40 protein-coding genes are annotated in these 57,671 nt (G+C 70.3%); 18 read left to right on the forward strand and 22 right to left on the reverse strand.

Translation table 11 applies throughout. The annotated features are described in order from the left end of the window. The 11 genes from AQJ91_RS29435 to AQJ91_RS29485 form a co-directional block, all read right to left on the reverse strand. On the reverse strand, window positions 1-875 hold an 875-nt coding region (locus AQJ91_RS29435), incomplete at its 3' end, for a WXG100 family type VII secretion target (RefSeq protein WP_199848054.1). 221 nt (window positions 876-1,096) lie between these two features. Beyond that, window positions 1,097-1,648: a hypothetical protein gene (locus AQJ91_RS29440; RefSeq protein WP_067027552.1), complete on the reverse strand. Its 552-nt coding sequence runs from the start codon at window positions 1,646-1,648 to the stop codon at window positions 1,097-1,099. Window positions 1,649-1,654: 6 nt separating this feature from the next. After that, window positions 1,655-1,942: a WXG100 family type VII secretion target gene (locus AQJ91_RS29445; RefSeq protein ID WP_067027554.1), complete on the reverse strand. Its 288-nt coding sequence runs from the start codon at window positions 1,940-1,942 to the stop codon at window positions 1,655-1,657. Between the two features lie 44 nt (window positions 1,943-1,986). Then, on the reverse strand, window positions 1,987-2,328 hold the full coding sequence (locus AQJ91_RS29450; RefSeq protein WP_079085256.1) for a WXG100 family type VII secretion target: 342 nt from the start codon (window positions 2,326-2,328) through the stop codon (window positions 1,987-1,989). A 119-nt stretch (window positions 2,329-2,447) separates the two neighbouring features. Next, window positions 2,448-5,867 (reverse strand): right-handed parallel beta-helix repeat-containing protein, encoded by a 3,420-nt coding sequence (locus AQJ91_RS29455; RefSeq protein ID WP_067027557.1) that lies wholly within the window; start codon window positions 5,865-5,867, stop codon window positions 2,448-2,450. Then, window positions 5,864-9,745, reverse strand: a complete 3,882-nt coding sequence (locus AQJ91_RS29460; protein WP_159054681.1) for a hypothetical protein — start codon at window positions 9,743-9,745, stop codon at window positions 5,864-5,866. The genes AQJ91_RS29455 and AQJ91_RS29460 overlap by 4 nt, the downstream gene beginning before the upstream one ends. Window positions 9,746-9,805: 60 nt before the next feature. Then, complete coding sequence (gene eccB, locus AQJ91_RS29465) at window positions 9,806-11,140, reverse strand: type VII secretion protein EccB (protein WP_067027561.1); 1,335 nt, start codon at window positions 11,138-11,140, stop codon at window positions 9,806-9,808. 11 nt (window positions 11,141-11,151) lie between these two features. Beyond that, the gene (gene eccD, locus AQJ91_RS29470) at window positions 11,152-12,549 is read right to left on the reverse strand and encodes a type VII secretion integral membrane protein EccD (RefSeq protein WP_067027563.1); all 1,398 of its coding nucleotides are present in this window, start codon (window positions 12,547-12,549) and stop codon (window positions 11,152-11,154) included. 73 nt (window positions 12,550-12,622) lie between these two features. After that, window positions 12,623-16,606, reverse strand: a complete 3,984-nt coding sequence (gene eccCa, locus AQJ91_RS29475; RefSeq protein ID WP_199848055.1) for a type VII secretion protein EccCa — start codon at window positions 16,604-16,606, stop codon at window positions 12,623-12,625. Window positions 16,607-16,842: 236 nt separating this feature from the next. Further along, a complete protein-coding gene (locus AQJ91_RS29480) occupies window positions 16,843-17,418 on the reverse strand; it encodes a sigma-70 family RNA polymerase sigma factor (protein ID WP_079085257.1) in 576 nt (191 codons plus the stop codon). A 337-nt stretch (window positions 17,419-17,755) separates the two neighbouring features. Further along, complete coding sequence (locus AQJ91_RS29485; RefSeq protein ID WP_067027567.1) at window positions 17,756-18,013, reverse strand: hypothetical protein; 258 nt, start codon at window positions 18,011-18,013, stop codon at window positions 17,756-17,758. 616 nt (window positions 18,014-18,629) lie between these two features. Between AQJ91_RS29485 and miaB the strand changes: the two genes are divergently transcribed. Continuing rightward, window positions 18,630-20,156 (forward strand): tRNA (N6-isopentenyl adenosine(37)-C2)-methylthiotransferase MiaB, encoded by a 1,527-nt coding sequence (gene miaB, locus AQJ91_RS29495; protein WP_079085258.1) that lies wholly within the window; start codon window positions 18,630-18,632, stop codon window positions 20,154-20,156. A gap of 100 nt (window positions 20,157-20,256) precedes the next feature. Beyond that, window positions 20,257-20,967, forward strand: a complete 711-nt coding sequence (locus tag AQJ91_RS29500) for a class III extradiol dioxygenase subunit B-like domain-containing protein (protein ID WP_067027574.1) — start codon at window positions 20,257-20,259, stop codon at window positions 20,965-20,967. Window positions 20,968-21,055: 88 nt separating this feature from the next. On the opposite strand, the gene AQJ91_RS29505 is transcribed toward AQJ91_RS29500, so the two are convergent. After that, on the reverse strand, window positions 21,056-21,334 hold the full coding sequence (locus AQJ91_RS29505; RefSeq protein ID WP_067027577.1) for an antitoxin: 279 nt from the start codon (window positions 21,332-21,334) through the stop codon (window positions 21,056-21,058). A gap of 25 nt (window positions 21,335-21,359) precedes the next feature. Continuing rightward, a complete protein-coding gene (locus AQJ91_RS29510; RefSeq protein WP_067027579.1) occupies window positions 21,360-21,638 on the reverse strand; it encodes a hypothetical protein in 279 nt (92 codons plus the stop codon). A gap of 182 nt (window positions 21,639-21,820) precedes the next feature. On the opposite strand from AQJ91_RS29510, the gene miaA reads away from it, so the two are divergent. The 6 genes from miaA to hflX all read left to right on the forward strand — a co-directional run bounded on the left by miaA (window position 21,821) and on the right by hflX (window position 30,251). After that, the gene (gene miaA / locus AQJ91_RS29515) at window positions 21,821-22,759 is read left to right on the forward strand and encodes a tRNA (adenosine(37)-N6)-dimethylallyltransferase MiaA (RefSeq protein WP_067027581.1); all 939 of its coding nucleotides are present in this window, start codon (window positions 21,821-21,823) and stop codon (window positions 22,757-22,759) included. Window positions 22,760-22,867: 108 nt separating this feature from the next. Next, window positions 22,868-23,371, forward strand: a complete 504-nt coding sequence (locus tag AQJ91_RS29520) for a hypothetical protein (RefSeq protein ID WP_067027583.1) — start codon at window positions 22,868-22,870, stop codon at window positions 23,369-23,371. Between the two features lie 59 nt (window positions 23,372-23,430). Then, window positions 23,431-24,300 (forward strand): diaminopimelate epimerase, encoded by an 870-nt coding sequence (gene dapF / locus AQJ91_RS29525; RefSeq protein ID WP_067027585.1) that lies wholly within the window; start codon window positions 23,431-23,433, stop codon window positions 24,298-24,300. Between the two features lie 298 nt (window positions 24,301-24,598). Then, entirely contained in the window at window positions 24,599-26,752 is a 2,154-nt protein-coding gene (locus tag AQJ91_RS29530) for a RelA/SpoT family protein (RefSeq protein WP_067027587.1), read from the forward strand. Window positions 26,753-27,127: 375 nt separating this feature from the next. After that, entirely contained in the window at window positions 27,128-28,624 is a 1,497-nt protein-coding gene (locus AQJ91_RS29535; protein WP_067027589.1) for a M1 family metallopeptidase, read from the forward strand. 133 nt (window positions 28,625-28,757) lie between these two features. Further along, entirely contained in the window at window positions 28,758-30,251 is a 1,494-nt protein-coding gene (hflX, locus tag AQJ91_RS29540; RefSeq protein WP_067027591.1) for a GTPase HflX, read from the forward strand. A 97-nt stretch (window positions 30,252-30,348) separates the two neighbouring features. Here hflX and AQJ91_RS29545 read toward each other — a convergent pair whose 3' ends face one another. The 6 genes from AQJ91_RS29545 to AQJ91_RS29570 form a co-directional block, all read right to left on the reverse strand. Continuing rightward, the gene (locus tag AQJ91_RS29545; protein ID WP_067027593.1) at window positions 30,349-31,569 is read right to left on the reverse strand and encodes a trypsin-like serine peptidase; all 1,221 of its coding nucleotides are present in this window, start codon (window positions 31,567-31,569) and stop codon (window positions 30,349-30,351) included. A 198-nt stretch (window positions 31,570-31,767) separates the two neighbouring features. After that, window positions 31,768-33,249, reverse strand: a complete 1,482-nt coding sequence (locus AQJ91_RS29550; RefSeq protein ID WP_407696946.1) for a glycoside hydrolase family 32 protein — start codon at window positions 33,247-33,249, stop codon at window positions 31,768-31,770. 48 nt (window positions 33,250-33,297) lie between these two features. Further along, window positions 33,298-34,170 (reverse strand): carbohydrate ABC transporter permease, encoded by an 873-nt coding sequence (locus AQJ91_RS29555; RefSeq protein WP_067027596.1) that lies wholly within the window; start codon window positions 34,168-34,170, stop codon window positions 33,298-33,300. Window position 34,171: 1 nt separating this feature from the next. Then, window positions 34,172-35,098: a carbohydrate ABC transporter permease gene (locus AQJ91_RS29560; RefSeq protein ID WP_234383047.1), complete on the reverse strand. Its 927-nt coding sequence runs from the start codon at window positions 35,096-35,098 to the stop codon at window positions 34,172-34,174. Between the two features lie 86 nt (window positions 35,099-35,184). Next, entirely contained in the window at window positions 35,185-36,489 is a 1,305-nt protein-coding gene (locus tag AQJ91_RS29565) for an extracellular solute-binding protein (RefSeq protein WP_067027599.1), read from the reverse strand. A gap of 141 nt (window positions 36,490-36,630) precedes the next feature. Continuing rightward, entirely contained in the window at window positions 36,631-37,665 is a 1,035-nt protein-coding gene (locus AQJ91_RS29570; protein ID WP_067027601.1) for a LacI family DNA-binding transcriptional regulator, read from the reverse strand. A gap of 262 nt (window positions 37,666-37,927) precedes the next feature. On the opposite strand from AQJ91_RS29570, the gene AQJ91_RS29575 reads away from it, so the two are divergent. From AQJ91_RS29575 to AQJ91_RS29595, 5 genes are all read left to right on the forward strand, one after another. After that, window positions 37,928-40,858, forward strand: a complete 2,931-nt coding sequence (locus AQJ91_RS29575; RefSeq protein ID WP_079085259.1) for a glycoside hydrolase family 32 protein — start codon at window positions 37,928-37,930, stop codon at window positions 40,856-40,858. 312 nt (window positions 40,859-41,170) lie between these two features. Then, on the forward strand, window positions 41,171-42,943 hold the full coding sequence (locus AQJ91_RS29580) for a diaminobutyrate--2-oxoglutarate transaminase family protein (protein WP_234383068.1): 1,773 nt from the start codon (window positions 41,171-41,173) through the stop codon (window positions 42,941-42,943). A 637-nt stretch (window positions 42,944-43,580) separates the two neighbouring features. Next, a complete protein-coding gene (locus AQJ91_RS29585; protein ID WP_199848058.1) occupies window positions 43,581-45,392 on the forward strand; it encodes an IucA/IucC family protein in 1,812 nt (603 codons plus the stop codon). Between the two features lie 77 nt (window positions 45,393-45,469). Beyond that, the gene (locus tag AQJ91_RS29590; RefSeq protein WP_067027610.1) at window positions 45,470-46,240 is read left to right on the forward strand and encodes a GNAT family N-acetyltransferase; all 771 of its coding nucleotides are present in this window, start codon (window positions 45,470-45,472) and stop codon (window positions 46,238-46,240) included. Window positions 46,241-46,555: 315 nt separating this feature from the next. Next, window positions 46,556-48,538, forward strand: a complete 1,983-nt coding sequence (locus AQJ91_RS29595) for an ATP-dependent DNA helicase (RefSeq protein WP_067027612.1) — start codon at window positions 46,556-46,558, stop codon at window positions 48,536-48,538. A gap of 157 nt (window positions 48,539-48,695) precedes the next feature. On the opposite strand, the gene lexA is transcribed toward AQJ91_RS29595, so the two are convergent. Further along, window positions 48,696-49,475: a transcriptional repressor LexA gene (gene lexA / locus AQJ91_RS29600; protein ID WP_030931706.1), complete on the reverse strand. Its 780-nt coding sequence runs from the start codon at window positions 49,473-49,475 to the stop codon at window positions 48,696-48,698. Between the two features lie 565 nt (window positions 49,476-50,040). Here lexA and nrdR point away from each other — a divergent pair. Continuing rightward, window positions 50,041-50,598: a transcriptional regulator NrdR gene (gene nrdR, locus AQJ91_RS29605; RefSeq protein WP_067027613.1), complete on the forward strand. Its 558-nt coding sequence runs from the start codon at window positions 50,041-50,043 to the stop codon at window positions 50,596-50,598. A gap of 161 nt (window positions 50,599-50,759) precedes the next feature. After that, window positions 50,760-53,654 carry a vitamin B12-dependent ribonucleotide reductase gene (locus tag AQJ91_RS29610; protein WP_067027615.1) on the forward strand — a complete coding sequence of 965 codons (2,895 nt, stop codon included), beginning with the start codon at window positions 50,760-50,762 and terminating at the stop codon, window positions 53,652-53,654. An 81-nt stretch (window positions 53,655-53,735) separates the two neighbouring features. On the opposite strand, the gene AQJ91_RS29615 is transcribed toward AQJ91_RS29610, so the two are convergent. Together AQJ91_RS29615 and AQJ91_RS29620 are read right to left on the reverse strand one after the other, a co-directional pair. Further along, the gene (locus AQJ91_RS29615) at window positions 53,736-54,155 is read right to left on the reverse strand and encodes a nuclear transport factor 2 family protein (RefSeq protein ID WP_067027617.1); all 420 of its coding nucleotides are present in this window, start codon (window positions 54,153-54,155) and stop codon (window positions 53,736-53,738) included. A 262-nt stretch (window positions 54,156-54,417) separates the two neighbouring features. After that, on the reverse strand, window positions 54,418-54,948 hold the full coding sequence (locus tag AQJ91_RS29620; RefSeq protein WP_067027619.1) for a TerD family protein: 531 nt from the start codon (window positions 54,946-54,948) through the stop codon (window positions 54,418-54,420). A gap of 156 nt (window positions 54,949-55,104) precedes the next feature. Here AQJ91_RS29620 and AQJ91_RS29625 point away from each other — a divergent pair, with 156 nt between their 5' ends. The 3 genes from AQJ91_RS29625 to AQJ91_RS29635 all read left to right on the forward strand — a co-directional run bounded on the left by AQJ91_RS29625 (window position 55,105) and on the right by AQJ91_RS29635 (window position 57,407). Next, window positions 55,105-55,710 (forward strand): YdbC family protein, encoded by a 606-nt coding sequence (locus AQJ91_RS29625; protein WP_067027800.1) that lies wholly within the window; start codon window positions 55,105-55,107, stop codon window positions 55,708-55,710. Window positions 55,711-55,829: 119 nt separating this feature from the next. Next, on the forward strand, window positions 55,830-56,489 hold the full coding sequence (locus AQJ91_RS29630) for a histidine phosphatase family protein (RefSeq protein ID WP_067027621.1): 660 nt from the start codon (window positions 55,830-55,832) through the stop codon (window positions 56,487-56,489). A 12-nt stretch (window positions 56,490-56,501) separates the two neighbouring features. Continuing rightward, entirely contained in the window at window positions 56,502-57,407 is a 906-nt protein-coding gene (locus AQJ91_RS29635) for an ADP-ribosylglycohydrolase family protein (protein ID WP_067027622.1), read from the forward strand. Window positions 57,408-57,671 lie beyond the last annotated feature (264 nt).

Raw genomic sequence — 57,671 nt, forward strand, 5'->3', positions numbered from 1 at the left:
ACACCCCCAAGACCCCCGGTATCACCAAGACCACCCGTATCCCCAAGACCCCCGGTATCACCAAGACCACCCGTATCCCCAAGACCGCCGGTATCCCCAAGACCACCACCCGTATCCCCAAGACCCCCGGTATCCCCAAGATCCCCGGTATCCCCGATGTCGGGGATATCGGGGATATCGGGCGGAGTGTTTGCCACCGAGCTCACACCGGTCGGGTTGCGGACCTGGTCGATGGTGACCTGGTATTCGCTGGCCAGGCTCTTGAGAACGGCACGCATGTCGCGGTTCAGCAACTCGACGATCTCCGGCTTCTTGCTCACCGGGATCAAGCCGTTGCTCATCGCCTTGACGTTCATGAGCTGCGCCTGACGCGCATACCAGTGATCGATTTCCTTGATCTTGATCTGAGCGTTCCGCAGGTTGACCGCGTTGTTGGCCAGCTGCTGCGGGACCGCGTTGCCCCCGGCCGAGCCGCCGGACAACGCTTCGGAAGCGGACTCGACCTGGCGGGAGAAGCGCGTGATCATGTCCAGGAAGGCATCCGCGGCGGCGCCCTGCCAGGGCCCGCCGTTCCCCGCGAGTGCCTTGCCCTGTGCGGCCAGGCTCTGGCCGACGACTTCCAGGGTCTGCTGCACCTGGTAGAAGATGTTGGCCGCGTTCTGCAACGACTGCGGGTCGGCGACACCCCGGGCTTGTTGAAGGTTGTCGTCGCTCGTGACCCCGGCCGCCATGCCGTTGATGGCGGCCATGATCTGCTTCCAGTCCCAGTTGTCGTAATCCGAGAGGGTGCCGCCACCCTCGTTCAGATCGCCGAAGACCGCTCCGTCTTCATTCTGCTTGAAGCCGAGGTCGTTGTAGTCCTTGTCGTCCGCCATCCCGCTCAAACTCTCCTGTTCCTGGCACGATCAGCGATCGCCGGGTTCCCCCAACGGGCTTGACGCGGCGAGCCGCCGACCGTCGTTTTCGGTGGGTACGACGATCGACGGCTGCCAATGCACGAACGTGATGGCGGGAAGCGCTGCCCCGCTCCTGATATGCCCCCGTTGTAGTCACGCCGTACCGGATGGTCCGTGCAGCTTCCGGTACCGGCTGACGATCAGCCCACGGTCGAGCTGTGCTGCCCCAAGGCCTGGAAGTCCGACCCCGCTCGGTGCACGTACTCGTCGAGTTCCTTGGCCGTCATCTCGTTGGCCTCTTCGGTCGAGGCATACTTCTTGCTCATGAGCCGGACACCGTTGCACAGATCGGTGAGCCCGTCGGCAAGATCGTCGAGGATCTTGGTGTAGGCGTCCTTGATGCCGCCCGCCTCGCCTCCGCCTCCGGATATTTTCGAGCGCATCAGGTTCGCGTGGAAGAAGGCGCCCGGATGGACGTCGACGCCCTTCAGGGCCTGGTGGGCCTTCTGGCACGGCGCGATCAGCCGTTCGATGTTGCTCGCGAAGACCTCCATCGACGGTGTGCTCACCGTGGTTTCGTGCGAGCCCCCGCCCGAGTTCTTCGGAACGGGTGGTGCCGACGTCGGTGCGGGGTTGTGGTACGTACCGTGACCGGACGGAACGTCCTTGTCGCCCTTGTACTCCTCAAGCTCATGGTCCGGAACCCATTTCAGAGCGGGGTACCCGTCCGAGCTGTCTTTGACCCATGCCATGTCGCACTAGCTCCAGAGACTGGTTCCGTACCGCTCGGCCTGGTTGTAGCTGCCGTTGATCTGCGAGAGGTTGACGCCGGCCTTACCAGCGGCCTCGGTCATCTTGGCGGCGCCCGCGTCCCACTCGGCCTTCTTCACGTAGTAGAACTCCCTCACGGAGCCCTCCCAGTTGGCGAGGCTGCTCCTGGCCTCGCTCTCCAGCTCGGTGATGAGCGTCTGGATTCTGCGGGTGGCCGCCATCAGTTCCTGCTGAGTGACGTCAACGGCGCCGATCTGGACGGTGTAGTCAGGCATTGTGTGTCTCCTTACGGGTGAGGGGGGGGCTGGTTGCGGCGAGGCTAGATGGGGAAGTTCGGGAGGCCGCTCATGGCGCTCCGCGCCTGGCTGGCGCCGTCGATCGTTTCCGAGTTCGTCGTCGTGTACTGGCCGGTGGTCTGCTGGAGCTTCTGCTGCATCTCCGTCAGGGCCCTGCGGCATGCCATGTAGCCCGCCATCCAGTCCGCCAGCGCCCCCTGGTAGGTGCTGGCGGCTTGTCCCTTCCACTGGGTGGCCAGGTTGTTGGCGACGCCGTCCATGGCGTCGGCCTCCCTGTTGGCGGATGAGATGGCGTTCGCGAAGGCGGACTCCGCGCGCTTCATTCCCGCAAGATCTACCTGTGTTTGGTTGTTGGGTCCTGCCATGGTTGTTCCCTCCTTGGGGAGTTGAGATGGAACCGGTGATCGGTCTCATCTGATGCTGGTTGTGACGTAAGTGTCGGGGAAGGGGAACTCCCCGACACTGCCCGCCAGTCCACCGCGGTCTACCCGTGACTACCTGAGCCCGCCGCCTGTGCCGCCACGGCAGGAACGGCCGGGGCGACCCCCTGTTCGGCAGCAGCAGGAGGGGCCTCGGGACGTCGTCCGCCGGCCTCCGCCGGCGCGGAGGGCGGCAGATCGGCCGGAGTGACGGTCTGCGATCCCGCCCGGGAACCGATACGCGCCGCCAGCCGGTGCGCGGTGTACGCCCCACTCGGCGGCGGACTGGCGGTGAAGGTGTCGGTGAGCACCGCCATGGTGTCGTCCTCGGTGTCGAATCCCAGCCGGGCCAGGTGACGGTGGGTCAGTTCGGCGAGCTGAGCGCCGGTGTACGGGGCGAACCGAAGGTACTCGGCGAACGCCCCGGTCAGTTCCGTACGTTCGCGCAGCAGGCTCACCAGCGGCGCGCCGTTGCCGCACAGCACCAGCACAGGGCCGGCGTCCTCGCCGACGGCCTCCGCCAGGGCGTCGAGCACCGCCGAGCGTTCCGCCTCCGGCCGCCGTCCGAAGGCCGGATCGAGTTCCGGCATCAGCAGTCCGCCCACGGCCTCCTCACAGACGGCGGCCAGATATCTCCGAGGCTGGTCGGGCCATCGCGCCGGGACCGCGGACAGCGGAAGATGGCAGGGCACGCCGGTGGCCACCAGGCCGAGTTCGGCGAGGCAGCGGCCGTACAGCCGGGCCACGGAGCGCCGTCCGCTACCCTGCGCGCCGTCGAAGACCACATTCGCCAGACCGGCGACCGACTCGCCACGCCGGCTCAGCTGTACCAGACCGTCGAGCCGTACGCGCAACGCCTCGCGTACGGCGTCGAGGCCCACCAATGCGGCCAGCCGCGCGACGGACGCGCTGTCCGCGCCCCGGTCGCCGTCCGGTTTGCCGGCCTGCCGGACACCCGGCCTGCCGCCCTGGTCGGCCGAAGCGCCCGAGCCGCCCGAAGCACCCGAAGCACCCGAGGCGCCAGAGCCGCCGTCCTCGTCCAGCGAGGTGGGGACGTCCTCCTCGGCGAGCCGGCTGAGATCGCTCTCGTCGCTCGGAGGATGCGTGGCCAGACGGGTCGCCTGATTGCTGATCATCACCTCGAACACCTGCCGGGCGACACGGCCGTTGCCGAAGGTCGGCCCCTTCGGTACCTCCTCGAAGTACCGGGTCAGGGCCTCCAGGGCGCCGCCGCTGAGGTCGTAGTAGTGCTTGGCGCACAGTCCCCTGGCGATGGTGACGAGTTCGTCCGGGCTGTAGTTGGGAAACTCGACGGTACGGGCGAAACGGGAGGCCATACCGGGGTTGGAGGCCAGGAACTGCTCCATGTGCTCGGAGTAGCCCGCGGCGATCACCACGATCTCGTCGCGGTGGTCCTCCATCATCTTCATGAGCGTCTCGACCGCCTCCTGACCGAAGTCAGGACCGCTGCCCTTGGACTGGTTGGTCAGGGTGTACGCCTCGTCGATGAACAGCACGCCGCCCAGGGCCTTGTTGACCACCTCGGTGGTCTTGATGGCCGTGGCGCCGATGTACTGTGCCACCAGGTCGGCGCGTGCCACCTCGACCATGTGGCCCTTGGCCAGGATCCCCAGCTCGGCCAGGACGGCGCCGTACAGCCGGGCGACCGTGGTCTTGCCGGTGCCCGGTGGTCCGGCGAAGACCAGGTGACGGCTCATCGGGGGCATCGGCAGGCCCATCTCCTGCCGCCGCTGGGCCAGCATGTTGAAGTTGATCAGACCGCTGACCTCCCGCTTCACGCTCTCCAGGCCGACCAGACCCTTCAGTTCCGCGAGTGGCCCGGTCCCGGTATCCGTTGCCAGCTGCGCCTCCGGGCCGGGTGAGGTCCCCTCCTCCCCCGCCACCGCCTGAACCTCCCGCTGGCCCCCGGCGTCCAGTCCCTCGACGGACAGCTGCCCGCCGGCGTTGAGCTCGTGGACGGCCTTGCCGCCGTTGTCGCGTATCCGGCAGTCGTGGACGCGGACCGGCTGGTCGGTGTTGCTGCGGATGCCGTCACCGGCGTTGTCGAAGACAGTGCAGTCGCTGAGGTCGGCGCGGGCGGATGCCTGGATGTTCAGCCCGTGGCCGCGTGCGCCGTTGATCCGGCAGCCGGTCGCGATGACCGAGCCGCCGTTCAGCGCCCGGAAACCATCGGTGCCGGAGCCGGTGAACTCGCTGTCCTTGGCGGCCAGTTCGGAATCGCTGCCGCCGACCAGCACTCCGCACCCGCGCAGCGCGGAGGACTCCAGAACCGCCTGCGCCCCGCCGGACAGGGACAGACCGGTGCCGCCGGTGGTCAGCCGCACCGCGGTGAACTGGCCGGTGCCCTTCTCGTCCAGTTCGATGCCGGTGCCGCCGTCAAGGGTGATCTCCGCACCCTGCAGCTCCAGCTTGCCCTCGCCCAGCACCCGGGCCCCGGCGCCGGAGCCGCCGGCGACCGTCAGGCGCCCGATGCGTACGGCGGCGCCCCCGGCGACCTGGACCGCGGCGGTGTCGGCGGCCTGGACGGCCAGGCCGTCGAAGACCACCTGGCTGCCCCCGTCCGCGAGGACACCGACCGGCGTACCGCTGATCGTGCAGTCCTCCAGGTGCGGCCGGGAGCGGTCGACGATGTGCACGCCGCCGTGGGCGGACGAGGTGATGACGCAGGAGCGCAGGACCGGGGTGGCGCCGCCGCTGATGTGGACCGCCTGCCCGCCGGACTCGGAGAAGGTGCAGTCTGTGAGCGTGGTCGCGCCGCGGCTGGTCAGGTACGCGTCCAGGGCCGCGCTGCCGGTCACCGACACCTTGGACAGGTCGGCCTTGGCGTCCTGCTCGACGGCCAGGGCGGGCTTGCCGCTGCCGGTGATCCGGGTGGCCTCGACCGAGGCCGTGCCCTGACCGTTGACGCAGATACCGTTGCCGCGCGGCCGGTCGAGGGTGCATTCCCGTACCGTGAGCCGCCCGCGCTCGGCGACCACCACGGCCGACGATCCCACCTCGGTCACCTCGGACCGTTCCAGCACGTTGCCGCCGCCGGAGGTCACCACGACGCCGGCGCCGCGGGCGTTCGTCACCCGGCAGCCGCGGACGGCCAGGGTTCCCTGATGCCAGGCCAGTACGGCGGTCCAGCCCTCCCCGGAGACATGGCAGTCGTCGAGCGCGGCCTGGCCCCGGCGTACGTCGAGTACCGGGGCCTCCTGGTCGCTGCCGGACAGCACCAGGCCGGACAACTGCGCGGCCTCCGCGTCCACGACGACGGTGGTGCCCGACGGGGAGTGGACGTGCACGGTCCCGCTGCCGCCCTCCGCGGACAGGCTCACCGCCCGGGTGATGTCGAGTGCTTCCTCGTACCGTCCCGGCGCCACCGTGATGAGCGCGCCCTCGGCGGCATCGGCGAGGGCCTTACCGATGGAACGGTAGGCACCCGGGCGGTCCGGGGCGACCAACAGGACTTGCCGCGTCATTTCTTCGCTGCCTTTCTCCGCTGCGCCTGGTCGGCCGTGGTACGCGGCTTTGCAGCCCCGGACGGGACGATCAGCCCCGGTGGGGCTCCGAGCGAGCCGGCGGGGGCCTTCGGCGCTCCCTTGGAGCCGGCGCCTGCCAGGGCCTTCAGGGTCTGTTCGAGCCCCTTCAACGCGATCTCGTCCAGCGAGGTGCGCCCGGCCTCGACCCGGCCGTCCTCGGCGATCTCCGAAGGCGACAGCTCACGCAGCAGAACGGCGTGCCGCTCGCCGGTGTGCACCCGCAGCACCTTGAAACTCGTGCCGGGCAGGAACAGCACCTGGTCCGGAGTACCGGGGTCGATCAGATTGGTCCGGCGGGCCGTCAGCGACCAGATCAGGAAGTCGGCGCTGCCCGCCGGACCGGTGTACGGGGTGGTCCGCGCGGCACAGAACGCCCACTCGGTGGCCAGCCTGCCCTCGCGGTACCAGGCGCGCTCGGCGTCGCCGAGCCTGGCGTGGAGCAATGCCGGGCCCCGGTAGGACGGCAGCCGGCGCAAGCCCGAGGCCACACAGCGGGCCAGCGGCACGTGCGGCCCGACCGTCGCGCCGCGCACGGCCTTGTCCAGACCGTGGTGGTCCCCGAAGAGGTACAGCCGTACGGCGACCAGGTCGGTCAGGGCCTCGGAGGTGTCCGTCCCCGCACGGCCGCGCAGGCCGGGCGACTCCGCCATCACGCTGGAGACCGTGCTCGCCACCGTGTTGTACTGCTCGCTCAGGGTGCGCCGCACCCAGGCCCGCTCCTGCTCCAGGCCTCGCTCGGGCGGCACCGCGCAGGCGGCGGCCTTCGGCACCGGCTGCACTTGCACGGCCGGAGTCCCGGCCGCGGGGGCGGCAGCCGGGGACCGAGCCGGACCCGAGGCAGGCGCGGCCTGCCCAGGCTCGTCCGGCCCGGCGGAGCCGGGCGGGGGCGTCCCGGGCACCGGGGGCTTCTCTGCCGGAGCGTCGGTTCCGGTGGGCGCGGACGGCACGTCCGGTGCGCCTGACTCCAGCCGGACGCGCGGTGCCGCGGGCCGGGACGGCCTCGGGCTCGGCGTGGGGTCGGCGGTCGGTGTGCGTTGTCCCGCGGGCGCCGAGGGCACCGTCGATGCGTCGGGCTCCCGGGCCCGCGCGTCGGCCCCGTCGGCCCCGTCAGCCCCGTCAGCCCCCTCTGCCCCGTCGGCCGGCGGCGCCGAGGCTGCCGAGGGCTCCGTACGAGGCGGCGTCGCTGCCTCGTCCCGGCCCGCTGCGTCGGGCTCGTTCTCCGCTGCATCGGGTCCGCCGCCCGCTTCGGCTTCCCGTGCCGCGCGGTCGTCCTCGTCCGTCGCGGGCTCGGGCCCTGCAGGCCGCGACCCGGCCGGTGCCCGCAGAGGCGATGCCTCCCTGGCCCGGTCGGAGTCGCCGGCCTCGGACTCAGCGCCCTTGGGCGCAACAGTCCCGAACTCACCGGCCTTCTCGGTCTCACCGGCGTCACCGAGCGCGCGCCCACCGCCTCCGCCGCTCTCGGAACGTGTCCCAGAACCCGGCTCGGCAGAACCGGACCCGGCTGCCACCCGCGCGGGGGAAGCCGGCGCCGGCGAACCGGCCTCCCGCCCCTCGCCGTCCCCGGCTTCCACCGCGGGCCTGGATCCCTCTCGACCCGGCTCCGCACCGGATGCCACGGACGCCGACCCGTCGTCGGCCCGCAGGCGCCGGCCCCGGCGCGGGGCGCGCGGGCTCAGCCGCCGCAGCAGCCGCCCGCGCAGCTTCTCGCCCTGGTTGGTCTCACCGGTCTCAGAATCAACGACGGCATCGGTGTCACCGGTCCCGCCGCCGTCGGAACGTGACCCCGGACCCGACTCAGCAGGATCGGGCTCATCGGGGCCGGACTCGGCCTTGGCTTCTACGGCGGACGGCGGCTTCGGCGTACCGCCGTCCCGCGCCCCGCCGTCCTCGGTGTGCGCCGCGGGCTCGGACTCCGCAGGGCCCGGCTCCGGATCCGACTCCGTACGCCCCTGCGCACGCGACCCCGTGTCGGATGCCTCGACGGTCTCCGGCTCACCGGTTCCGCCGGCAGTGCTGCCCGCCCCCGGACCCGGCTCTGCGGGACCGGACTCGATCAGCGCCCGGACCTCGGGCGGCAGCGGCGAACCCGGCTCCCGCTCACTGCGGCCCTCGGTGTCCGCCCCGGGTTCGGACTCCGCGGGACCTGACTCCGTACGGCCCCGCACACGCGACCGCGCCCCACGGTCGGCGCCGATCCGACGCTCCTCCGTCACCTCGGTATCCGCCCCCGGACCCGACTCCTCGGGACCGGACTCGATCAGCGCCCGGACCTCGGGCGGCAGCACCGACCGCGACGCGGGCTCCGCCCCGGTGGGGCCGTCGGCCGAGCCCGCCTCGCGCCTGTCATGGTCGTCGGGGTCCGCCGGAGCGGCCCCGTTGGTTGTCGGCACGCCGGACGGTGCGAGAGGGGCCGTGCCCGCATGCCCCGCCCGCCGGCCCCCGGAGTCCGCCGCGGTGCGGTCCCGGTGGCCCCCCCTGCGGCCTGCGGTTCCGGTAGCGAGCGAAGGCGCGGCAGCGGACGGGGCGGCCGCCGCGGCAGCGCCCCAGAGCTCCTCCTCGGCGGCGTACCAGGACTCCTGCTCGGTGGGTGTGTACGTCACGTCCTCGCGGCGGGCCGCGCGAACGGTCTCGGGATCGTCGGCCGGCGCCACCCGGAACGTCTCACGTGCTTCGGGTTCGAGCCGCCACAGCATGTCCTTGGCGAGCGACCGCATGCGCCCGGCACTTTCCGGCGCGCTGCGGTCGAACAGGATCAGCGGACTGCCCGGCTCCGCCGGGATGCGTCGGACGTCGTCGCCGCCTGCGGGCTCCTCGTGCGGGCGCAGCCACAGCCCGCCCTGCACGACCTCCAGAACCGCGTCGGGGGCGAAGTCGTACACCCCGTAGGAGAGCTGTCGAAGACCGGCAAGCGGGGCGCGCAGGCCGTAGAGGGCCGGCGGAGCGGGTTCGTCGTCAGCGCTGGGCCAGTAAGCCAGTTCGGTGATGAACGGACGCCCGTCCAGCCAGCCGTCCGCCCGCACGTTGCGGATCTCGGGCGGGCCGAAGCCGGCCCCGGCCTGCACCGGAACGCCGCCGTAGAGCACGACCTGCTGTTCCAGGACGTCGGCCAGCGCCTGTCCCAGAGACCGGCCGTCCGGCAGCGCCACCGGGCCGTAGTGGACGAACCGCGTCAGCGGGCGGACCGTCGGCAGGACGGAGTCCCAGAGGCGGGCCACGTCCTCCAGCGGCACTTCCGGCGCGCCCGGGCTGCCGATGACCACGGTGAGGATGTCGGGATGGGCGGGCAGGACCTGCATCAGCCGCTGCCGGTGCGTGTTCTGCCGCAGGTCGGCCGTGCTGCGCACCCATACCCCGCTGGGCATGGTTTCGGCCACTCCGTCCGGGCTGATCTCCCGTGGACTGTCCGGGATCGAGAACTCCCAGTGGGGCCTGGGGTATCGCCGGGAGTCGCGCTCGACGGCCCGGCCGGGACGGAAGCACAGCCAGCCGGCCCCGTGGTCACTGGGAATGAACAGTTGGCCGCCCGCGGTGACCAGCGGCTCTCCGTCCGGCGCGAGGACCGGACGGCGAAGCCGGTCGGCGAGCCGCTGTCCGACCGCGTGGACGTCCTCCCGCCCGCGGCGGCCGTAGACCAGCCGCACGCCGCCGGGGCGATCGGCCAGCAGCTTGGCCACCACTTCCCATTCGTGCTCCAGGGAGCCGGACGGCAGATCGATGACGACCAGAGTGTGCGCGGTGTCGCGCACCAGCCGCTCGGCGATCAGCAGGGACCGCCGATCCGGCTCCCCCTTGGGGTGGATCAGCAGAGTGTTTCCCACCGACCGCAGCTTGAGGGGCTGCCAGGGTCCCTGGCCCGCCTTCAGACCCAGCGCCATCCGTTATCGCCCGCTCACAGTGGCCGCGGCTGCCGCTTCTCCGAGCCGCGGGCCCTGGGGCAGCAGCTTGAGGACGTCTTCCGGCAGCGGCAGCGGGACGGCGCTGGCGTAACCCAGCGCCCCGGCGCTCTGGTCGCTTTCCAGGACGTGCAGCACGCCCTGCTCCGTGATCAGGTACAGCTGTGGGCTGGTGGTCTCAGAAAGCTGGTCCTGGTCGACTGCCAAGACGCCGCGGCCGGGCGGAATCACGGCCCGCGCGTCTTGGGAGGCGGACGGACCGTCTTCCAGGACCACCCGGGTGCGCAGGGTCGTGTCGCGCGAAGTGTGCAGCAGGCACAGCGCCTCTTTGTCGAAGCGCAGGAGTGGTACGCCGAGTACGTCGGGCACCGCCGTCAGCGCGTCGGCCTCCGCCGCGGGCACCGCGGCGACGTCACCCGATCTCACCGGCCGCGCCGGGGCCGCACCGGCGCGGCCGATGAGCAGGGCGGCCTGCGTCGCGCTGACCGGCTCGACGCCGTCCGGGCGCATCACGTAGTAGTGGTCGGTGTCCGCGACAGTGGTCCGGAGCAGTTGTCCGACCACGGTCGGCCGACCGGCGACGTTCCGGCCGGGCTCGCCGGCGCGCGGGATACGGGCCGCCGTGAGCCTGGCGCCGGTCGGCAGGGCGGACAGCCAGTCGCGGGGGGCCGGCACGGGCAGCTGCGCGTCGAGGCCGAGCGCGGTCAGGGCGCTCTCATCGGGTATCGGGTACTTGGTGCCGCGCCACAGCAGGTACAGGTCGTCCTTGCCCGACGAGAGCAGGACCTGCCGGTTGTCGGGGAAGTCACGGGTGCGGTCGCCCGGGTCGAAGCCCAGCACCTGCCCGGAGCGTACGTCGTCGCGCAGGCAGCGCGTCCACGGGCCGGACAACAGGTCCTTGGCAGAGGGCAGGGCGTCGGGGGCGTCGGGGATGCCCACGGGCGTGCCGTGCCGCACTCCGGCCAGGGAGTTGCGCGACACCGAACGTACCTGGGCGTCGTTGCCGGCGAGGAGCAGCGCGGAAGCGTAGTTCCGCGCGGGGCGCAGTTCGTTGTCGAAGTAGAGGTACCGGTTGCCGGTCTCCTTCTCCACGATGATGGAGCCGGCCTTGCGCCACGAGGTGTTGCCGCCGGGCACGAGCAGTCCGTACACGGCGAAGGCTATGCACAGCAGCACCACGATGATGAAGCCGAAGAAGGTGCCGAGCAGGGGCCGCCGGGTCGGGGCGTACCCCCGGCCGGGATCGCCGCTCACCAGCGCCGAGCCCAGCTGGGCCATGGCGAACTGGTATGCCTGTACATGGTCGCGTCGAGTCTGCACGATCCGTCCCCTCAGCCGGCCAGGCCGCGGAAGTACGCGTACACGTGCAGCAGTTGGAGCAGCAGCGGCAGCAGGGCGATGGCGGAGAGCAGCTCCAGGATGTCGCCGATGTGGCCCCACACCGGGCGCAGCCGGCTCGTCGGCAGCCGCCAGGCGCCCACGAGCAGCAGTACGGCGGCGACGAACAGCACGCCCGAGACCGTGCCCCAGCGGTCTGCTCCGGTACCGGCGGCCCGCTCGATCAGCACCACGGCGAACCCGAACCCGCCCGCGAGGACTCCCGAGACACGCTGCAGAACCCCCGTCTGGCCCCGGGCGTACAGCACGACCGCGCAGCTGAACACCAAGGGCATCAGCCATCCGACCCAGCCGTGGTGGTGTGCCAGCAGCCAGAAGGCCACCGCGTAGGCCACCGCGGACGACGCGCTCAGGATGTCGAGGTAGGTGCTGGCGATGGCCACCCGCCGGGCGACCCGCTCCTCCGGTTCGGGCTCGATGTCCTCCTGGAGCTCCTGGGCGTCGTGCGGCAGGTGCGGTACGCGCAGCCGGGCCAGGCGCAGCGACAGGTTGGGGGCGAAGTGCCCGAGGACGAACATCGCGACCGCGATCGTTCCGGCGGTCCGCGCCGGGTCCCACTCCAGTGCCGCGAACAGCGCGACCCCGATCGCGGTGACGGCCGCGGTGGCCAGTACGGTCCCGGCCACGGTGAGCGGCAGCGCGTCGAATGCCAGCAGCGCCGTGGCCACCAGGGCCACGCCGCTGAGCGCGGCGGCCAGTCCCGTGATCCCGGGGTTGTATCCGCCGTCGGCGGCGCGCGGCAGGGCCAGTCCCGCGAATCCGGCGAAAGCGCACGCTGCCAGCCCCGCGGTCCGGACGGCGCCGCTTTCCGCGGCCGCCTGCCGGCCGATGACGCAGCCGACGGCCAGGATCAGGGCGATGAGCGCGCATACGGCGGCGGTCAGCGGACCGGGACCGGTGCGGAGCACCGTGAACGCGAGCCCGGCCAGGGTGAGGGCGGCCAGGGCGAGGGTGAGGCGGCGGGTCAGCTCGGGGCGCCACTGTCCGGGTTGCCTGCCGAGCGAATGGGCCACTCCGTCGGCGATGTCGTCGAAGTTCAGGGTGCCCAGGGGGTTGTCCTCCGGGCGCAGGTGGAGCACGTCGCCGTGGCGCAGGCCCAGCAACTCCGGGGTGCCGTCGGGGTCGAGCGGGTCCTCGCCCAGCCGCTGCAGCACCCAGGGGCCGCCTCGGTCGGCGGGGTCGGTGACGACGTGCGGCAGCAGGGCGGGCAGGAGCTCCGCGATCGAGGTGGACACCGGCAAGGCCAGGTCGGCCCTGCTCGTGGGCCCCTCGACAGTGACTCGGCAGATTTCGCGGGCGGGCAGGGCGACGGTGGGCGGGGCGGTCGTCATGGGGTTCCTGGGGTGCGCACGGGGAGTTCGGGACGGAGAGACGGTGTCGCGTGGATCGGGCGGGGCAGGACGGTCACGAGGGGGCCGCCAGTCCGGTCTGGATCAGCTTGACGGCGCGCCGGGTGACAAGCTGGGCGCGGCCCTGGGGGAGGGTGCGCGGCTTCGCCTCACCGATGAACTTGCCCTCCTCCTTGGGGTAGGAGAACAGCAGCGCCGGATTGCCCAGCTCCCACATGCGGCGCAGCATCGGGTCCATCATGGCCCGCATGGCACCGGAGGTACTGCGTGCGACCACCAGGTGCATGCCGGTGTACTGGCCCTGGGCGAGCAGCGAGATCAACGGTGCCACCGGCGATTCCATGGCGGAGCCGCCGGAGAACAGGTCGTAGTCGTCGATGAGGAAGAACAGTTCGGGGCCGTGCCACCAGTCGCGCTTGGCCAGCTGTTCGGGGGTGATGTCGGCTCCGGGCACGCGCTTGCCGATGGAGACCGCGGTGTTGTTGGCGATGTCGCTCAGGGCGGTGGTGTCCACGACGTATCCGACCCGGTACTCCTCGGGTACGTCCTTCAGCAGGCCACGACCGGGGTCGGCGAGGATGATTCGGGCCTCCTCGGGCCGATAGCGGGCGGTGATGGCCCGGATGACCAGGCGCAGCGCGTTGGTCTTGCCGGTCTCGTCGTCGCCGAAGACCATCAGGTGCGGTGCGGCGGCGAAGTCGTGCCACACCGGCTCCAGCCGCTGTTCGTCCCAGCCCAGGCAGACCCGCAGGGCGCCTTCGGCGGGTGGCAGCTGGTCTGCCGGCAGGCTGGTGGGCAGCAGCCGTACACCGGGGGCGGAGCTGCCGGTCCAGAAGGTGTCGATCTCCGCGACGGCGGCCTTGGTCGCCGCGGTCAGGTCGGTGTTCTCGGAGAAGCCGTCCAGCCGGGGCAGCGCGGAGAGGAAGTGGTGGCCGGAGGAGACCAGCCCCCGGCCGGGCTGGTTGGGGACGGCGGCGGCGGCCTTGCCGCCGACCTCGGACTCGATCGAGTCGCCGAGGCGCAGTTCGAGCTTGGTGCCGAGCATGTCGCGGAGCCGGGTGCGCAGCTCCGACCACCGGGCCGCCGAGGCCACCACATGCACGCCGAACGCGAGGCCGCGAGCGGCGATGTCCATGACCCTGTTCTCCAGGTCCTCGTACTCCTGGCGCAGGGTGAACCAGCCGTCCACGACGAGGAAGACGTCCCCGTGGGGGTCGTCGATCTCGCCGGAGGCCCGCAGCCGGCGGTAGGCGGCCATGGACTCCAGCCCCCTGCTGGTGAACTCCTGTTCGCGGCGCTCCAGGATCTGGAACACCTCTTCGATGGTGCGCAGTACACGGTCGCGCTCCAGCCGGGTGGCGACCGAGCCCACGTGCGGCAGGCCGGTGACGGAGACCAGACCGCCGCCGCCGAAGTCCAGGCAGTAGAACTGGACCTCCTCGGGGGTGTGGGTCAGGGCCAGGGAGAGCATCAGGGTGCGCAGCAGGGTGGACTTGCCGGTCTGTGGAGCACCGACGACGCCGACGTGCCCGTCGGCCCCGGACAGGTCGGCGACGAGGAGTTCGCGCAGCTGCTCGTACGGCCGGTCCACGAGGCCGAGCGGGACGCGCAGAGCGCCCCGCCCCGGGTAGTCGTTGGCGCTCATGCCGCGCACCGGGTCGGGCACGATGCCGGGCAGCAGTTCATCCAGGGTGGGCGAGGAGGTCAACGGGGGGAGCCAGACCTGGCGGGCCGCCGGGCCGCTGCCCTCCAGCCGGGCCACCATCACCTCGAGCAGGCTCTCCTCGCTCTCCTGCTCCCCGGTCGGCTCCTCCTCGTCGGAACGCAGAGACTGCTCGGCCAGCGAGGCCAGGGCCTCCTCCACGAGGGCCGAGTGCAGGGGCCCGGTCTGTTCGAGGCCGAAGGCGGTCACCTGCTGGGCGGCGAGGGCCGGTTCGCCGGCCTCTTCGCCGGATGCCGACCGGGCCGGAGCGGGTCCGGAGACGTAGGCGGCCTTGAACCGGACCAGGTTGGTGGTGTCGATCTTCAGGTAGCCGTTGCCGGGTGCCGACGGCAGCTCATAGGCACTGGAGACGCCGATCACGCTGCGGGACTCCATCGAGGAGAAGGTGCGCAGTGCGATGCGGTACGAAAGGTGGCCCTCCACGCGGTTGATGCGACTTTCGTCCATGCGCTGGGAGGCCAGCAGCAGGTGGACGCCGAGACTGCGGCCGAGGCGTCCGATGGAGACGAACAGCTCGACGAACTCGGGCTTGCTGGCGAGCAGTTCGGAGAACTCGTCGACGATGATGAGCAGGGACGGCAGCGGCGTCAGGTTGGCACCGCCGAGCCGCGCCTTCTCGTAGTCGAACAGTGAGGAGTGGCCGGCGGCGCGCAGCAGCTCCTGCCGGCGGATCATCTCGCCGTTGATGGAGTCCTGCATCCGGTCGACCAGATGGAGCTCGTCCGCCAGGTTGGTGATGACGGCGGAGGTGTGCGGGAGCCGGTCCATGTGGAGGAACGTGGCACCGCCCTTGAAGTCCGTCAGCACCATGTTGAGGATTTCGGAGGAGTGGGTGGCCGCCAGGCCCATGACCAGGGTGCGCAGCAGCTCGCTCTTGCCCGAACCGGTGGCGCCGATCACCAGGCCGTGCGGCCCCATGCCGCTCTGCGCGGACTCCTTGATGTCCAGTTCGACGATCTCGCCCTCTTCGGTGACGCCGATCGGCACCCGCAACCGGGTGTGCTGGGGGGTCCGGGAGCGCCACTTGGCGGCCACGTCGAAGGTGTGCGGGTCGCGGATGCCCAGCAGCGAGGTCATGTCGAAGTCCGTCTCCAGGGGCCGGTCGACCAGGTCGACGGTTCCGCTGGTGCGCATCGGCGCCAGCGAACGGGCCAGGGCCTCGGCCGCGACGGGGCTGAGCGAGTCGGGCCGGGCGGTGACGGTGTCCGTGCCCGAGGGGTATTCGACGTGCCCGTCCCGCAGGGTCAGCCGCAGTACCTTGGGACCGCCGGTCATGGAACCGGTCGCGTCCAGCAGCAGTACGCCGCGCATCCCTGCCCCCATCAGCCGGGAGCCCTCCGGGATCCGGACGCCCTGGGCCACGACCACGACCATTGGTTCGGCAACGCTGGGCGAGGACTCCGGGTTGTGGTCGGGCCGGTCGCGGAAGGATGGGCCCAGCAGGTCCATCAGCGTGTCGTGGTCGGAGGCGGCGAGCCGCAGCGGCCCGGCGGCGTCCTGCTCGTCCGGATGCGCGTTGTGCGGCAGCCACTTGAGCCAGTCCCACTCCGCGCCGCCGATGGAGTCGGCGAGGACGGCGATGCGCAGTTCGTCCGGCGAGTGGAAGACCACGAGTTGCCCGATCATCGCGCGCATCAGGTCGAGGGCGGCCACCCCGTCCCCGGCGAACTCGATGCTGGTGAAGCGCGGCAGCCCGATGGGGAGGGGCAGGCCCGGGACGGACTCGTGCGCGTTGGTGAACCGGCGCAGTGAGACGGCCGAGAGGGGTTCGAGATTCTCGACCGGCTTGGTCTGGGGCGGAAGCAGTTCCAGCGCGGCGGGCTGCTCACCGGTGCCGATGCGGATCCTGGCGAAGTCCTCGTGGCCGGGCCGGCGTTCCCACAGCCGGGGGCTGAGGGCCAGCGACCACAGGTCGCGGGTGTCGGGGTTGTCCCACAGCAGCGAGGCGCGCTGCCGTTCGGCCGCCCTTCGGGCCTGCGTGCGCTTCTGCGCCAGGTACCGGAGGTAGTCGCGGCGTTCGGCGCGCATGCGGCGCTTGCGGTCGGCCCCGGGGCGGATGAGCTGGGTCAGCGTCATGCTGATCATGGCCACGCCCATCATGCCGCCCATCATGAAGGTCATCGGATTGGCGTTGCCGACCGAGAACATCAGCGCCATGGCGGCGGTACCGAGGCCCATGGGCAGGTACATCAGGGCGGAGCTGAAGTCAGCGCTGGCCGGTTCGCCGAGGACGGGCGGCTCAGCCAGTTCGACCTGCCCCTCGGGCATGGCGGGGCCTTCCGCACGGGGCGAGCGCTTGGCGATGACGGTGCTCAATCGCGTTCTCATTTCTACGTACGCGAAGGGTTCACGGCGAATCGTAAGAAGCTGTCCGGCATCGCAAGATCACGAGCGGAAAATCTGCCTGCATGAACAGCGATGTCTGCCTGTCCACCCCTGGACAGGCCGGGGCGGGTCGCCACGTCGCGCGTCTCGCAGGAGTACGGCCGGGCCGTGCTCGGACGTCGGCCTGGCGAGGGTGATCAGGCCGGAGGTGGTGATGCCGGAGATCCTCATGCCCCGGCCGGCGCGTGCTGCGGGTGCCGGCGGCGCAGCTCCCGTATCGCGTGATGGGTACGGGATTTCACCGTTCCCGGCGGGATGCCCAGGGCGCTCGCGGCATCGGAACCGGTGCAGCCGAGCACGTAGACGTAGAAGAGCACTTCGCGGTGGGGGTGCGAGAGCCGGGAGAGGGCGTGAACCAGGAAGCGGCGCTGGACCGCCTCGCTCATCGGGTCCACGAGCTCGGCATGCTTCTCCAGGGTGTGTTCGTGCTGGATCTCGGCGTGTGCCCGCTCGCTCCGGGACCAGTCGATCACCAGATTGTGCGCCACTCTGATGAGCCAGGCACGGGACGGCGACCAGCTCGGCGGCTGGTCCGCGGTGCTCAGCCAGGCGCGCACCAGTGTCTCCTGGGCGAAGTCCTCGGCCCTCTGCCGGTCACCGCGCAGCAGACCGGACACATAGCGAAGAAGCGGACCGTGGTGTTCTTCGTAGAGTTTGCGAATGGATCCGTCGCCGGAGGATCTGGCTTCATCGGCTTCGGGAGTGCTCCCAGCCACGGAGGAGCTGGGCGTGGACGTTCTCATAGGTGTTCCCCCAGGGCCGGCATCGGTCTCCTGAGCCGGTCCGGTCGGGCGCCGCGCGGGCGGCGTGAGCTGGGCAGGGGCTGAGCACGGGTACCCGGGGCGACCCCACGGTCATGGGTGGATCGTGTGGATCACTCGGAGTGGGAGTCTATGAGTGGTTCTTGAGGATTCAAGGGGAGTTGAGTGGAAACTGAGGTTACTGATGAGAATGAGACCTGTTGATCGACAGCCGCGACCAGCGGCATGAAGACAGGGGCGCCGGCCCTGGGGGAGGGGTGGGCCGGCGCCCCTGTGGGCGAGGTGCGGCCGGAGGGGGGATCCGGGCCGCACCCCGGGATCAGGGGTGGGCTGGGCTCAGCTCTTGGGGATGCCGTTGGCGGTCTGCCTGCTCCTTCAGCAGCGGCTCCTGCTGTTTCCGCAGCTCCTCGTATTCCTCACAGTCGGTCAGCACCTCGGCCGTCTCCCGGCGGGGGCTGATGTCCCCCGCGGCTGACGGTCTGTCCGGCTGCGAGGTGATGTCCAGTTCATCGCGAAGGTGCCATGTGCGGCGCGCGGGGACGGTCTTCAGGTTGCAGTCACAGGAAACACGAACCATGTATTCCGTCCTTTCTTCGGAAGCCGCGGCGAAACGGCCTGTGCTGCGGTGAGGCCGTCGACATCGGGCCGCCCTGTAGACGTAGATGCGGGTCCGGATGGTTCAAACGAATTTCGCCCGCGGTGCCCTGACCGGCAAAGACCGTGACGTGCGCCACTTTTGTGAACCATCGGCCCACCTGCTACGCCTGCCCTTCCATACCGCGACGCCACCGCCAAGTGGAGTCCGCCACCGGACGGTTCAAGCTGACCAGCAAGGACAAGGTGCCCTCTTCGAGCGCGAGGTCCGGGGCAATGACGCGAGCGAAACGCGTGCCGCCGCGGAAGACCTCGCCCAGGACGGGCCGGTCGCGGACCACCAGGGGAGCGCCCGCGGCCAGCGCCGCGGCAAGGCGGGCCCTCCTTCGCCCCAGAAGCCGGCTCCTGGGCGGCGCCCGCACACAGCCGGATCACTCGCGGAGCGGGGATGCGCCCGGCTGTCGAGAGATCCGGGATCGGTGGAAGCTCCCCGGCCTGGGCGTAGACGCAGTGCGGTGATCGGGCCGCGCGCCTTCATGGGCACCGCTGCCGGAAGCGCGCTGGGACAGGGGCCTACCCACAGCGCCTACCCTTGAGGCATGACCAGCAGCAACCGGAGCCCGGCAGTGGACGTTCAAGGATCCAAGAGTTACGAAATCCGAACCTACGGGTGCCAGATGAACGTCCACGATTCCGAGCGATTGTCCGGACTGCTCGAAGACGCCGGATACGTACGCGCGCCCGAGGGCTCCGACGGCGACGCGGACGTCGTCGTCTTCAACACCTGCGCGGTCCGCGAGAACGCCGACAACCGGCTCTACGGCAACCTCGGCCGTCTCGCGCCGCGGAAGGCGAGCCGCCCCGGCATGCAGATCGCGGTCGGCGGCTGCCTCGCGCAGAAGGACCGCGACACCATCGTCAAGAAGGCGCCCTGGGTGGACGTCGTCTTCGGCACGCACAACATCGGCAAGCTGCCCGTCCTGCTGGAACGCGCGCGCGTGCAGGAAGAGGCGCAGGTCGAGATCGCCGAGTCGCTGGAGGCCTTCCCGTCGACGCTGCCGACCCGCCGCGAGAGCGCGTACGCGGCCTGGGTCTCCATCTCCGTCGGCTGCAACAACACCTGCACCTTCTGCATCGTCCCGGCGCTGCGCGGCAAGGAGAAGGACCGCCGCACCGGCGACATCCTCGCCGAGATCGAGGCCCTGGTCGCCGAGGGCGTCTCCGAGATCACCCTGCTCGGGCAGAACGTCAACGCGTACGGCTCCGACATCGGCGACCGCGAGGCCTTCAGCAAGCTGTTGAGAGCCTGCGGCACGATCGACGGCCTGGAGCGTGTCCGCTTCACCTCCCCGCACCCGCGCGACTTCACGGACGACGTGATCGCGGCGATGGCGGAGACCCCGAACGTCATGCCGCAGCTGCACATGCCCCTGCAGTCCGGCTCGGACCCCGTCCTCAAGGCGATGCGCCGCTCGTACCGCCAGGAGCGCTACCTCGGGATCATCGAGAAGGTCCGCGCCGCCATCCCGCACGCTGCGATCACCACCGACATCATCGTGGGCTTCCCCGGCGAGACCGAGGAGGACTTCGACCGGACCCTGCACGTGGTGCGCGAGGCCCGCTTCGCGCAGGCGTTCACCTTCCAGTACTCCAAGCGCCCCGGCACCCCGGCCGCGACCATGAAGAACCAGATCTCCAAGGAGGTCGTCCAGGCGCGCTACGAGCGTCTCGTCGCCCTCCAGGAGGAGATCTCCTGGGAGGAGAACAAGAAGCAGGTCGGCCGCACCCTGGAGCTCATGGTCGCCGAGGGCGAGGGCCGCAAGGACGGCGCCACCCACCGCCTCTCCGGCCGCGCCCCCGACAACCGCCTGGTCCACTTCACCAAGCCGGACCAGGAAGTCCGCCCCGGCGACGTGGTCACGGTCGAGATCACCTACGCCGCCCCGCACCACCTCCTCGCCGAGGGCCCCACCCTCGACGTGCGCCGCACACGCGCGGGCGACGCCTGGGAGAAGCGCAACGCCACCGAGGCCGCGAAGCCGACGGGCGTGATGCTGGGCCTGCCGAAGATCGGCACCCCGGAGCCGTTGCCGGTGGCGACGGGCCCTGCCTGCGGCTGCGACTGACCGGAGCACGCGTCTCGACCCGTACCTGTCGTCGGCGGCTCTGAACGGTCGGGAGACGTGCGCCGCCCGTCGGCTGCTGTCCGGCGTTACGCTGCCGATCATGCTTGTCGCCGCCGCTGTCTGCCCCTGCCCCCCGCTCCTCGTGCCCGACGTCGCCGCGGGTGCCGCGCCCGAGCTGGACGCCGCGCGTACCGCGTGCACGGACGCGCTCGGTGTTCTCGCCGCCGCCCGCCCGGACCGGCTCGTGGTGGTCGGGCCCACCGAGCAGGGCGGGAGCGGGGCGTACCCGGAGGGCACCCGGGGCTCGTTCCACGGTTTCGGTGTGGACGTCGACGTACGGCTGGGCCGGGACCGGGGCGACACGGAACGCCCGCTTCCGTCGTCGCTCGCCGTGGCCGCCTGGCTGCTGGACCGGACGGGATGGTCGGACGCGCCGATCGAGGGACTCGGCGTGGCGGAACCGATGACGGTCGAGCGGTGTACCGAAGTGGGAAGGGACATCGCCGCCCGGGCGGAGCGGGTGGCGCTGCTGGTGATGGGCGACGCCAGCGCCTGCCGCACGCTCAAGGCCCCCGGCTATCTCGACGAGCGGGCGGAACCGTTCGACGCGGCGGTCGCGCGTGCGCTGCGCGAGGCGGACGTGGCTGCCCTCAGGGCGCTCGACATCGAGCTGGCGCATGAGCTGATGGCGTCGGGCCGCGTCCCCTGGCAGATCCTTGCGGGCGCCGCCGAGGCCGCCGGACTGTCCGGCGCCCTGCTGTACGAGGAGGCCCCGTACGGCGTGGGGTATCTGGTCGCGACCTGGTCGTAGGGCGGGCGCAGGGCCCGGTGCGAACCGTGCACAACGGCGGACGGCCGGGGAGCTGTAAAAGCTCCGCGGCCGTCCGTCGGCATGCCGTTCAGGAAGACGGCGGCGGGGAGGCCGGCGGCGTGGTCGGCCCGCCGCCCCTCTCGTCGTCGCCCTTGTGCGCGAGTCGGTCCATGGCGCCCTTCGCCTTGCCCGTGCCCGACTGGATCCTGTCGCTGTACTTGCCCTTGGTCTTCTCGTCGACGACCTTCGCGGCCCTGTCGAGACCGTGCTCGATCTTGTCGATCCTGTCTCCGTGCTTCTGTGCGAGGCCGGAGACCTTGTCCTTCGCCGGGGCGAGTTTGGCTTTCAAATTGTCCTTCAGACCCATGGTTCACCTTCCCGCGCGGGGTCAGTCATGTGCGGGCGCCCTCGCCGGCCTCACTGTCGGCCGCCTTGTCGGCGGACTGCTGCTGGGGAATCTCGACGCTCTCGACGCTCTCGGCGGCGACGGCCTCGACGGCCTCCGTCGCCGTCGACCCGGCCGTCTCCTCGGTCCCGGCCTCGGCCGGTTCCGTCACCTCCGCCGCCTCGTCCGCCGCGGGCTCGGCCGACAGTGTGTCGGCCTGCGCTTCGGCGGTTGACGTCTCCTCCGCAGCCTTGGACCTCCGGAGAAGTCGTGCGAAAACACCCATATCTGCTCCATACGTTACTCGTGCGGGCGAAATCCCGCGTCGTCCGGTGCGTCTGTTTGCGTCGCCCCGGGTGCCGCCTCCGCAGACCGGCGGCGAAAACCTCGCAACTGGCAACGACACCGCGCGCGTGCCGTCACGTAACTCGTTCGAGGCCACCCCCCGACGTTTGCGAGACTGGGGCGGTGAGCAGTGCACCCCCCGCCCCCCGCGTCATCGCCGTCGTAGGACCCACCGCGGCCGGTAAGTCCGATCTGGGCGTTTTCCTGGCCCAACGGCTCGGCGGCGAGGTCGTCAACGCCGACTCCATGCAGCTCTACCGAGGGATGGACATCGGCACCGCCAAGCTGACGCCCGGGGAGCGCGCGGACGTCCCGCACCACCTCCTGGACATCTGGGACGTGACCGTCACGGCGTCCGTCGCCGAGTACCAGCGGCTCGCACGGGAGCGGATCGACGCGCTCCTCGCCGAGGGACGCTGGCCGATCCTGGTCGGCGGCTCCGGCCTGTACGTCCGCGGCGCCGTCGACAATCTGGAGTTCCCCGGCACCGACCCCGAGGTCAGGGCCCGGCTGGAGGAGGAGCTCGCGCTGCGCGGCTCCGGGGCACTGCACGCCCGCCTGGCCGCCGCCGACCCCGGGGCCGGGCAGGCGATCCTGCCCGGCAACGGCCGCCGTATCGTCCGGGCCCTCGAGGTGATCGAGATCACCGGCAAACCCTTCACCGCCAACCTCCCCGGCCATGACTCGGTCTACGACACGATCCAGATCGGCGTCGACGTGACCCGCCCCGAGCTGGACGAACGCATCGCGCGCAGGGTCGACCGGATGTGGGACGCGGGGCTCGTGGCCGAGGTGCGCGCGCTGGAGGCGCGCGGGCTGCGCCAGGGGCGCACGGCCTCACGTGCGCTCGGCTACCAGCAGGTCCTCGCGGCGCTCGCCGGGGAGTGCACCGAGGAAGAGGCGCGCACGGAGACCGTACGTGCCACCAAACGCTTCGCGCGCCGCCAGGATTCATGGTTCAGACGCGACCCACGGGTGCACTGGCTGAGTGGGGCTGCGGCGGATCTCACAGAACTTCCGCATCTCGCACTGGCGTTGGTCGAACGACCGGTTACAGCCTGATCACGTCATGGCATCGGGACGCTCCGGCCGCCATCCCGGCCTCCGACGCCATGCCATCATCGAGCTTCGATCGACCAGGTTGAGTCCGAGTTGGGAGGGCGCGTGGCGATGGAGGCCAGCCCTCGCGACACCGCACAAGGCACCGAGCACGTCATCACCGACACCGGTGAACCGGAGCCGGACGGCGACCGTCTGAGCCCGGACGGGCCCGACGACACGCAGGACGGCGTGACCGCCGACGGTCCCGAGCCCGAGGAGATGTACGAGAGCGGGCCCGAGGTCGAGGTCGAGCTGCGCCCGCAGCGCCGGCTGCGCATCTGGCAGCTCGCCCCCATCGTCGCCCTGGCCGCGGTCGGCTCCCTGATGTTCGCCTTCCCGCTGGCCTTCGACTTCGGCGACAGCGGCGCCGTGATCGCCATGCTGGGCCTGCTGATCAGCTCCTGCGCGGCCGGCTGGGGCATGATGGCCGCCCGCCGGGTCGGTTACACGTGGCCCGGGCTGCCCCAGCCGGGCTCCGGGTGCAGACCGGACTGGCGGGTCGTGATCGCGTACGTCGTGGTCGTCGCCGCGGTGGTCGTGCTGGCCGTGTGGCGCGTCGCCCGGTTGCGCTGACCTTCCCGGCCCTCCCACACGCGCGTGGGGCTGTCGTACCCACCCCTTACGATCGAGGAATGAGCACGCGGATCGCCTTCCTCAAGGGCCACGGCACCGAGAACGACTTCGTGATCGTCCCGGACCCCGAGAACGCCATCGACCTGCCCCCGGCCGCCGTCGCCGCCCTGTGCGACCGCCGCGCCGGCATCGGCGGTGACGGCCTGCTGCACGTGGTGCGGTCCGCCGCCCACCCCGAGGCCAAGCACATGGCGGCCGAGGCCGAGTGGTTCATGGACTACCGCAACGGCGACGGCTCGATCGCGGAGATGTGCGGCAACGGCGTGCGCGTGTTCGCGCGCTACCTCCAGCGCGCCGGGTACGCCGGTGAGGGCGACCTCACCATCGCCACGCGCGGGGGCGTGAAGGCGGTACACATCGCGAAGGAGGGTGACGTCACCGTCGGCATGGGCAAGGCGCGCCTCCCCGAAGGGGACGTCACGGTGAGCGTCGGTGAGCGCAGCTGGCCCGCACGGAACGTGAACATGGGCAACCCGCACGCCGTCGCCTTCGTGGACGACCTCGCGCACGCCGGCAACCTGTTCTCCGCGCCGCCGTTCAGCCCGGCCTCGGCGTACCCGGACGGTGTGAACGTCGAGTTCGCGGTCGCCCGCGGCCCCCGGCACGTCGCGCTGCGCGTGCACGAGCGCGGCGCCGGCGAGACCCGCTCGTGCGGCACGGGCGCGTGCGCCGTCGCCGTGGCGGCCGCGCGCAGAGACGGCGCCGACCCGGCGGTCACCGGAGCACCGGCGACATACACCGTCGACGTGCCCGGCGGCACCCTGGTGATCACCGAACGGCCGGACGGCGAGATCGAGATGACCGGCCCCGCGGTAATCGTCGCCGAGGGCGAGATCGATGCGGAGTGGCTGGAAACAGCGGCTCGCTGATCGGCGCGGAGGCTTGGTATCGGAGCTCCGGGCGCCCGCATGGCTGGGGGAGGGGTGCCCGGTGACTCCGTACACGTTCGAAATCACGGCCCGCCGCAGTTCACATGGCGCGAAACCGTAAACCTACAAACCCTCGCTCGAATGGGTGATCCGTTTCACGCTCGGCGAGAGGCGGTCAGCCGCACGTGATGGGCTCGGTAGCATCAAGCACCGGCCCGGACGGGGGACCGATGCCATCCCCTGAGCCGTGTCCGCCATGGGGCACCCCGTCCGCCGGTCCACGCAGCCGGAGGTGCCCATGAGTGCGGAGGCCACGAACCCCGCGACGCCAGGCCCGGTAGCAGGCGCCGTGACGCCCGCCGTGCCCCGCAGGAAGGCCCGCCCCCGGATCGACCTGCGCCGACTCGGCCGGGCCGCCCTGCTCGGACCCGCCGCCCGCGACCGGCTGCCCGACGCCATCGGTCATGTCGCCGAGGCCCACCGCGCCCACCACCCCGACGCCGACCTGGAACCACTGCGCCGCGCCTACGTGCTCGCCGAGTCGTCGCACCGCGGCCAGATGCGCAAGAGCGGTGAGCCGTACATCACACACCCGCTCGCCGTGACCCTGATCCTCGCCGAACTCGGCGCCGAGACAACGACCCTGACGGCGTCTCTGCTCCACGACACCGTCGAGGACACGGACGTGACGCTCCATCAGGTCCGCGAGCAGTTCGGCGAGGAGGTGCGCTATCTCGTCGACGGCGTCACGAAGTTGGAGAAGGTCGACTACGGCGCCGCCGCCGAGCCGGAGACCTTCCGCAAGATGCTCGTCGCCACCGGCAACGACGTCCGCGTGATGTCGATCAAACTCGCCGACCGCCTGCACAACATGCGCACCCTCGGCGTGATGCGCCCCGAGAAGCAGGCCCGCATCGCCAAGGTGACCCGAGACGTCCTCATCCCGCTCGCCGAACGGCTCGGCGTCCAGGCGCTCAAGACCGAGCTGGAAGACCTCGTCTTCGCGATCCTGCACCCCGAGGAGTACAAGCACACACGGGAGTTGATCGTCAACAACGCCTCCCGCGCGGACGACCCGCTCGCCGAGATGGCCGAGGAGATGCGCACGGTCCTGCGCGACGCCGACATCCAGGCCGAAGTCCTCATCCGGCCCCGGCACTTCGTCTCCGTGCACCGCGTGGCCCGCAAGCGCGGCCGGCTGCGCGGCGCCGACTTCGGGCGCCTGCTGGTGCTGGTCAACGAGGACGCGGACTGTTACGGCGTCCTGGGTGAACTGCACACCTGTCTGACGCCGGTCGTGTCGGAGTTCAAGGACTTCATCGCCGTACCCAAGTTCAACCTGTACCAGTCGCTGCACACCGCGCTCGCCCGCGAGGACGGCCAGGTCACGGAAGTCCTCATCCGCACCCACCAGATGCACAAGGTGGCCGAGGCCGGCGTCGTCGCGCTGGGCAATCCCTACGCTCCTCCTTCGGAGGAGCAGACCGCGTCGAGCGACGGCGAGCGCGTCGACCCCACCCGCCCCGGCTGGCTCTCCCGCCTCCTCGACTGGCAGGAGGGCGCGTCCGACCCCGACACGTTCTGGTCCACGCTCCGTGAGGACCTCGCCCAGGACCGCGAGATCACCGTCTTCCGGCCCGACGGCGGCGCCCTGGGCCTGCCCGAGGGTGCGACCTGTGTGGACGCCGCGTACGCGCAGTACGGCGAGGACGCGCACGCCTGCATCGGCGCTCGCGTCAACGGCCGCCTGGCGACCCTCAGCACGGTCCTGAAGGACGGCGACACCGTCCAGCTCCTCATGGGCCAGGACCCGGCCTCCGAACCCTCCAGGGAGTGGCTGGAGCACGCCCACACGCCCGCCGCCCGGATCGCCATCCAGCGCTGGCTCGCGACGCACCCGGCGGCCGCCGAGGCCCAGGAGGGGACGACCGAGCCGACCCCGCAGGCCGAGGTCCCGCCCCGGCCCGTCAACGACGGCCCCGCCACGCGCCCCGCCGCCGCGAAGGCCGTCGTCGACCAGCCCGGCGCGACCGTACGGCTCGCCGGCTGCTGTACGCCCGTACCGCCCGACGAGGTCATCGGCTTCGCCGTGCGCGGGGGAGCCGTGACCGTGCACCGCGCCGAGTGTCCCGGGGTGGTGCGCATGAAGAGCACGGGGCGCCCGGAGGTCGACGTGCGCTGGGGCGACACCACCGAGTGCCGGGTCACCCTCCTCGCCGAATCGTTCGTCCGCCCCCACCTCCTCGCCGACCTCACCGAAGCGATGGCCCTGGAGGGCGCGGAAATCGTCTCGGCGATGGTGGAACCACCGACCCAGCAGCGCGTACGCCACACGTACACGGTCGAACTCCCGGACGCGGCAGGGCTGCCGGGGCTGATGCGTGCGATGCGAAACGTGCCGGGGGTGTACGACGTGAGCAGGGCGCGGCCGCAGGTGCCGGGGGCGTTCTGAGGAGACGCCGGCGAGCAGCCTGCGGGCGGCCCAGCCGCAGAGGGCGGCGCATCGTCACCGGCCGCAGCATGCGGCACTCATGCCGCGCCGTCTGCGGGCAGTCGTTCCGCCGAGGGCACGCCCACCCGAGCAGTCGGCACCACACAACCCGCCCAGCCTGCGGGCAGTCGTGCCGCTTGGGGCGGCGCCCGTCCCACAGAGAGGCGGCACCCCAAGCGCGGGCGAGTGACCCGACCCCGCGCCAGCACGCACGCCGGGCCCCACACCAGACACGGCACCGTTCCACACCGCCACCCCCACTTCCGGCGTACCCGTTCGAGTGGGCCGATCGCGCGCCGTCACCGCCCCGCACGCCCACGCTGATAGCCGTGATCCATGCTGCTCACCTCCCGCACCAAGAATTCCGGAACCAGAACCCCCCACCGCCTCAGAGCAACGGCCCTCCTCGCCTCCGCCGTCTCCGTCTGCCTCCTCGCCGCAAGCGCCCCCAGCACCCCCCTCGGCGTCGGCGACCGCCTCTTCCCGCATCTCGGCAACCCCGGCTACGACGTGGCGTCGTACGACCTCTCCTTCACCTACCCCGGCAGCAACACCAAGCCGCTCCAGGCCGTCACCACGATCGACGCCTGGACGACCACGGACCTGGACCGCGTCAACCTCGACTTCGCACACGGCAAGGTCGATTCCGTCGAGGTCGACGGCGAACCCGCGTCCTTCAGCAGCGCCGACGAGGACCTCGTCGTCACACCGGACGACCCGCTGCCCGGCGGCAGCTGGATGCGGATCACCGTGCGGCACACCAGCGACCCCGTCTACGGCGAGGACCGCGAGGGCGGCTGGGTGCGCACCAAGGACGGCCTCGCGATGGCCAACCAGGCCGACGTCGCCCACCTGGTGTTCCCGTGCAACGACCACCCCTCCGACAAGGCGATGTTCACCATCCGGGTCACCGCGCCCAATGGCTACACCGCCGTCGCCAACGGTCTGTCGACCGGCGTGGACCGGGCGGGCCGGGCGACCACCTGGACGTACCGCACCCAGCACCCCATGGCCACCGAGCTCGCCCAGGTGTCCATCGGCCGTTCCACGGTGCTGCACCGCACCGGCCCGCACGGACTGCCCGTACGGGACGTCGTGCCCACCAAGGACCGCGCGCTGCTCGAACCGTGGCTGAAGAAGACCCCCGGCCAGATCTCCTGGATGGAGGGCAAGGTCGGCCCGTACCCCTTCGAGACGTACGGCCTGCTCATGGCCGAGGCGAACACCGGCTTCGAACTCGAGACGCAGACCCTCTCTCTCTTCGAGAGAGACCTGTTCACCGAGCCCGTCTACCCCAAGTGGTACGTAGAGTCGATCATGGTGCACGAACTGGCCCACCAGTGGTTCGGCAACAGCGTCAGCCCGCGCACCTGGTCCGACCTGTGGCTCAGCGAGGGGCACGCCACCTGGTACGAGGCCCTGCACGCGGAGGAGCAGGCGGACCGGCCGATCGCGGCACGGATGAAGGCGGCGTACGGCGCCTCCGACCGCTGGCGGGCGGTCGACGGACCGCCCGCCGCCCCCAAGGCACCGAAGCCCGGCCAGAAGATCAGCATCTTCCGGCCGAACGTCTACGACGGTGCCGCCCTGGTCCTCTACGCCCTGCGGCAGGAGATCGGCCGCCCGGCCTTCGAGCACCTGCAACGCGCCTGGGTGAGCCGCCACCAGGACGGCGTCGCCACGACCGCGGACTTCGTCGCGCTCGCCGGGGAGATCTCCGGGCGCGACCTGGGCGGCTTCTTCCAGGGCTGGCTCTACGGTGAGAAGACCCCGCCGATGCCCGGCCACCCGGACTGGAAGCCGGAGGCACCCCAGCCCGCGGCCGCGAAATAACACGGTGACGAGACGGGCCGTGCCGTGCGACCATCTGAGGGTCGGCGCGGCACGGGACACGGGAATCTCCCGGGGTGCTCGCACGTTGTGCACAGTGACCGCCGTATCGGAATCCCCACGACGTAAGGACCCAATGACCTCCTCTTCATCCCCTTCCCAGGACACTCAGAGCCTCGCGCACACATACCCCGACGGTCTTCGGGCCGATGCCCTGATGGAAGAGGACGTCGCCTGGAGCCACGAGATCGACGGAGAGCGGGACGGCGACCAGTTCGACCGCTCCGAGCGCGCGGCCCTGCGCCGTGTCGCGGGCCTCTCCACCGAGCTCGAGGACGTCACCGAGGTCGAGTACCGCCAGCTCCGTCTGGAGCGGGTCGTACTCGTCGGCGTCTGGACCACGGGGACCGTGCAGGACGCGGACAACTCCCTCGCGGAGCTCGCCGCCCTCGCGGAGACCGCGGGCGCACTCGTGCTCGACGGCGTGATCCAGCGCCGCGACAAGCCCGACGCCGCCACCTACATCGGCTCCGGCAAGGCCGAGGAGCTGCGGGACATCGTCCTCGAATCCGGCGCCGACACCGTCATCTGCGACGGTGAGCTCAGCCCTGGCCAGCTCATCCACCTCGAAGACGTCGTCAAGGTCAAGGTCATCGACCGTACGGCCCTGATCCTCGACATCTTCGCCCAGCACGCCAAGTCCCGGGAGGGCAAGGCGCAGGTCGCGCTCGCGCAGATGCAGTACATGCTGCCGAGGCTGCGCGGCTGGGGTCAGTCGCTGTCCCGGCAGATGGGCGGCGGCAAGGGCGGCGGCCTCGCCACCCGTGGTCCCGGTGAAACCAAGATCGAGACGGACCGGCGTCGGATCCGCGAGAAGATGGCGAAGATGCGCCGGGAGATCGCGGACATGAAGACCGGCCGCGAGATCAAGCGCCAGGAGCGCAAGCGCCACAAGGTGCCCTCGGTCGCCATCGCCGGCTACACCAACGCCGGCAAGTCCTCCCTGCTCAACCGCCTCACGGGCGCGGGCGTGCTCGTCGAGAACGCCCTGTTCGCGACCCTCGACCCGACCGTGCGCCGGGCCGAGACCCCGAGCGGACGGCTGTACACCCTGGCCGACACGGTCGGGTTCGTCCGCCACCTGCCCCACCACCTGGTCGAGGCGTTCCGCTCCACGATGGAGGAGGTCGGCGAGTCCGATCTGATCCTGCACGTGGTGGACGGTTCGCACCCGAACCCGGAGGAGCAGCTGGCCGCCGTACGCGAGGTGGTCAGGGACGTCGGCGCCACCGAGGTGCCCGAGATCGTCGTGATCAACAAGGCCGACGCGGCCGACCCGCTGACGCTCCAGCGGCTGATGCGGATCGAGAAGCGCTCCATCGCGGTCTCGGCCCGCACCGGCCAGGGCATCACCGAGCTGCTCGCCCTGATCGACAACGAGCTGCCGCGCCCGTCGGTGGAGATCGAGGCGCTCGTGCCGTACACCCACGGCAGGCTGGTCGCCCGTGCCCACTCCGAGGGCGAGGTGATCTCCGAGGAGCACACCCCGGAGGGCACGCTGCTCAAGGTGCGGGTGCACGAGGAACTGGCGGCGGATCTCACGCCGTACGTTCCGGCGCCCGCCGCCTGACCGGTCGTAGCACGGCGACCTGCCCGGTCGTAGCACGACGGAAGGCCCGCTCCCTCGCGCAGGGGGCGGGCCTTCCGTATGTCCGTATGAGTACGGGTCACTGACCGGCGAACTTGTCGCTCACCGAGTCGTAGACACCCTTGGCCTCGGCGCCCAGCCGCGGACCCGCCAGCCAGCCCGAAGTCACCGGGCCGATCGAGGTGTTGGACACGAGCGCCGGCTTGCCGTCCGAGCCCTCCGCCACCCAGCCGCCGCCGGACGAACCGGCGGTCATGCTGCACCCGATGCGGTACATCGTCGGGTCCGACGCGCTGAGCGACAACCGGCCCGGCTTGTCCTGGCACTGGAACAGCTTCTGCCCGTCGTACGGCGGCGCGGCCGGGTAGCCGGTCGCCTCGATGCTCGCCACCTCCGGGACGGCCGGGGCCTTGAAGTCCACCGGAAGGGCCGAACCGACCATCTCCTCGAGGGACTTGCTGTTGCCGCCCTCCTCCGGCGTCACATGGATCACGGCGAAGTCGTACGAGGCACCGTCGCCGCCCGTCGCACCGCCCTGCTCGATCCACTGGTCCGAGGTCTGCGCCCAGTCGCCCCACCAGACGCCGTACGGAGTGACCTGCTCCTTGGTGGCGTTCTCCAGCTGCGAGGTGGGCAGGGCCTCGTTGTTGTACGACGGCACGAACGCGATGTTGCGGTACCAGCCGCCGCTCTTGCCCGCGTGCACACAGTGGCCCGCCGTCCAGACCAGGTTGGACTTGCCGGGGTGGGCCGGGTCCTCCACGACCGTCGCCGAGCAGACACTCGTGCCGTCGGGGGAGTCGAAGAACAGCTTGCCGGCCGCGGGAGCGTTGGCGTGATACGTAGCCGGCACGGCCTGCGCGTCCACCGGCTTCGGCTCCGGGTCGGTCACACCCTGGTCGTCGGAGAGGTCACCTTCGTCGACACCCTCGTCCGGCTCCTCGGCCTCACGCATCCGGTCCTTGTCCCACAGGCCCGCGATGATCGGGTTGATGTAGTCCTGGGCCTCGCGCAGCCAGTCGTCCTTGTCCCAGTTCTTCCAGGCCCCGTTCTTCCACTTGTCGAGGTCGATCCCGTGCTCTTTGAGCTGGTCCTTGATGTCGTCCGGAATCGTGATCTTGTTGTCGCCTCCCGCGACTGCGGACGCGGAGGCCTGCGCGTCAGCGTCCGCATCGCCCGACTCGCAGGCGGTCGCGGTGAGCGCGAGCGCTGCGGCGAGCGCGGCGACGGGCAAGGGGGAGATGCCGCGGCGCGCGCTCCTCCCTCGGCGTGCGGTGAACGACGGCCTCATCGATCGCATGATCTGACTCCCCCTGGGGTGAAAGTACTTGGCGCGGCGCCGGTGTTCTCGATTGATGTCACGGCGCGTTGGGACGGCACCACACACTATGCGGTCGCTGTGGGGGAGTTCCGACGGAACGGCAACGGTTTCGCTACGGGCTGTCTGAACTGGCAATTCATCCAGTGTGCTGCCGACTTGGCGTCCTCTTGACGGACATCAGTGGCGGGCGAGACCGGCGTCCGTGGGTGTGGACTCGGCGCCCGCGTCGGTCGCGTAGCGCATGGCGTACGGCCGCAGGTTCCAGGCGCCGACCGCGTAGCCGAGTCTGCCCTCGTCTCCGGCGCGGGCCTCGATCCGCCAGGGGGTGTCGCCGGTGGGGTAGAACCGCAGGGTGAGCGTCCGGCCCGACGGCAGGTACAGCTCGGCGACGGACCGGTCCACCACCAGGCGCAGTTCGACCGGGGCACCGGAGGCCGCCCGCGCCTCGGGGCAGGGGAGGCGGTACGTTCCGCCGTGTGCGCGCGGGTCGAGGGAGGCGTGGTCGCGGTCCACGACGAGCTCGCCGGCGGCCGCGTCGATGCTGATGTCGAGGTACTCGGCGCCGTCGGCGGAGGTCACCAGCCGTAGTCCTCCCGCCGTTCCGGCGGCGCGGGGTTCCAGACGGGCCGTCAGGTCGAAGCTCGAACGCACCGTCCCCAGTTCGGCCGTTCCGGCGGTCTCGCCGGCCGCGGTCAGCGCGCGTTCGTCGCGCAGTGCGAGGAGTTCCGCGGCCGGCCGCTGTCGTACGGAGCCGTCCTCGGCGAGTGTCACTTCGCGCGGCAGCGTCAGCAGCCCGGCCCAGCCGGCCTCACGAACGCACGCGGCGTCACGGGCTTCCCACGACCACCCCCACAGCAGCCAGCGGCCGTCGGGGGCGGGCAACAGCGCCGGGGCGTAGAAGTCGGGTCCGTGGTCGAGCAGGGCGGGGGCGTCGGGGAGGAAACGGCCGTCCTGCTCGCGCCCGGGGTAGACCACGGTCCGGCGCGGTCCGAGCTCCGGATCCCAGGCGCCCAGGAGCAGCGCGCCGCGTCCGTCCGCGTGCAGGTACTGGGGGCACTCCCAGCCCGGCCCCGTGTCCGCGCCCGGCGCCACCGGCTGCGGGGCCCGGTCCAGGAACGGCCCCCGGTACTCCCACCGTTCCAGGTCCCCGGACTCGTACAGCAGCGCCGCCGCCCGGCCGTCCGCCTGGGCGGAGCCGACCAGCATCCGCCAGCGGCCGGCCTCGCGCCACACGTACGGGTCGCGGTACATGGTGGCGCCCTCGGGCAGTTCGGGGATCAGCAGGCTGCCGCGCGGTGTCCAGGTGACACCGTTGTCCCGGGACTCGGCCGTGGTGACCGGCTGTGCCCAGCGGTCGGTGCGGAAAGCGGAGTAGAAGGCGACCATGCGGTCGCCGTCGGAGACGGCGTTGCCGGAGAAGCAGCCGTCGGCGTCCTCTCCGCCCGGCGTGGGGGTCAGCGCGACGGGCAGTTCCTCCCAGCTGATCAGGTCGGGGCTGCGGAAGTGGCCCCAGTGCATGTTCGCGTGCTCGGGTCCGTACGGGTTGTACTGGAAGCACACGTGGTAGTGGCCGTCGTGGAAGGCCAGCCCGTTGGGGTCGTTGATCCAGTTGCGGGGCGGGCGCAGGTGCGCGACGGGCCGGTGGGGGTCTGCGGGCATGACGGACACGCAGGGGTCCTTTCGGGGTGGGGGGTCGAAGGAGCGCGGTCAGCCCTTGACGCCGGTGGAGGCGATGCTGTTGACGAACGAGCGCTGGAAGGCCATGAACAGGGCGAGGATCGGCACGGTGATCATGGAGGAGTACGCCATGATCTGGCCCCAGCCGACGTTGAGTTGGAAGAAGTAGGAGATGCCCACCATCACCGGCCGCAGCTCCTCGCTCTGCACGACCATCAGCGGCCACAGGTACGAGTTCCAGGCGGGCAGGAACGTGAGGATGGCGACGGTGGCGACGGCCGGGCCGGACAGCGGCATGACGATGCGGCGGTAGATGGTGAACCAGCCGGCGCCGTCCACGATCGCCGCCTCGTCCAGTTCCTTGGGGATGCTCTGGAAGTACTGGTGGAAGAAGAAGACCGAGAAGGCGTTGGCGACGAACGGCACGATCTGGACCTGGTAGGTGTCCATCCAGCCGGTGGTCCACTCCAGGTGGAAGCCGTTGACGCGGAGCAGCGGCAGTTGGTTGACCCACCACACCAGCGGCAGGGCGAAGGTCTCGAACGGCACGATGAGGGTGGCGATGACGGCGGTCAGGACGAGCTTCCTGCCGGTCCAGCGCATCCGTGCCAGGGCGAAGGCGGCCATGCTGTTGACGAGGATGCCGAGTACCACGGTGATCGTCGAGATCAGCACGGAGTTCAGCAGGAACCGTGCCGCCGGGACACGCTCGAACACGCCCGTGTAGTTGTCCAGAGACAGGGCGCCGACCGGCAGGAAGGCGCGCAGGGAGCCCAGGTCGCCGAAGATCTGGTCGTCCGGTTTGAAGGACGAGACCAGCATGAAGACGAGCGGGAGCGCGAAGACCAGGGCGAGGACGACACGGCCGGCGTGGCCGCCCAGGTGCTTCAGGAGGGAGGTCATGTCAGTCCTTCTCCCGGGTCAGGAAACGCTGGACGAGGGACACGCTCAGCACGAGCACGAAGAAGACCAGGGAGATCGCCGCCGCGTACGCGGTCTGCTGCTGGTCGTAGCCGGTGTGCACGGCCTGGTGGACGACGGTGGTGGTGGAGTCGAGCGGGCCGCCTTGCGTCATCACCCTGATCTGGGTGAAGAGGCTGAACGCCGCGATGGTGATGGTGACCAGCACGAACGTGCGGGTGGCGCGCAGTCCGGGCCAGGTGACATGGCGGAAGCGGTGCCAGCGGCCGGCGCCGTCCAGGTCGGCGGCCTCGTACAGCTCGGCGGGGATGGTCTGCAGGCCGGCCAGCCAGATGATCATGTGGAAGCCGACGCCCTGCCACACCGACATCAGGATGATGGCGGGCATGGCGGTGGCCGGGTCGCCCAGCCAGTCCGGGCCGTCGACGCGCCCGAGGGTGAGCGTCGAGATCACGTGGTTGACCAGGCCGTCCTGCCGGTAGAGGAAGGTCCACAGGAGGGACACGACGACCATCGAGGTGACGACTGGCAGGAAGTACACGGTGCGGAAGAAGTTGACGCCGCGCACCTTGGCGTTGACCAGCAGCGCCAGCACGAGGGCGAGCCCGGCCTGGAGCGGCACGACGACGGCGGCGAAGTACGCCGTGTTGCGCAGGGACTTGTAGAAGACCGGGTCCTGGAAGAGCAGGGTGAAGTTCCGAAGGCCCACGAAGCGGGCCGGGGTGGGCGAGATGAGCCTCGCGTCGGTGAACGCCAGGGCGAAGGCGAGGGCGACCGGTACGACGAGGAAGACGATCAGCAGCACGACGGCCGGGGTGGCCATGCCGAGGGCGGTGAGGCTCTCACGGCGACGCGCGTGCGTCGTTCGGGTTCGCCGGACCGGACGCAGCCGCTCGAGGGCTGCGATCATGGTGGTCACGGTAGCTCCAGGGGGAGCCGGTCCGGTTCGGGCGGCGCGGGGAGGCGCGGGCGGGGCCCGAACCGGACCGGGGCGGGTCAGCCGGCGTCGTAGTTGTTCGTCTTGAGGTTGTTGTCGATGTCCTTCGCGGCCTGGCCGAGAGCGTCCTCGGGGTCGGCCCCGGCCAGGATGTCCTGGGTCGCCTTCTGGAACTCGGTCGAGATGTAGGGGTAGGCCGGGGTGACCGGGCGCACTTCTGCGTACTTGCGCGCGAACTCGACGAACACGTTGAACTTCCCGCCCGGCTGGTAGCCGTCGACCTGCTGTACGGCGGCGTCGGTGGCCGGGATGGTGCTGGTGGCCTTGGCGTAGTCGACGAAGTACTTGGTCTGGCGGGAGAACTTCAGCCACGCCTCAGCGCCGGCCTTGTTGGAGCAGGTGGAACTCATGGCCCACTGCCAGGAGGCGCCGCCGATCTTGGGCCCGTTGCCGAAGTCGACCGGCGGGATGATCGCCAGGTCGTCACCCAGCCTCTCGGCGGTCTTGGTCGCGTTCCAGCTGCCGTCCCACTGGATGGCGCTCTTGCCGGCCAGGAAGTCCTTGTTGGGGTCGGCCCCGGACTTCTTCGACAGGTAGCCCTTGGTCACCAGCGAGCGGAACCAGGTGGCCCACTCCACGGAGCTCTTGCCGTCGAGGGTGCCCGAGGCGGTCTTGTAGCCGTCACGGTCGATCAGGTCGCCGCCGAAGCTCTGCAGCTGCGGGGAGTAGCCGTACGTGTACCACTCGCCGAGGCCACCGGTGCCCATCTCCAGTGGGTAATCGAACTTCCCGCTCTTCTTCAGCTCGGCCAGCGCCGAGTCGAACTCGGCCTTGGTCCAGGGCTTGTCGATGGTCGGGATGCGGATGCCGTACTCGTTCAGCACCGACTTGCGGGCGAAGAAGGTGAGGGAGACGTCGTAGAAGCCGAACGCGTAGACCTTGTCCTTGTAGCGGCCGACGGTGCTGGGCAGCTGGTCGGACAGCGGTACCTCGCTGCCGGAGACGTCGACCGGGGCAAGGTAGCCGCCCCAGGCCCAGTTCGGCACGTTGGGGCCGTCCACGTCGAGCAGACAGGGCAGCTTGCGGGCCGACGCGGCTGCCACGACGGAGTTGTTGTAGTCGCTCTGCGGGAACGCCTGGAGCTTGACCTTGTACTTGCTCTGCGAGCCGTTGAACTCCTTGATGATCTTCTTGACGACGTCGAGCTCGGTCGAATTGCCGGCGTTGTGCGTCCACAGGGTCAGCGTGTCGCCGCTGGCTCCGGACGTGCTCCCGCCGCTCCCGGACGCGCATCCGGCGACCAGCGCGGTCGCCGCTGCGACGGCTACACTCGCTTCAGCGAGGCGCCTGGTTCTCCACACCACGAGGTTCCTCCATCTCACTGAGACGGGTCTTGCCGGACCCGCCCTCGCGACCGGTTGCGACGGTCGCTGTTCTTGGTGGTCGTCCCGCCGCCCGGGGCTTGGGTCCGGGCGGCGGGACAGCCGTTTTTCGGGTGCCCGGTGTCAGCCCTCCGCGGGGGTGCCGATGGAGGCACGCTCCTGCAGCGGCATGGGCACACGGTGTACGACTGCTTCGAGCGGTCCCTCGCCGAGGATCAACTCCACGGCAAGGCGGCCGAGTTGGTAGTGCGGCAGTTTCAAGGTGGTGAGCGCCGGGCGCAGTACCGACGCGATGTCCTGGTCGTCGAAGGAGACCACCGATACGTCGCCGGGCACCGACAGACCCGCCTCGCCGAGCGCCTGGTAGGCGCCGAAGGACACCCGGTCGGTCAGACACACCAGTGCCCGTGGGCGATGACCCGCCGCGAGCAGCGCGGCGACCTCCCGATAGCCGTCCCGCGTGTCCCAGTCGCACTCGACGACACCGTCCAGGCGGGCCCCGCCCGCCCGCAGGACCTCCTCCAGGCCGCGCATACGCTCGTTGCCGGCGATGATCCCCTCGGGTGTGGCCGGAACGGCCTGATGCCCGCCGATCGACCAGATGCCCTCGGTGTGACCGGCCGCGAGCAGGGCACGGGCCGCGTCCCGGCCGGCCTCCACCTCGTCCGGGACGACGGACGGCGCGTCGAAACCGGGGGCCAGGCAGTTCAGCAGGACCACCCGCTGCCCGTACAGCTCCTTGGGCGGAGTGATGTGCCGGGTGAACATCGACGCGTAGATCACCGCGTCTACCTGGCGGTCCAGCAGCGCGTGGACCATGGACGACTCAGCGGCGCGGTCGCCGCCGGCCTCCGTGATGAACAGCAGGTGGTCCCGCTCCCGGGCAGCCTCCAGCGCACCGCGGATCACATCGCCCGCGAACGGTGTCGTGGTGATCCGGTCCGACACGAACCCGATGGTCTGCGTCGACTTCGTCCGCAGGCTGCGTGCGGTGACGTTGGGGCGATAGCCCAGCTCCCTGGCGGCCTCCAGCACACGTTCGCGGGAGGCGTCGGAGATACGCATGTCGGTGCGGCCGGAGAGAGCGAACGACGCGGTCGTCGGCGAGACGCCTGCCCTGCGGGCAACGTCGGCCATGGTCACACGGCGTTCAGACATCAGCGGCTCAGCTCCGTTGTTAAATCGGATTAGCAAGTTGCGATGAGAGTGAAGCTCGGTTCGACCGGTGTCAACACCCCGGACATCTCAAATGGAAAACGCTGAAGTTATGGGGTGTTTTGTCAGTACTTCAGGTAACGCTCACGTAAATCGATGTGCGTTAGCTCTTGCTTTAGCTGTCGCGGCGCGCGAACGATTCCGAGCTGTCGCCTAAACCGATTTGGCAGAGCGTCAACCTGCCGCGCCGACCCAGGAGTCAGCCATGAGGAGAAGAACAGCCCTCAGTGTGGTGTCCGCCGCCGTCGGCGGTGCGATCGTCCCGTTCTCGTTCGTGCCGACCGCCACCGCCCAGGAAAGGCGACTGCCCGGAAGCCCCTCCGCCCGCTGGGACTTCGACGAGCGCGCCGGCGCGGTCGCCCGCGAAACGGTCTCCGGCACCGCCGACCCGGTCAGCTACGTCTTCAACGACGCCCGCTACAAGCCCGACAGCGATCCCATACGGCGCCGCGGAGTGCGCGGCCGGGCACTGTACTTCGACGGATACTCGACCGTCGTCACCGCCCAGGGGCCCGGCGCACTGGACCCCACCCGCGGCATCACCCTCGACGTGTGGATCGCCCCCTACGCCTACGAGCACGGCATCGACGGCAAGCCCCAGGCACTGGTCAACCAGCACGACCCGGACGCGAAGACCGGGTTCCTGCTCGGCCTGCGCCGCTTCGGGCAGATCGTCTTCCAACTCGGCTTCGGAACCGACCTGATCGAGGTCAGGGGAGCCCCGGACCGGCCGGCCGGCAAGGGCAGGTGGACCCATGTCGCGGCCACCTACGACCCGGCCGCCCGGCAACTGCGCCTCTACCGCGACGGCCGCCTGATCGGCACCGCCACCACGCCGGACAAGGCCCCCGAACTGGCCTCGGGCGAGCCCCTGCTCATCGGGCGGCACAACCGGTCCACGCTGCTGAACGGCGAGTTCCACGCCAACATGTACATGGGGCTGATGGACAGCGTCGTGATCCGCCCGGGCGCCCTGGACGATCCGACGGCGCGGCAGGAGCACGCCGAGAGGATCGCTGCGCTTCCAGGCCGTCACGTGCCCCGGCCGGACCTGGTCCAGCAGCGGACCCGTTTCGACGGCGACCGGCACCGCCCCCAGTTCCACATGCTGCCGCCCTGGCACTGGATGAACGAGCCGCACGCGCCCGTGTACTTCAAGGGCAAGTACCACATCTTCTACCAGCACGATCCGCTCGGCCCGTACTGGGGCCAGATCCACTGGGGCCACGCGGTCAGCACGGACATGCTGCACTGGCGGGACCTCCCCATCGCCCTCGCGCCCGCTGCGGACTCGGTCGGGCCGGACGGCTGCTGGTCGGGCTCGGCATACGTCGACGGTGACCGGGGGCCGGTGCTCTTCTTCACCGGCGGCGACGACCGGCTGCCCCACCGCCAGCGCACCGGGATCGCCGTCTCCGCCTACCCGGCCGACGGCGACACCGACCTGCCCACCTGGACGATGAAGTCCGACCCGGTCACCGAAGCCCCCGCCGGCCTCCCCGCCGGCCCCGGCACCGCGTGGGCGGAGAACTTCCGCGACCCGTTCGTCTGGGAGGAGGACGGCGTCTGGTACCAGCTGGTCGGCAGCGGCATCGTCGACTACGACGGCGCGCGGGTCACCAAGAAGCACGGTGGGACCGCGCTCGTGTACACCGCCCGCAGGCCCGAGGGCCCCTGGACATACCGCGGCCCTCTGCACTGGAACGATCTCGCCACGGTGCCCGAGCCCGGCGAGGTGTGGGAGCTGCCGGTCCTCCTCCCGCTCCCCGGCTCCCGGGGTGCGCGCACCGGCAAGCACATCCTGCTGGTGAGCCCCTGGTGGGAGGCGTTCAACCCGAACGCCGTCAAGCACACCCACTACTGGATCGGCACCTTTGACAAGCGCGAATGCCGCTTCGTCCCCGACGAGGAGAAGCCCCGCGAGTTCGACTTCGGCGAGCACTTCACCGGCCCGTCCGGCTTCGTCACCCCCGACGGCCGCTCCGTGCTCTTCAGCATCGCCCAGGACCGCCGCAGCGAACAGCAGCACGCCCAGTCCGGCTGGGCGCACAACGCCGGAATGCCCGTCAGTGTCTCGCTGCGCCAGGACGGCACCCTCGGTGTCGAACCGATCGCCGAGGCGGCCGGTCTCCGCGGCAAGAGACTGGCCCGGATCCAGCAGACCTCGGTCGAGGAAGCGAACCGGCGGCTCGCCGAGGCCTCCGGCGACCTGCTGGACATCAGCGCCGTCATCGAGCCGCGTGGCGCCCAAAGGATCACCCTGGCGGTCCGGGCCTGCGCCGACGGCACCGAGGAGACACTGCTCTCCTACGACACCACCGAGCGCCGCTTCTGGATCGACCGCAGCCGCTCCAGCCTGGACCCGGACGTACGCAAGGGCGTGCACGACGGAACCGTCGAACTGGACGCCGGCCGCCTGCGACTGCGGGTCCTCCTCGACCGCTCGATGCTGGAGGCGTACGTCAACGGGACCAACAGCCTCACCAGCCGCGTCTATCCCACCAGGGAAGGCGCCACCGGCCTGCGACTGACCGCCGAGGGAGGCGCCCCTAGGGTCCTGGAGCTGGACGTCTGGCGGATGAACGGCGCCTACGACACACCCGTGGCCCCGGCCGCATACGATCCGCCCCGCCCGACAGACGTCGACGCCCTTCCCAACCACGACTTCGCCACCGGGGACCTCACCGGGTGGACCGTGGTCTCGGGCACGACCTTCAGCGACGCCAATGTGACCACCCGCACCGACTGGGGCTGGGGTGGACCCTTCTACCAGGGCGAGACCGAGGACGACGTGTCCGGCCACCACCTGTGGGGCTTCAACCCGGAGGCCGGCGGTGACGACGCCACCGGGGTGCTCCGCTCCGCCACCGTGGTCCTCGGCGGAGACGGTGTCGTCGATCTGCTTGTCTCCGGCGGCAACGACCCCGACCGGCTCTACGCGGCCGTCGTCCGTGCCGGCGACGGCAAGGTGCTGGCCAAGGCCACCGGCCGTGGTGCCGAGCAGTACCGCCGGGTCGTCTTCGACCTGTCCGCCCACATCGGTGACCGGATCTACGTCGAGGTCGTCGACCGGGCAACGGGCGGCTGGGGCCACATCAACGTGGACGACGTCAACGTTCCCGTCCGCCAGAGGTGACACCCGCAGCGGCAGGACGACGCGCCGACCCACGCCGGTCCCGCTGATCACCTGGGGTTGTGCTGGACCGGCAACGGTTTCGGCACGGCAAGGATCTTGAGGCAACCCGTAACCCGGTGAGCAGTGTGGGGTTGGTAGCGGTGGGGGGCCTACTGTCGATGTGCGGCCCCCAGTGCCCAGTTCCCCAGAGCTTCGAGTGAAGGCTCGTGGGGTTTCGTATGTCGGGTCGGGCGAGGACGCGAGAGACCTGCTCGCCCCTGGACAGCGGGAGGACAGGGAGCCGTGACCGTGACCGAGTCTGTGCGTGGGGGAATGCCCGAACCGGCGGGGGCGTCCGCGGGGGCGCGTGCCGTGCAGGAGGGGATTCTGCGGCGCCAGTCGGCGCGCGAGTCGGCGGCGCGCACCTACGCGCGTGCCCTGCCGATCGTGCCGGTGCGGGCGCGCGGGCTGACCATCGAGGGCGCGGACGGCCGCCGCTACCTGGACTGCCTGTCCGGTGCGGGGACTCTGGCGCTCGGACACAACCACCCCGTGGTTCTGGAGGCCATCCGCAAGGTTCTCGACTCGGGCGCGCCGCTGCACGTCCTCGACCTGGCGACGCCCGTCAAGGATGCGTTCGTCACCGAGCTGTTCGGCACCCTGCCGCCCGGACTCGCCGACCACGCGCGCGTGCAGTTCTGCGGACCGGCCGGCACCGACGCCGTCGAGGCCGCCTTCAAGCTCGTACGCGCGGCGACCGGACGCACCGGCATGCTCGCCTTCACCGGCGCCTACCACGGGATGACCGCTGGAGCGCTGGAGGCCTCCGGAGGCGCCTGCGACGTACGGGTCGCGCGCCTCCCCTATCCCCGGGACTACCGCTGCCCGTTCGGCGTCGGCGGCGAACGCGGTGCCGAACTCGCCGCCCGCTGGACCGAGTCCGTCCTCGACGACCCCAAGTCGGGCGTGCCGAGCCCCGCCGGGATGATCCTCGAACCCGTCCAGGGCGAGGGCGGGGTGATTCCCGCGCCGGACGCCTGGATGCGGCGCATGCGGCAGATCACGGCCGACCGGAACATCCCGCTGATCGCCGACGAGGTCCAGACGGGCGTCGGACGCACCGGCGCCTTCTGGGCGGTGGGGCACAGCGGCGTCACCCCCGATGTGATGGTCCTGTCGAAGGCCATCGGCGGCAGCCTCCCCCTCGCCGTGGTCGTCTACCGCGACGACCTCGACGCCTGGGAACCGGGCGCCCACGCCGGAACGTTCCGCGGCAACCAACTCGCCATGGCCGCGGGCACGGCAACACTTGCCTACGTCCGCGAGAACGGCCTCGCCGGGCGCGCGGCCGAACTCGGCGCCCGAATGCTGGACCAGCTCCAGGGGCTGGCAACCGAGTTCGCGTGCATCGGGGATGTGCGCGGTCGGGGACTGATGGTCGGCCTCGAGGTGGTGGATCCGGAGGCGAGCGGAGGGTCGGTCTGGGGCGACGGGCCTGTCGCGGGTGCTTGGGCCGAGTCGGAGGGGGGTGGGAGTCGGGCGCGTGCCTCGGGCCGTTCGGCGGGTGGCGGGGGTTGGGGGCAGGCGTCGGCTGGTCCGGATGGTGACAGGGGTCGGGTCGGCACCCCGGCTGGTTTGGACGATGGCGGGGATTGCGCGCACGCGTCGGCTGGTCCGGATGGTGACAGGGGTCGGATCGGCACCACGGCCGGTTCGGACGGTGGCTGGGGTTGGGCAAGCGCCGGGGTCGGGCTCGACCAGGCCGGCGGTGGCCCCGACCTCGCGGCAGGCCTGGGCTCCGCCGGAGACGGTGTGGGGTCGGCGTGGGTACCGGATGCCGCCCGCTGCCCTCGTCCCGCTGCCCCTGAACTCGCCGCCGCCATCCAGCGGGAGTGCCTGCGGCGTGGCCTGATCGTCGAACTCGGCGGCCGCCACTCCAGCGTCGTACGGCTCCTCCCGCCACTGACGATCAGCGACGAGCAAGCGGCCGCGGTGCTGGACCGGCTGGCCGACGCGGTGGCGGCGGTCGCCCGAGGCCGCACCGCGCCTGATCAGTCGCACCAGCCACACCCATGGCACGGCGACCACGCCGAACGGGCGGTGTGACTCGCCGGCCGACGAGGGCGCGTACATCCGCCCACACGTCCGCACCGCCACGGCGACTCTCGCCAACCGACCAGCTCCCGAACAGCGACCAACTCCCCACCAACCCCGCACCCTCACCGGACCCCTCCCCCCCCATTTGACGCCCACCTTGACCGGGCCACTCGGCACCCGAAACACCCCGAACTCCTGCGCCCGACCGCACCGCAGAATTCCCGGCCCGTCACCGCACGAGCCAGAACCACCCCCACTAGGACCAGCCTTGACCAGCACCCCCGCACCCGAGGGGCACGCCCCGACCCTCGCGCCGAACTCCTCCGACCCGCACTTCTTCCCGCGGGAGCAGCCCGCGTCGACAACCGCATCGGCTTCCCGGGCACTGGGACACCCCCTGCCGCAGGCAAACGCTCCGGTCCTGCCGCAGGCCAACGCTCCGGGCCAGGACCGTGTGCCGCGACGAGGAGGCGCGCCGGCGCGAGGAGGTCCTACGGCGCCGTCAGCCCCGGTGACGCCTGAGCGAGGAGGCGCCGTGCCATCTGTAGACGCCCCTGCGCAGCGAGAGACGCCGGCGCAGCGAGGGACCCCCGCGCCGGGTGGGGCCCAGGACGCCAAGTGGCTGCGCGGCGTCACCGTCGACCTCATGGAGCATCCCGACCCCCACACCGCGGCCCAGGCCGCCGCTTCGGAGAACCTGCTCCGCTGCTGGGTACGCGAGACCAACCTCCCGGCTCCTGACAAGGGCCTCCTCCGCATCCCGCTGCCCACCAGCGGCACGGCCCTGCTCGCGCCGGTCCACTACTGGTCCACGACGGGGTGGCACCGCTTCGGCCTCCCGTACCTGGCCGACGCCCCCGACCAATCCCCACCGCTCGACGCGGTCACCCTCGCGGCGCTGCTCACCAGGGAGACGCCCGGGGGAGCGACCACAACCGACATGTCCACCACCATCCCCGCGATCGCCGCCGGCACCGACCTCGTCGCCCGCGTCGCCGACTCCGCCCGGCGAACTGTCACGTTCATCAGCGAGCGTCGGGAACACCCCGCCGATGGCGCCGACCTCTTCCTCGCCGCCGAGCAGGCACTCGTACTCGGACATCCACTGCACCCGACCCCGAAGAGCCGAGAGGGTCTCTCCGAAGCCGAAGCGCGGCTGTACTCACCCGAGTTGCGAGGCTTCTTCCCCTTGCACTGGATGGCTGTCGCTCCTTCCGTACTCGCCACCGACTCGGCTTGGACCGAGCGTGGCCGTCTCGTCGCCGCAGCACGGCTCATGGCCCAACTCGCCGGAGCCCAGCTGCCGTTGCCCACGGGGTACGCGGCACTGCCCCTGCATCCCTGGCAGGTCCGTGAGGTCCTGCACCGCCCCGAGACCGCGGCCCTGACCCACGCCGGACTGCTCCGGGACCTCGGCGCACATGGCGCTCCGTGGCACCCCACCTCCTCCGTACGAACCGTCCACAGACCCGGCGCCCCCGCCATGCTCAAGCTGTCCCTGGGCCTCCGCATCACCAACTCCCGTCGTGAGAACCTCCGCAAAGAACTGCACCGCGGCGTCGAGGTCCACCGCCTGCTGCGCACGGGGCTGTCCCAGCGATGGCAGGCCGCGCACCCGGGGTTCGACATCGTCCGCGACCCTGCCTGGCTGGCCGTCGACGGGCCGGACGGCGTCCCCGTGCCCGGACTCGACGTGATGATCCGGCACAATCCATTCCGCTCCACCGACGACGTGTCCTGCATCGCCGGACTCGTCTCGCCCCGACCGCACGCATCGTCAGGACCGCACGCACAGCTCGACAGCGCCACGGGCCGTCCTCAGGCGGACCGGCCCGTCGTGCGGTCCCGCCTGGCAGAGATCGTCACGCGTCTCGCTGCCCGAACCGGCCGACCCCGAGGGGCCGTTGCCGCCGAGTGGTTCCTGCGGTACCTCGAACAGGTCGTCCGGCCCGTGCTGTGGCTGGACGCGGAGGCGGGAATCGCTCTGGAGGCCCACCAGCAGAACACGCTTCTCCTGCTGGACGGCGACGGCTGGCCCGCCGGCGGCCGCTACCGCGACAACCAGGGCTACTACTTCCGCGAGTCCCGGCGCGCGGAACTCGACGCCAGGCTGCCCGGCATCGGCGCCCACAGCGACACCTTCGTCACCGACGAGATCACCGACGAGCGTTTCGCCTACTACCTCGCGATCAACAACGTGCTCGGCCTCATCGGCGCGTTCGGCTCCCAGCGCCTAGCCGACGAACCGCTACTGCTCGCAGCCTTCCGCCGTTTCCTCGGCGACGTGGCCACCGGTCCCGCCCGGCTGCGCACCTCGCTGCCCGCCCACCTGCTCGACTCACCCGTCCTGCGCTGCAAGGCCAACCTGCTGACCCGGCTACACGGCCTCGACGAACTCGTCGGCCCGGTCGACAACCAATCTGTCTACGTCACCATCGCCAACCCCCTGCACTCCTGACCGCACGACTGTCCATCACCAACTCCCTTCACCTCCGAGGAACATGACCCGCTCAGCCTTCTGAGAGGAGCATCCCCGTGCCTCCCATCGACGCCGGTGCCGGTGCCGGTACCGCCCCTGTCGCCGGTTCCGGCGCGGGCGCAGACAGCACGGACACGCTGGATCTGCGCCTGCCCGACGAACTCCTCGCGGTCCTCGAGGCGGAAGAGGCCGGCGGCGGGGAGCAGCGCCACGGTGCAGGCACCGCCCTGCCTGCCGCCGTCAGGCCGACCGGTGACGATCTACTCGACCACGTCGCCGACTGGGGGCCGACCTCCACGTCCGTCGGCGTGTTCCACCTTGTGCCCGTACGCATCGACCGGGACCTTCCGCTGATCGGCCGCTGGATGAACGACCCCGCCGTCGCAGCGTTCTGGGAGTTGGCCGGACCCCAGACCGCGACCGAGGAGCATCTGCGCGCCCAGCTCACCGGCGACGGACGCAGCGTCCCGTGTCTCGGCGTGCTGGAGGGCACGCCGATGAGCTATTGGGAGATCTACCGGGCTGACCTCGATCCGTTGGCCCGTCACTATCCCGCTCGACCTCATGACACCGGAATCCACCTCCTCATCGGCGGTGTCGCAGACCGTGGGCGAGGACTCGGCAGCGCACTCCTGGGAGCCGTCGCCGACCTGGCTTTCGACAAGCGGTCCGCCTGCGCTCGCGTCGTCGCCGAACCCGACCTTCGCAACACCCCCTCCATCGCCGCCTTCCTGAGCGCCGGTTTCCGGTTCTCCGCCGAGGCCGACCTGCCCGACAAGCGAGCCGCCCTGATGGTCAGAGACCGCTCCCTGCGCGATCTGCTGTAACGCCGTGCCACAACGTCATCACTTTTGGTACACCGCTCGCCGCGACTCGGTTCCCACTCACTCGGCACGGATTTCCCGCCGGCCGATCTCCGCCCCGACCGGGAACGGTCCTGACTCGACCCAGGGTCCGCCCACCCTCACCCCACTCGATCCACTCCTGCACAAGATCCGACAGATTCCGCACCCCCGTGACATCACCCAGCCACCACCCGTCCCGATCCGATCCCCACCCGAGGAACCCCAGGTCTTGATCCCGCCCCTCGCCCACACCGTGATCACCCGTTTGTCAGTGCCGGGCCGTAGGGTGGTCGCGCTATGACGAAGCCCTCACTCCCCGAACTCCTGCATGCTGCTGTCACTGCCGTCGGCGGTGCGGAGCGCCCCGGCCAGGTGACCATGGCCGAAGCCGTCGCGGAGGCGATCGACGACGGTTCCCATCTGCTGGTCCAGGCCGGCACCGGCACCGGCAAGTCGCTGGGCTACCTCGTGCCCGCGCTCGCGCACGGGGAACGTGTCGTCGTGGCGACCGCCACCCTCGCCCTGCAGCGCCAGCTCGTGGAGCGGGACCTGCCGCGCACGGTCGACGCGCTGCACCCGCTGCTGCGCCGCCGCCCGGAGTTCGCCATGCTCAAGGGCAGGTCGAACTACCTGTGTCTGCACCGCCTGAACGAGGGCGTCCCGCAGGACGAGGAGGAGGGCCTCTTCGACCAGTTCGAGGCGGCCGCTCCCACCAGCAAGCTGGGCCAGGACCTGCTGCGTGTGCGTGACTGGGCGGACGAGACCGAGACCGGCGACCGCGACGACCTCACCCCGGGCATCTCCGACCGGGCCTGGGCCCAGGTGTCGGTGTCGTCGAGGGAGTGCCTGGGCGCCTCGAAGTGCGCGTACGGCGCCGAGTGCTTCGCCGAGATGGCACGGGAGCGCGCCAAGCTCTCCGAGGTCGTCGTCACCAACCATGCGCTGCTCGCGATCGACGCCATCGAAGGCGCCCCGGTCCTGCCGCAGCACGAAGTACTGATCGTCGACGAGGCACACGAACTGGTCTCCCGGGTCACCGGCGTCGCCACGGGCGAGCTCACTCCCGGCCAGGTCAACCGCGCGGTGCGCCGTGCCGCGAAGCTCGTCAACGAGAAGGCCGCCGACCAGCTCCAGACCGCCGCCGAGGGCTTCGAGCGGCTGATGGAGCTGGCCCTGCCGGGCCGTCTGGAGGAGATCCCGGAAGACCTCGGCTATGCGCTGATGGCTCTGCGTGACGCCTGTCGCACCGTGATCTCCGCGATCGGCGCGACCCGCGACAAGTCCGTCCAGGACGAGGACGCGGTCCGTAAGCAGGCACTGGCCTCGGTCGAGACCGTCCACGACGTGGCGGAGCGGATCACCAACGGCTCCGAATGGGACGTCGTCTGGTACGAACGGCACGACCGCTTCGGAGCCTCCCTGCGCGTTGCCCCCATGTCGGTGTCGGGCCTGCTGCGGGAGAAGCTGTTCGCGGACCGCTCCGTCGTCCTGACCTCCGCAACGCTGAAGCTGGGTGGGGACTTCAACGGCGTCGGCGCCTCCCTGGGGCTCGCCCCGGAGGGAACGGCGGGCGACGACATCCCGCAGTGGAAGGGCGTCGACGTCGGCTCGCCGTTCGACTACCCCAAGCAGGGCATCCTGTACGTCGCCAAGCACCTGTCCCGACCCGCGCGGGACGGCGACCGCACCGACATGCTCGACGAGCTGACCGATCTGATCCAGGCGGCCGGCGGCCGCACGCTCGGCCTGTTCTCCTCGATGCGGGGCGCCCAACTCGCCGCCGAGGAGCTCCGCTCCCGCATCCCCGAGTTCCCGATCCTCCTGCAGGGCGAGGAGACCCTCGGTGAGCTGATCAAGAACTTCGCGGCCGATCCGAAGACCTGCCTCTTCGGCACGCTGTCGCTGTGGCAGGGCGTGGACGTCCCCGGCGCCAGCTGCCAGTTGGTCGTCATGGACAAGATCCCGTTCCCGCGACCGGACGACCCGCTGATGAGTGCCCGCCAGAAGGCGGTGGAGGACGCCGGCGGCAACGGCTTCATGTCGGTCGCCGCCACCCACGCCGCGCTGCTCATGGCCCAGGGTGCCGGCCGTCTCGTACGGGCGTCGGGGGATCGCGGCGTGGTGGCCGTACTGGACCAGCGGCTGGCCACGGCCCGGTACGGGAGCTATCTGAAGGCGTCGCTGCCCGACTTCTGGTACACGACGGACCGCAACCAGGTCCGGAAATCACTGGCCGCGATCGACGCGGTGGCGAAGCAGGCTGAAGTTCAGGAGGCGTGATGATTGTGGGCCGGTATGCCGCGACATCGCGGCATACCGGCCCACAATCCGAGGCCCACGGTCGTCGGGGCCCGCACAGCACAGGGCCCCGGAACCGGCGCAGGGGTCCCGGGGCCCGGTCAGGGGGCAGGTCCGATCGTCCTGCCCGCCGCAGCCGTCACACGCGCCGCAGCACTGCCACCACCTTGCCCAGGATGGTCGCGTCGTCGCCGGGGATCGGCTCGTACGCCGAGTTGTGCGGGAGGAGCCAGACATGGCCGTCCTCACGCTTGAAGCGCTTCACGGTGGCCTCGCCGTCGAGCATGGCCGCCACGATGTCGCCGTTCTCGGCGACGGGCTGACGGCGGACCGTGACCCAGTCGCCGTCGCAGATGGCGGCCTCGATCATCGAGTCGCCTACGACCTTCAGCACGAACAGCTCGCCGTCGCCGACCAGCTGCCGGGGGAGAGGAAAGACGTCCTCGACCGACTCCTCGGCGAGGATCGGGCCACCGGCGGCGATGCGTCCCACCAGCGGGACGTACGACGCGGCGGGCTTGCCGGCGGTGTCCGTGGGCTGCGCGGAGGATGCCTGGTCGGAACCGCGCACTTCGTAGGCGCGCGGGCGGTGCGGGTCGCGGCGGAGGAAGCCCTTGCGCTCCAGTGCCATCAGCTGGTGTGCGACCGAGGAGGTGCTGGAGAGGCCGACCGCTTGGCCGATCTCCCGCATCGACGGCGGGTAGCCGCGCCGTTGCACTGAGTCCCTGATCACCTCGATCACCCGGCGCTGCCGGTCGGTGAGTCCTGAGCTGTCCGCGCGGATGCCCGGAGGTCGGCCCGGCAGGGAGCGCTTGTGCCCCTCGGGATTCGCGGCTTCGTTCATCGCATGCACCGGCTCGAGTCGGCCCTGGGAGCGGTCCTGGGCAGTGATGGTGGCACTGTCTGCGGTGGTGGTCACGTCGGCCCCTCTCGATGGTCTCCCTGCTGCACAACGGTAGTTGCTTTCGAAAGGTTGCGCCAAACACACGTTCGAGTGAAAAATTGCGGATTGCTCGCCGCGATCATGTGTCTGGGTGTATGGCTAACGCGGTGCCTGGCCGACAAAAGGGCCCATTGTTGTGCCCTTCACCGCCGGGGTGACGACCTTGTGGGTTGTTGCCTCAGTCTGCCATCCGGCATCCCGGCAGCCGGGACCCGGCCCCCATCTGCGCGGGAGTCCTACGCCCCCTCCTTGCGGCGCTCACGGTATCTCCGTATGTGCCGCAGCGATACGTCCGTGCACGCGCGCGTGGCCTGCGGCGGTTCGGGCGCATGGCGTGTACCGCTCCAGGCGCGACACGCGTGTATGGCCTGTATGTATGAGCCAATCCCCACATGTAGTGGTTGGATTGCGGCAGCAGCCCAGAAGTTGTGGTCCCCCCGGTCTTCGGACCCTCGGCGATCGCCTATGCTTGGGGCTGCTTCGAGGGGCCCATGGGGCTCAGCGAGACTATTGAGTCTGCTGTGAGGAGGGTTGGGATTTCATGCACTGCCCCTTCTGCAGGCACCCCGACAGCCGTGTCGTCGACAGCCGTACGACCGACGACGGCACGTCGATCCGCAGGCGCCGCCAGTGCCCTGACTGCTCCCGTCGTTTCACGACCGTGGAGACGTGCTCGCTCATGGTGGTGAAGCGGTCCGGAGTCACCGAGCCTTTCAGCCGTACCAAGGTCATCAACGGCGTGCGCAAGGCATGCCAGGGACGGCCGGTCACCGAGGACGCGCTCGCCCAGCTCGGCCAGCGGGTCGAGGAGGCGGTGCGGGCCACCGGAAGCGCCGAGCTGACCACCCACGACGTGGGGCTGGCCATACTCGGCCCGTTGCAGGAGCTCGACCTCGTCGCCTATCTGCGATTCGCCTCCGTCTACCGGGCGTTCGACTCGCTCGAGGACTTCGAGGCCGCGATCGCGGAACTCAGGCAGGCGACGCGCCACGCCGCGGACGACGACGACCGCGAGGACAACGGCGCGGGGAGCCAGGAAGACGATCGCGGGTCCGGAGGGACTGGACAGGTCCCCGAGCCCGCAGGCGCCGCCGACTGAGGGCGGGCCGGCCCCGGACGGAGACTCCGGAACCGGCCTGGCAGCGGCGAAACAAGACCTGTTGTGGGCAGCGAGAGGTGTGTCCACAGCACCAGACAGAACACCGTGCCACGGGAACATCGGGGCACTTCAGGGCGTTTTAGCCCGTACAGGGAGGCGGCATGACAGAGACGGCGAGCGGTCCGGCACGGAGTTCCCGCGCCAAGGGCACCAAGGCGACCAAGGGCCTGCGTATCGAGCGCATCCACACCACCCCTGGCGTGCACCCGTATGACGAGGTGGCCTGGGAGCGCCGTGACGTCGTCATGACCAACTGGCGCGACGGCTCGGTCAACTTCGAGCAGCGCGGCGTCGAGTTCCCCGACTTCTGGTCGGTGAACGCGGTCAACATCGTCACCAGCAAGTACTTCCGCGGTGCCGTCGGCACCCCGCAGCGCGAGACCGGCCTCAAGCAGCTGATCGATCGCATCGTGAAGACGTACCGGAAGGCCGGTGAGGACTACAAGTACTTCGCCTCGCCCGCCGACGCCGAGATCTTCGAGCACGAGCTGGCATACGCCCTCCTGCACCAGGTCTTCAGCTTCAACTCCCCGGTGTGGTTCAACGTCGGCACGCCCCAGCCGCAGCAGGTCTCCGCCTGCTTCATCCTGTCCGTCGACGACTCCATGGAGTCGATCCTCGACTGGTACAAGGAAGAGGGCATGATCTTCAAGGGCGGCTCCGGTGCCGGCCTGAACCTCTCCCGCATCCGCTCCTCCAAGGAGCTGCTGTCCTCCGGCGGAAACGCCTCCGGTCCGGTCTCCTTCATGCGCGGCGCCGACGCCTCGGCCGGCACCATCAAGTCCGGTGGCGCCACCCGCCGCGCCGCCAAGATGGTCATCCTCGACGTCGACCACCCCGACATCGAGGACTTCATCGAGACCAAGGTCAAGGAAGAGGAGAAGATCCGCGCCCTGCGTGACGCGGGCTTCGACATGGACCTGGGCGGCGACGACATCACGTCCGTCCAGTACCAGAACGCCAACAACTCGGTCCGCGTGAACGACACGTTCATGAAGGCCGTGGAGTCGGGCGGCAAGTTCGGCCTGACGTCCCGTATGACCGGCGAGGTCATCGAGGAGGTCGACGCCAAGCAGCTCTTCCGCAAGATGGCCGAGGCCGCCTGGGCCTGCGCCGACCCGGGCATTCAGTACGACGACACCATCAACCACTGGCACACCTGCCCGGAGTCCGGCCGTATCAACGGCTCGAACCCCTGCAGCGAGTACATGCACCTGGACAACACGTCCTGCAACCTCGCCTCGCTGAACCTGATGAAGTTCCTCAAGGACGACGGCAAGGGCAGCCAGTCCTTCGAGGCCGACCGTTTCGCCAAGGTCGTCGAACTCGTCATCACCGCGATGGACATCTCCATCTGCTTCGCGGACTTCCCGACCCAGAAGATCGGCGAGAACACGCGCGCGTTCCGCCAGCTCGGCATCGGATACGCCAACCTCGGCGCCCTGCTGATGGCGACCGGACACGCGTACGACTCGGACGGCGGCCGCGCCCTCGCCGGTGCCATCACCTCCCTGATGACCGGCACGTCGTACAAGCGTTCCGCCGAACTCGCCGCGGTCGTCGGCGCGTACGACGGCTACGCCCGCAACGCGCAGCCGCACCTGCGTGTCATGAAGCAGCACTCCGACGCCAACACCACGGCCGTCCGCATCGACGACCTGGACACGCCGATCTGGGCCGCCGCCACGGAGGCCTGGCAGGACGTGCTGCGCCTCGGTGAGAAGAACGGTTTCCGTAACTCCCAGGCGTCCGTCATCGCCCCGACCGGCACCATCGGTCTGGCGATGTCCTGCGACACCACCGGCCTCGAGCCCGACCTCGCCCTGGTCAAGTTCAAGAAGCTGGTCGGCGGCGGCTCGATGCAGATCGTCAACGGCACTGTTCCGCAGGCCCTGCGCCGCCTGGGCTACCAGGAGGAGCAGATCGAGGCGATCGTCGCGCACATCGCAGACCACGGCAATGTGATCGACGCCCCCGGCCTCAAGCACGAGCACTACGAGGTCTTCGACTGCGCCATGGGCGAACGCTCCATCTCCGCGATGGGCCACGTCCGCATGATGGCCGCGATCCAGCCGTGGATCTCCGGCGCGCTCTCCAAGACGGTCAACCTGCCGGAGACGGCGACCGTCGAGGACGTCGAAGAGGTCTACTTCGAGGCCTGGAAGATGGGTGTCAAGGCGCTCGCCATCTACCGCGACAACTGCAAGGTCGGCCAGCCGCTCTCCGCGAAGACCAAGGAGAAGGAGAAGACCGAGATCACGGAGAAGGCCGAGGCCACCATCCGTGAGACGGTCGAGAAGGTCGTCGAGTACCGCCCGGTCCGCAAGCGCCTCCCCAAGGGCCGTCCCGGCATCACGACGTCCTTCACGGTCGGCGGCGCCGAGGGCTACATGACCGCCAACTCCTACCCGGACGACGGTCTCGGCGAGGTCTTCCTGAAGATGTCCAAGCAGGGCTCCACCCTCGCGGGCATGATGGACGCCTTCTCGATCGCCGTCTCGGTGGGTCTGCAGTACGGCGTGCCGCTGGAGACGTACGTCTCCAAGTTCACCAACATGCGCTTCGAGCCGGCCGGTATGACGGACGACCCGGACGTGCGGATGGCCCAGTCGATCGTCGACTACATCTTCCGCCGCCTGGCGCTCGACTTCCTGCCCTTCGAGACGCGCTCCGCGCTCGGCATCCACTCCGCCGAGGAGCGCCAGCGCCACCTGGAGACGGGTTCGTACGAGCCCAACGAGGACGAGGTCGACGTCGAGGGCCTGGCCCAGTCGGCGCCGCGCGCCCAGGAGCTGAAGGCCGTCGCCACTCCGAAGGCCGAGGTCGAGGCGGCCACGCCCGTCCCGAAGCAGGCCCACACCAGCGCCGAACTGGTGGAGATGCAGCTGGGCATCCAGGCCGACGCCCCGCTCTGCTTCTCCTGCGGTACGAAGATGCAGCGGGCCGGCTCCTGCTACATCTGCGAAGGCTGCGGCTCGACCAGCGGCTGCAGCTGAATATGAGCGCCCTTCAGGCGTGAAGTCACTGCCAGAGGTGGGGAGTCGGCGCAATGCCGGCTCCCCACTCGGCTGTCGTGGTTATCGACGCTTCATGTCGCCCGGCGCCCCGAGGGTTCTTGCTATCAGGTCGGTATCGCAGTACTCGGTCAGTGCTTGCAGTTTTCCATCTTCGATGTGACAGACCCAGCAGTACGTGTTGTGATAGGGCTTCCCATCTGTGGTTGTGGCGTGACCTTTGCACTCCACGACGACGTAATCGCCGGCGGCGATGAAACGTTGTGGAGTGTTCGTGTATGTGTCTGCGAACTGGGCGAGCAGCGGCCGAAACAGATCATTGAGGACAGTCTGTCTGCCCTCGTAGGTCCCAGACCATTTTGTCGTGCCGATAATCGTCCAGCTGAAGTCGTCGGCGAGGCTCTCGGCGAGAGGTCGGCCGTCCCCTTCCGCCAGCCCGGCGAAGATGCGCTGCATCAGTCGCGTGTTCTCGGTCTCGCCCATGGCTCCTCCGTTACCGCATGTCTTGAAGGTCCGGACTGCCATTCAACAGGCCGGAATGCCGTTGCGGGCGACCCTTTTTGGGAGAGGCCGGGCACGGCAGGAGCGACGGCGCAGCTCCCGGGTGGTCGGGACCGATCAGCTGGAGGCCGTGGAATAGTGCACACCAGGAATAAGTGCTCTCCGCCAGTAGGTTGGTGACGCAGCGAGAAGGGGCGCCGGGCATGTGCCGGCGCCCCTTCTCGCTGTCCGCTGTGCTCGAGAGTCAGGGCTGGTGTGTCTTGCCCATGATCGCAGTGAAGGTTTCGGGATCGTCCTCGAAGCCGTGGATACCCGGGTTGAAGTCCCACGAGGAGCCGTCACGCACGAACTCCGCGACCGTCGCCGCCGTCGACCCGAGGACACCGCCGAAGTCGTCCTCCGTCAGGACCGTGTACCCCTCGCGGATGCGCAGGCCCGGGTTGACCACGCTGACGAACGTGCGGCGCCCGGAGCGCTGTTGGATGATGACGCCGACCACCACGCGCGCGTACCGGCTGTCGAGCCGGTTGAGCTCGACCGTCATGACCTCGTCCCAGCCGAAACCCTTGCCGTCCTTGCTGTCCCGGTTGAGATAGATCGTGCCGTCGGGAGAGCGGCTGTCGAAGTGCACCACGAACGCGGGATCACCGTACGGGTCGTCCGCCAGATAGGTGGCGGCGACGAGGTCCAGATCGGTGGGCGGCTGCCCTGCCGGACTCGGGTCCCACTTGAGCGAGATCTCGACCTTCTGGATGCCCTTGTTCAGGCCGTTCACCAGACTTCCCCTTCCCCGAGCCCCGTGTCCCTGCAGCCCGAACTGCCGCACAGCCAGGCCTGGTTGTCCATCCTGCCACGCGAGCGGGGGCATGTGTGGGCGAGCACCGTCTGCGAGAGTGACCGGCGCCACGCTCCGTGGCCTTACCATGGCGCGGTGCTGGTCAAGTGGATTCGCTGCACCGTGGTGGACCGCCGCGGTTTCGAGCGGGGGCAGCGAAAGTGGGCGGGGCTTCTGGGGGAGCCGGGTTTTCGGGGACAGGGGGGTGGTTGGAGCCGGGGGCGGCCTGGCGTGGCGCACATCTTCGCCTTCTGGGAGAGCCGTGCCTTCTACGACTCGTTCATGGCCCGCTCGCACGACCGGCTGGCGGCGGCCCAGTCGGGCACGTTCAAGGACGCCCAGGCCAAACTGTTCGACTACCGCTTCGACGTGAAGACCGGCTTCGAACCGCGGTTCACCGACGCCGACCTGGTGCGGGTTGCCCACTGCCGTGTCCACGAGGAGCGCGCCGAGCACTTCATGCTGATGCAGGAGAAGGTCTGGAATCCCGCGATGGCCGGCTCGCCCGGCATGATCCGCGGAGTGTTCGGCGAGGCGCCGGGCAACGAGTTCCTGGTGCTGTCGATGTGGCGGTCGGCCGCCGAACACGGTAAGTACCGCGCGGAACGCGTGGAGCGACTGGCCCTGCGCGCCCAGACCGAGGCGGACATCGCAGCCCTCACGGGCGACATCGTCGAACTGGAGTCGACCTGGATAGTTTGATTTCCAGACCCGTTAAACATGCGTCCTGGAGTGGCCCGTGGTGCAGAAACGGTGTGACCTATGCTGTATGGAGCCTGTACGAGTGCTCGATCGGGCGTCACTCGATCTAGGGTTTTGGCATGGCACGACCACGGCGCATCGTCCTTGTCCGGCACGGCGAGTCAACGGGCAATGTTGATGACAGCGTGTACGAGCGCAAACCCGACCACGCACTGGCGCTGACCGAGCGGGGCTGGCGGCAGGCGGAGGAGACCGGCAAACGCCTGCGCGAGGTGTTCGGCCGCGAGCGGGTCAGCGTGTACGTCTCCCCTTATCGCCGTACGCACGAGACGCTCCGGGCCTTCCACCTGGACCCCGAGCTCATACGGGTACGCGAAGAACCCCGGCTGCGCGAGCAGGACTGGGGAAACTGGCAGGACCGCGACGACGTACGTCTCCAGAAGGCCTACCGGGACGCGTACGGACACTTCTTCTACCGCTTCGCCCAGGGCGAGTCCGGCGCCGACGTCTACGACCGGGTCGGCGGTTTCCTGGAGAGCCTGTACCGCAGCTTCGAGGCGCCCGACCACCCGCCGAACGTGCTGCTCGTCACCCACGGACTGGCCATGCGGCTGTTCTGCATGCGCTGGTTCCACTGGACGGTCGCGGAGTTCGAGTCGCTGTCGAACCCGGGGAACGCGGAGATGCGGATGCTCGTTCTCGGGGACGACGGCAAGTACGCACTTGACCGGCCTTTCGACCGCTGGCGAGATCCGGAACCGTACGGGATCACCGGATAGAGTGGCAGGGCGATGACCGCTGACTCCTCCCCCGACGGGCGCCTGGACCGGGCCCTGGCCAGCCTGCGCGGACTCGCGGTGGGAGACGCGCTGGGCTCGCAGTTCTTCGTGCCGGCGAACTACCCGCTGCTGAAGCGCCGCGAGCTGCCGCCCGGCCCCTGGCAGTGGACGGACGACACGGAAATGGCCTGCTCCATGGTCGCCGTCCTGGCCGCACACCGCCGTATCGACCAGGACGCCCTGGCCCACTCGTTCGCCGATCACCACGACTTCGACCGCGGCTACGGCCCTGCGGTCAACCGGCTGCTCCGGTTGGTCCGGGAGGGCGGAGACTGGCGCGAGCTCGCTGCCGCGCTCTTCAACGGACAGGGGTCCTGGGGCAACGGCGCCGCGATGCGGATCGCACCACTGGGCGCCTGGTACGCCGACGACCCGGAGCAAGCCACCCACCAGGCGGAGATCTCCGCCTACCCCACACACCAGCACCGTGAGGCCGTTGTCGGAGCCATGGCCGTCGCCGCGGCCGCCGCGCTGGCCGGCACGCCCAGCGGTCCCCCCAGCCCGGGAGCACTCCTCGACGGCGTCGTCGCCCTCATTCCGAAGAGCGCAGTCGGGGCGGGCCTGCGACGCGCCAGGGACATGCTGGACTACGCCGACGCGAGCACCGTCGCAGCCGTGCTCGGCTGCGGGCGGCGTACGACGGCCCATGACACCGTGCCGTTCACGCTGTGGTCGGCCGCACGGGCCCTCGGCGACTACGAGCAGGCCTTCTGGACGACCGCCCAGGTCGGGGGCGACGTGGACACCACCTGCGCCATCGTGGGCGGGGTGATCGCCGCCGGGAAGGCGGGGGCGCCGCCCGCAGGGTGGGCCGAGCAGACGGAGGCAATCCCGGAGTGGGTACCGACTCCGGGGTAGCGCCGCTCCCAGGGGCGGACAGTTTCCGGAAACTCTCTGTGCATGACGGGAACTCTGTGTGACCGTGCGTGCGTTGTCCTGGCAGATGCTGTGCGACGCACGGGTTCGCACAGGCAGGGGACACGCGCGGGGCGCAGGGGGTGGTCATGCAGTCGGTTCTGAGTGTGGCTCTCGTTCTGCTGACGGCCGTGGCGGCCGCGGTATGGGGGGTCGTGCGGATGACCGGGCCACCGTCCTCGCCGTCGTTCTCTCGGAGGCGGTCCG

Source organism: Streptomyces dysideae (assembly GCF_001514305.1).
GTDB classification, from domain to species: Bacteria; Actinomycetota; Actinomycetes; order Streptomycetales; family Streptomycetaceae; genus Streptomyces; species Streptomyces dysideae.

Coding starts and splice junctions, on each gene's coding strand:
- AQJ91_RS29580 (WP_234383068.1), top strand. CDS start 41,171: ATGCCCGAACCGGCGGGGGCGTCCGCGGGGGCGCGTGCCGTGCAGGAG.
- AQJ91_RS29595 (WP_067027612.1), top strand. CDS start 46,556: ATGACGAAGCCCTCACTCCCCGAACTCCTGCATGCTGCTGTCACTGCC.
- AQJ91_RS29635 (WP_067027622.1), top strand. CDS start 56,502: ATGACCGCTGACTCCTCCCCCGACGGGCGCCTGGACCGGGCCCTGGCC.
- AQJ91_RS29610 (WP_067027615.1), top strand. CDS start 50,760: ATGACAGAGACGGCGAGCGGTCCGGCACGGAGTTCCCGCGCCAAGGGC.
- AQJ91_RS29545 (WP_067027593.1), bottom strand. CDS start 31,569: ATGCGATCGATGAGGCCGTCGTTCACCGCACGCCGAGGGAGGAGCGCG.
- AQJ91_RS29630 (WP_067027621.1), top strand. CDS start 55,830: ATGGCACGACCACGGCGCATCGTCCTTGTCCGGCACGGCGAGTCAACG.
- AQJ91_RS29505 (WP_067027577.1), bottom strand. CDS start 21,334: ATGGGTCTGAAGGACAATTTGAAAGCCAAACTCGCCCCGGCGAAGGAC.
- AQJ91_RS29480 (WP_079085257.1), bottom strand. CDS start 17,418: ATGAGAACGTCCACGCCCAGCTCCTCCGTGGCTGGGAGCACTCCCGAA.
- AQJ91_RS29445 (WP_067027554.1), bottom strand. CDS start 1,942: ATGCCTGACTACACCGTCCAGATCGGCGCCGTTGACGTCACTCAGCAG.
- AQJ91_RS29575 (WP_079085259.1), top strand. CDS start 37,928: ATGAGGAGAAGAACAGCCCTCAGTGTGGTGTCCGCCGCCGTCGGCGGT.
- dapF (WP_067027585.1), top strand. CDS start 23,431: ATGAGCACGCGGATCGCCTTCCTCAAGGGCCACGGCACCGAGAACGAC.
- AQJ91_RS29530 (WP_067027587.1), top strand. CDS start 24,599: ATGAGTGCGGAGGCCACGAACCCCGCGACGCCAGGCCCGGTAGCAGGC.
- AQJ91_RS29535 (WP_067027589.1), top strand. CDS start 27,128: ATGCTGCTCACCTCCCGCACCAAGAATTCCGGAACCAGAACCCCCCAC.
- AQJ91_RS29615 (WP_067027617.1), bottom strand. CDS start 54,155: ATGGGCGAGACCGAGAACACGCGACTGATGCAGCGCATCTTCGCCGGG.
- AQJ91_RS29440 (WP_067027552.1), bottom strand. CDS start 1,648: ATGGCATGGGTCAAAGACAGCTCGGACGGGTACCCCGCTCTGAAATGG.
- AQJ91_RS29555 (WP_067027596.1), bottom strand. CDS start 34,170: ATGACCTCCCTCCTGAAGCACCTGGGCGGCCACGCCGGCCGTGTCGTC.
- AQJ91_RS29510 (WP_067027579.1), bottom strand. CDS start 21,638: ATGGGTGTTTTCGCACGACTTCTCCGGAGGTCCAAGGCTGCGGAGGAG.
- AQJ91_RS29485 (WP_067027567.1), bottom strand. CDS start 18,013: ATGGTTCGTGTTTCCTGTGACTGCAACCTGAAGACCGTCCCCGCGCGC.
- AQJ91_RS29500 (WP_067027574.1), top strand. CDS start 20,257: ATGCTTGTCGCCGCCGCTGTCTGCCCCTGCCCCCCGCTCCTCGTGCCC.
- eccD (WP_067027563.1), bottom strand. CDS start 12,549: ATGACGACCGCCCCGCCCACCGTCGCCCTGCCCGCCCGCGAAATCTGC.
- AQJ91_RS29570 (WP_067027601.1), bottom strand. CDS start 37,665: ATGTCTGAACGCCGTGTGACCATGGCCGACGTTGCCCGCAGGGCAGGC.
- AQJ91_RS29455 (WP_067027557.1), bottom strand. CDS start 5,867: ATGACGCGGCAAGTCCTGTTGGTCGCCCCGGACCGCCCGGGTGCCTAC.
- nrdR (WP_067027613.1), top strand. CDS start 50,041: ATGCACTGCCCCTTCTGCAGGCACCCCGACAGCCGTGTCGTCGACAGC.
- AQJ91_RS29550 (WP_407696946.1), bottom strand. CDS start 33,249: ATGCCCGCAGACCCCCACCGGCCCGTCGCGCACCTGCGCCCGCCCCGC.
- AQJ91_RS29560 (WP_234383047.1), bottom strand. CDS start 35,098: ATGATCGCAGCCCTCGAGCGGCTGCGTCCGGTCCGGCGAACCCGAACG.
- AQJ91_RS29450 (WP_079085256.1), bottom strand. CDS start 2,328: ATGGCAGGACCCAACAACCAAACACAGGTAGATCTTGCGGGAATGAAG.
- AQJ91_RS29520 (WP_067027583.1), top strand. CDS start 22,868: ATGGAGGCCAGCCCTCGCGACACCGCACAAGGCACCGAGCACGTCATC.
- miaB (WP_079085258.1), top strand. CDS start 18,630: ATGACCAGCAGCAACCGGAGCCCGGCAGTGGACGTTCAAGGATCCAAG.
- hflX (WP_067027591.1), top strand. CDS start 28,758: ATGACCTCCTCTTCATCCCCTTCCCAGGACACTCAGAGCCTCGCGCAC.
- AQJ91_RS29585 (WP_199848058.1), top strand. CDS start 43,581: ATGGAGCATCCCGACCCCCACACCGCGGCCCAGGCCGCCGCTTCGGAG.